General features: G+C 73.8%; 50 protein-coding genes and 1 tRNA gene (1 of these 51 running past the window's edge). 25 read left to right on the top strand and 26 right to left on the bottom strand.

Going from position 1 to position 55058, the window contains the following annotated elements; translation table 11 throughout:
• Both M1O15_RS02190 and M1O15_RS02185 read right to left on the bottom strand, forming a co-directional pair.
• Positions 1-209 carry the 5' end (the start) of an FHA domain-containing protein FhaB/FipA gene (locus tag M1O15_RS02190; protein ID WP_248631435.1) on the bottom strand. 316 nt of this gene lie to the left of the window's left edge, so the window shows 209 of its 525 coding nt (coding positions 1-209); its start codon is at positions 207-209; its stop codon lies beyond the left edge, outside the window.
• Positions 210-219: 10 nt separating this feature from the next.
• Entirely contained in the window at positions 220-1059 is an 840-nt protein-coding gene (locus M1O15_RS02185; protein ID WP_248631434.1) for an FHA domain-containing protein, read from the bottom strand.
• A 570-nt stretch (positions 1060-1629) separates the two neighbouring features.
• Here M1O15_RS02185 and M1O15_RS02180 point away from each other — a divergent pair.
• The 4 genes from M1O15_RS02180 to M1O15_RS02165 all read left to right on the top strand — a co-directional run bounded on the left by M1O15_RS02180 (position 1630) and on the right by M1O15_RS02165 (position 5030).
• Positions 1630-1713: transfer RNA gene (locus tag M1O15_RS02180), tRNA-Leu, on the top strand.
• A gap of 231 nt (positions 1714-1944) precedes the next feature.
• The gene (locus M1O15_RS02175) at positions 1945-3501 is read left to right on the top strand and encodes a DUF2252 domain-containing protein (RefSeq protein WP_248631433.1); all 1557 of its coding nucleotides are present in this window, start codon (positions 1945-1947) and stop codon (positions 3499-3501) included.
• A 275-nt stretch (positions 3502-3776) separates the two neighbouring features.
• Positions 3777-4595, top strand: a complete 819-nt coding sequence (locus M1O15_RS02170) for a hypothetical protein (protein WP_248631688.1) — start codon at positions 3777-3779, stop codon at positions 4593-4595.
• Positions 4596-4685: 90 nt separating this feature from the next.
• Positions 4686-5030: a rhodanese-like domain-containing protein gene (locus M1O15_RS02165; RefSeq protein ID WP_248631432.1), complete on the top strand. Its 345-nt coding sequence runs from the start codon at positions 4686-4688 to the stop codon at positions 5028-5030.
• A gap of 350 nt (positions 5031-5380) precedes the next feature.
• Here M1O15_RS02165 and M1O15_RS02160 read toward each other — a convergent pair whose 3' ends face one another.
• The 5 genes from M1O15_RS02160 to paaA are packed head-to-tail and all read right to left on the bottom strand — an operon-like array spanning position 5381 to position 8962.
• A complete protein-coding gene (locus tag M1O15_RS02160; protein ID WP_248631431.1) occupies positions 5381-6448 on the bottom strand; it encodes a 2Fe-2S iron-sulfur cluster-binding protein in 1068 nt (355 codons plus the stop codon).
• Positions 6449-6952: a 1,2-phenylacetyl-CoA epoxidase subunit PaaD gene (gene paaD, locus M1O15_RS02155; RefSeq protein WP_248631430.1), complete on the bottom strand. Its 504-nt coding sequence runs from the start codon at positions 6950-6952 to the stop codon at positions 6449-6451. It lies immediately after the preceding gene.
• Positions 6946-7719 (bottom strand): 1,2-phenylacetyl-CoA epoxidase subunit PaaC, encoded by a 774-nt coding sequence (gene paaC, locus M1O15_RS02150; RefSeq protein WP_248631429.1) that lies wholly within the window; start codon positions 7717-7719, stop codon positions 6946-6948. Before paaC ends, paaD begins: the two co-directional genes overlap by 7 nt.
• Positions 7716-8003: a 1,2-phenylacetyl-CoA epoxidase subunit PaaB gene (gene paaB / locus M1O15_RS02145; RefSeq protein ID WP_248631428.1), complete on the bottom strand. Its 288-nt coding sequence runs from the start codon at positions 8001-8003 to the stop codon at positions 7716-7718. The genes paaC and paaB overlap by 4 nt, the downstream gene beginning before the upstream one ends.
• Positions 8000-8962 carry a 1,2-phenylacetyl-CoA epoxidase subunit PaaA gene (gene paaA / locus M1O15_RS02140; RefSeq protein ID WP_248631427.1) on the bottom strand — a complete coding sequence of 321 codons (963 nt, stop codon included), beginning with the start codon at positions 8960-8962 and terminating at the stop codon, positions 8000-8002. The genes paaB and paaA overlap by 4 nt, the downstream gene beginning before the upstream one ends.
• 125 nt (positions 8963-9087) lie before the next feature.
• Here paaA and M1O15_RS02135 point away from each other — a divergent pair, with 125 nt between their 5' ends.
• The 3 genes from M1O15_RS02135 to M1O15_RS02125 are packed head-to-tail and all read left to right on the top strand — an operon-like array spanning position 9088 to position 11818.
• On the top strand, positions 9088-9849 hold the full coding sequence (locus tag M1O15_RS02135; RefSeq protein WP_248631426.1) for a DUF5819 family protein: 762 nt from the start codon (positions 9088-9090) through the stop codon (positions 9847-9849).
• Entirely contained in the window at positions 9846-11120 is a 1275-nt protein-coding gene (locus M1O15_RS02130) for an HTTM domain-containing protein (protein WP_248631425.1), read from the top strand. The genes M1O15_RS02135 and M1O15_RS02130 overlap by 4 nt, the downstream gene beginning before the upstream one ends.
• A gap of 11 nt (positions 11121-11131) precedes the next feature.
• Positions 11132-11818 carry a TrmH family RNA methyltransferase gene (locus M1O15_RS02125; protein WP_248631687.1) on the top strand — a complete coding sequence of 229 codons (687 nt, stop codon included), beginning with the start codon at positions 11132-11134 and terminating at the stop codon, positions 11816-11818.
• Positions 11819-12049: 231 nt separating this feature from the next.
• On the opposite strand, the gene paaN is transcribed toward M1O15_RS02125, so the two are convergent.
• A complete protein-coding gene (gene paaN, locus M1O15_RS02120) occupies positions 12050-13744 on the bottom strand; it encodes a phenylacetic acid degradation protein PaaN (protein ID WP_248631424.1) in 1695 nt (564 codons plus the stop codon).
• A gap of 123 nt (positions 13745-13867) precedes the next feature.
• On the opposite strand from paaN, the gene M1O15_RS02115 reads away from it, so the two are divergent.
• Together M1O15_RS02115 and M1O15_RS02110 are read left to right on the top strand one after the other, a co-directional pair.
• Positions 13868-15550 (top strand): 3-hydroxyacyl-CoA dehydrogenase, encoded by a 1683-nt coding sequence (locus tag M1O15_RS02115; protein WP_282576163.1) that lies wholly within the window; start codon positions 13868-13870, stop codon positions 15548-15550.
• Positions 15547-16140 (top strand): TetR/AcrR family transcriptional regulator, encoded by a 594-nt coding sequence (locus M1O15_RS02110; RefSeq protein WP_248631423.1) that lies wholly within the window; start codon positions 15547-15549, stop codon positions 16138-16140. The genes M1O15_RS02115 and M1O15_RS02110 overlap by 4 nt, the downstream gene beginning before the upstream one ends.
• Positions 16141-16207: 67 nt before the next feature.
• Here M1O15_RS02110 and M1O15_RS02105 read toward each other — a convergent pair whose 3' ends face one another.
• Positions 16208-17029 (bottom strand): hypothetical protein, encoded by an 822-nt coding sequence (locus tag M1O15_RS02105; protein ID WP_248631422.1) that lies wholly within the window; start codon positions 17027-17029, stop codon positions 16208-16210.
• A 65-nt stretch (positions 17030-17094) separates the two neighbouring features.
• Positions 17095-17736: an Lrp/AsnC family transcriptional regulator gene (locus M1O15_RS02100; protein WP_372499340.1), complete on the bottom strand. Its 642-nt coding sequence runs from the start codon at positions 17734-17736 to the stop codon at positions 17095-17097.
• A gap of 214 nt (positions 17737-17950) precedes the next feature.
• Here M1O15_RS02100 and pdhA (M1O15_RS02095) point away from each other — a divergent pair, with 214 nt between their 5' ends.
• The 3 genes from pdhA (M1O15_RS02095) to M1O15_RS02085 are packed head-to-tail and all read left to right on the top strand — an operon-like array spanning position 17951 to position 21608.
• Positions 17951-19087 (top strand): pyruvate dehydrogenase (acetyl-transferring) E1 component subunit alpha, encoded by a 1137-nt coding sequence (gene pdhA, locus M1O15_RS02095; protein ID WP_248631420.1) that lies wholly within the window; start codon positions 17951-17953, stop codon positions 19085-19087.
• Positions 19084-20139, top strand: a complete 1056-nt coding sequence (locus tag M1O15_RS02090; protein ID WP_372499335.1) for an alpha-ketoacid dehydrogenase subunit beta — start codon at positions 19084-19086, stop codon at positions 20137-20139. Before pdhA (M1O15_RS02095) ends, M1O15_RS02090 begins: the two co-directional genes overlap by 4 nt.
• Positions 20139-21608: a dihydrolipoamide acetyltransferase family protein gene (locus tag M1O15_RS02085; protein ID WP_248631419.1), complete on the top strand. Its 1470-nt coding sequence runs from the start codon at positions 20139-20141 to the stop codon at positions 21606-21608. Before M1O15_RS02090 ends, M1O15_RS02085 begins: the two co-directional genes overlap by 1 nt.
• A 360-nt stretch (positions 21609-21968) precedes the next feature.
• On the opposite strand, the gene M1O15_RS02080 is transcribed toward M1O15_RS02085, so the two are convergent.
• Together M1O15_RS02080 and M1O15_RS31565 are read right to left on the bottom strand one after the other, a co-directional pair.
• On the bottom strand, positions 21969-22295 hold the full coding sequence (locus M1O15_RS02080; protein ID WP_248631418.1) for a DMT family transporter: 327 nt from the start codon (positions 22293-22295) through the stop codon (positions 21969-21971).
• Positions 22292-22855 carry a DMT family transporter gene (locus M1O15_RS31565; protein ID WP_248631417.1) on the bottom strand — a complete coding sequence of 188 codons (564 nt, stop codon included), beginning with the start codon at positions 22853-22855 and terminating at the stop codon, positions 22292-22294. The genes M1O15_RS02080 and M1O15_RS31565 overlap by 4 nt, the downstream gene beginning before the upstream one ends.
• A gap of 242 nt (positions 22856-23097) precedes the next feature.
• Between M1O15_RS31565 and M1O15_RS02070 the strand changes: the two genes are divergently transcribed.
• The 4 genes from M1O15_RS02070 to M1O15_RS02055 all read left to right on the top strand — a co-directional run bounded on the left by M1O15_RS02070 (position 23098) and on the right by M1O15_RS02055 (position 27681).
• Positions 23098-24138, top strand: a complete 1041-nt coding sequence (locus M1O15_RS02070; protein WP_248631416.1) for an NTP transferase domain-containing protein — start codon at positions 23098-23100, stop codon at positions 24136-24138.
• The gene (locus tag M1O15_RS02065; RefSeq protein ID WP_248631415.1) at positions 24135-25478 is read left to right on the top strand and encodes a molybdopterin molybdotransferase MoeA; all 1344 of its coding nucleotides are present in this window, start codon (positions 24135-24137) and stop codon (positions 25476-25478) included. Before M1O15_RS02070 ends, M1O15_RS02065 begins: the two co-directional genes overlap by 4 nt.
• The gene (locus M1O15_RS02060) at positions 25466-26560 is read left to right on the top strand and encodes a potassium channel family protein (RefSeq protein WP_248631414.1); all 1095 of its coding nucleotides are present in this window, start codon (positions 25466-25468) and stop codon (positions 26558-26560) included. The genes M1O15_RS02065 and M1O15_RS02060 overlap by 13 nt, the downstream gene beginning before the upstream one ends.
• A gap of 125 nt (positions 26561-26685) precedes the next feature.
• The gene (locus tag M1O15_RS02055) at positions 26686-27681 is read left to right on the top strand and encodes an NAD(P)H-quinone oxidoreductase (RefSeq protein WP_248631413.1); all 996 of its coding nucleotides are present in this window, start codon (positions 26686-26688) and stop codon (positions 27679-27681) included.
• 125 nt (positions 27682-27806) lie between these two features.
• Here the strand turns inward: M1O15_RS02055 and M1O15_RS02050 are convergent, their stop codons facing one another.
• The 6 genes from M1O15_RS02050 to M1O15_RS02025 all read right to left on the bottom strand — a co-directional run bounded on the left by M1O15_RS02050 (position 27807) and on the right by M1O15_RS02025 (position 35955).
• Complete coding sequence (locus M1O15_RS02050; protein WP_282576162.1) at positions 27807-28355, bottom strand: bacterial proteasome activator family protein; 549 nt, start codon at positions 28353-28355, stop codon at positions 27807-27809.
• 137 nt (positions 28356-28492) lie between these two features.
• A complete protein-coding gene (locus M1O15_RS02045) occupies positions 28493-31348 on the bottom strand; it encodes an FtsX-like permease family protein (RefSeq protein WP_248631412.1) in 2856 nt (951 codons plus the stop codon).
• A complete protein-coding gene (locus M1O15_RS02040; protein ID WP_248631411.1) occupies positions 31345-32106 on the bottom strand; it encodes an ABC transporter ATP-binding protein in 762 nt (253 codons plus the stop codon). The genes M1O15_RS02045 and M1O15_RS02040 overlap by 4 nt, the downstream gene beginning before the upstream one ends.
• A 172-nt stretch (positions 32107-32278) precedes the next feature.
• Entirely contained in the window at positions 32279-32923 is a 645-nt protein-coding gene (locus M1O15_RS02035; protein ID WP_248631410.1) for a PadR family transcriptional regulator, read from the bottom strand.
• Between the two features lie 108 nt (positions 32924-33031).
• Entirely contained in the window at positions 33032-33970 is a 939-nt protein-coding gene (locus tag M1O15_RS02030; RefSeq protein ID WP_248631709.1) for a hypothetical protein, read from the bottom strand.
• A gap of 320 nt (positions 33971-34290) precedes the next feature.
• The gene (locus M1O15_RS02025) at positions 34291-35955 is read right to left on the bottom strand and encodes a protein kinase domain-containing protein (protein WP_248631409.1); all 1665 of its coding nucleotides are present in this window, start codon (positions 35953-35955) and stop codon (positions 34291-34293) included.
• A 491-nt stretch (positions 35956-36446) separates the two neighbouring features.
• On the opposite strand from M1O15_RS02025, the gene M1O15_RS02020 reads away from it, so the two are divergent.
• The gene (locus M1O15_RS02020) at positions 36447-38144 is read left to right on the top strand and encodes a protein kinase domain-containing protein (RefSeq protein WP_248631408.1); all 1698 of its coding nucleotides are present in this window, start codon (positions 36447-36449) and stop codon (positions 38142-38144) included.
• A gap of 27 nt (positions 38145-38171) precedes the next feature.
• Here M1O15_RS02020 and M1O15_RS02015 read toward each other — a convergent pair whose 3' ends face one another.
• From M1O15_RS02015 to M1O15_RS02005, 3 genes are all read right to left on the bottom strand, one after another.
• Entirely contained in the window at positions 38172-39374 is a 1203-nt protein-coding gene (locus M1O15_RS02015) for a phosphotransferase (RefSeq protein ID WP_248631407.1), read from the bottom strand.
• A gap of 117 nt (positions 39375-39491) precedes the next feature.
• Complete coding sequence (locus M1O15_RS02010; RefSeq protein WP_248631406.1) at positions 39492-39935, bottom strand: pyridoxamine 5'-phosphate oxidase family protein; 444 nt, start codon at positions 39933-39935, stop codon at positions 39492-39494.
• A 63-nt stretch (positions 39936-39998) separates the two neighbouring features.
• Entirely contained in the window at positions 39999-40676 is a 678-nt protein-coding gene (locus M1O15_RS02005) for a response regulator (protein WP_248631405.1), read from the bottom strand.
• A gap of 340 nt (positions 40677-41016) precedes the next feature.
• Here M1O15_RS02005 and pdhA (M1O15_RS02000) point away from each other — a divergent pair, with 340 nt between their 5' ends.
• From pdhA (M1O15_RS02000) to M1O15_RS01990, 3 genes are read left to right on the top strand one after another with little or no spacing between them, the layout of a single operon-like run.
• A complete protein-coding gene (pdhA, locus tag M1O15_RS02000) occupies positions 41017-42189 on the top strand; it encodes a pyruvate dehydrogenase (acetyl-transferring) E1 component subunit alpha (protein ID WP_248631404.1) in 1173 nt (390 codons plus the stop codon).
• A 1-nt stretch (position 42190) separates the two neighbouring features.
• Complete coding sequence (locus tag M1O15_RS01995; RefSeq protein WP_248631403.1) at positions 42191-43171, top strand: alpha-ketoacid dehydrogenase subunit beta; 981 nt, start codon at positions 42191-42193, stop codon at positions 43169-43171.
• A gap of 14 nt (positions 43172-43185) precedes the next feature.
• Positions 43186-44646: a dihydrolipoamide acetyltransferase family protein gene (locus M1O15_RS01990; RefSeq protein WP_248631402.1), complete on the top strand. Its 1461-nt coding sequence runs from the start codon at positions 43186-43188 to the stop codon at positions 44644-44646.
• Between the two features lie 79 nt (positions 44647-44725).
• Here M1O15_RS01990 and M1O15_RS01985 read toward each other — a convergent pair whose 3' ends face one another.
• Both M1O15_RS01985 and M1O15_RS01980 read right to left on the bottom strand, forming a co-directional pair.
• Positions 44726-45658 carry a D-alanyl-D-alanine carboxypeptidase family protein gene (locus M1O15_RS01985; protein ID WP_248631683.1) on the bottom strand — a complete coding sequence of 311 codons (933 nt, stop codon included), beginning with the start codon at positions 45656-45658 and terminating at the stop codon, positions 44726-44728.
• Positions 45659-45958: 300 nt separating this feature from the next.
• On the bottom strand, positions 45959-46906 hold the full coding sequence (locus tag M1O15_RS01980) for a D-alanyl-D-alanine carboxypeptidase family protein (RefSeq protein ID WP_282576161.1): 948 nt from the start codon (positions 46904-46906) through the stop codon (positions 45959-45961).
• Between the two features lie 345 nt (positions 46907-47251).
• Here M1O15_RS01980 and M1O15_RS01975 point away from each other — a divergent pair, with 345 nt between their 5' ends.
• Together M1O15_RS01975 and M1O15_RS01970 are read left to right on the top strand one after the other, a co-directional pair.
• Positions 47252-47920 carry a GntR family transcriptional regulator gene (locus tag M1O15_RS01975; RefSeq protein WP_248631401.1) on the top strand — a complete coding sequence of 223 codons (669 nt, stop codon included), beginning with the start codon at positions 47252-47254 and terminating at the stop codon, positions 47918-47920.
• Entirely contained in the window at positions 47917-49218 is a 1302-nt protein-coding gene (locus tag M1O15_RS01970; protein WP_248631400.1) for an MFS transporter, read from the top strand. Before M1O15_RS01975 ends, M1O15_RS01970 begins: the two co-directional genes overlap by 4 nt.
• An 11-nt stretch (positions 49219-49229) precedes the next feature.
• Here M1O15_RS01970 and M1O15_RS01965 read toward each other — a convergent pair whose 3' ends face one another.
• On the bottom strand, positions 49230-50054 hold the full coding sequence (locus M1O15_RS01965) for a maleylpyruvate isomerase family mycothiol-dependent enzyme (RefSeq protein WP_248631399.1): 825 nt from the start codon (positions 50052-50054) through the stop codon (positions 49230-49232).
• 227 nt (positions 50055-50281) lie between these two features.
• Between M1O15_RS01965 and M1O15_RS01960 the strand changes: the two genes are divergently transcribed.
• Together M1O15_RS01960 and M1O15_RS01955 are read left to right on the top strand one after the other, a co-directional pair.
• Complete coding sequence (locus M1O15_RS01960) at positions 50282-51088, top strand: nitrilase-related carbon-nitrogen hydrolase (RefSeq protein WP_248631398.1); 807 nt, start codon at positions 50282-50284, stop codon at positions 51086-51088.
• A 56-nt stretch (positions 51089-51144) separates the two neighbouring features.
• Positions 51145-51372, top strand: coding sequence for a hypothetical protein (locus tag M1O15_RS01955; RefSeq protein WP_248631397.1), 228 nt, complete (start codon positions 51145-51147; stop codon positions 51370-51372).
• A gap of 6 nt (positions 51373-51378) precedes the next feature.
• Here the strand turns inward: M1O15_RS01955 and M1O15_RS01950 are convergent, their stop codons facing one another.
• Together M1O15_RS01950 and M1O15_RS01945 are read right to left on the bottom strand one after the other, a co-directional pair.
• Positions 51379-52350: a hypothetical protein gene (locus tag M1O15_RS01950; protein ID WP_248631396.1), complete on the bottom strand. Its 972-nt coding sequence runs from the start codon at positions 52348-52350 to the stop codon at positions 51379-51381.
• A gap of 47 nt (positions 52351-52397) precedes the next feature.
• The gene (locus M1O15_RS01945; protein ID WP_282576160.1) at positions 52398-53963 is read right to left on the bottom strand and encodes an APC family permease; all 1566 of its coding nucleotides are present in this window, start codon (positions 53961-53963) and stop codon (positions 52398-52400) included.
• A gap of 496 nt (positions 53964-54459) precedes the next feature.
• On the opposite strand from M1O15_RS01945, the gene M1O15_RS01940 reads away from it, so the two are divergent.
• Positions 54460-54957 carry a hypothetical protein gene (locus tag M1O15_RS01940; RefSeq protein ID WP_248631395.1) on the top strand — a complete coding sequence of 166 codons (498 nt, stop codon included), beginning with the start codon at positions 54460-54462 and terminating at the stop codon, positions 54955-54957.
• Positions 54958-55058 lie beyond the last annotated feature (101 nt).

Here is a 55058-nt window from a genome sequence, read left to right as displayed (position 1 = left end):
TGCTGCTGGCGCTGCGGCGGCGGCGCGGCGGCCTGCCGTCCCGCGCCGGACTGCTGTTGCGGCCGGGTCGCGGTGTCCCGGCGCGAACCGCGCTGGGTCACCCGCGTCCCGAACAGGTCGCTGCGGATGACCTGGACGGCCACGATGACGAACAGCCACAGTACGGCGAGGAAACCCAACCGCATGACCGTGAGGGTCAGCTCTGACATTGCCCCCGCTTCACCCTTCGGCTTGCCGGTAAACGATGGTGGTGCTGCCCACGACGATCCGCGAGCCGTCGCGGAGCGTAGCGCGGGTGGTGTGCTGCCCGTCCACCACGATGCCGTTGGTGGACCCGAGATCCGCGATCGTCGAGGGCGTTCCGGTCCGGATCTCGCAGTGTCGGCGGGAGACGCCGGGGTCGTCGATCCGCACATCGGCGTCGGTGCTGCGGCCCAGCACCAGCGTCGGGCGGGAGATCTGGTGGCGGGTGCCGTTGATCTCGATCCAGCGGCGCGTCTGGGCGCCGGGTGCCGCGGCCGGCGGGCGGCCGGCGGCTCCGGGGCGGCCCGCCCCGGGAGGTGCGGACGGCATGGGCGGAGGAGCCCCGCCGGGGCCGCCCGAGGGCGGGGACGCCGGCGGATGGCCGTACCCGGCGCGGGCCTGGCCGCCACCGGCGGCCGGGGAATCGGCGGACTGTGACGTACTCGACGCCAGGGTGCGGCTGCGCACCCGGTACAGCCCGGTGTCCAGGTCCTCGGCCTTCTCCAGGTGGACCTTGATCGGCCCCATGAAGGTGTACCGCTGCTGCTTGGCGTAGTCCCGGACCAGGCCGGCCAACTCGTCGCCGAGCTGGCCGGAGTAGGGGCTCAGCCGCTCGTAGTCGGGGGTGCTGAGCTCCACGATGAAGTCGTTGGGCACCACCGTGCGGTCGCGGTTCCAGATCGAGGCGTTGTTGTCGCACTCGCGCTGGAGGGCTCCCGCGATCTCGACGGGCTGGACCTCGGACTTGAACACCTTGGCGAAGGTGCCGTTGACCAGACCTTCGAGACGCTGCTCGAAACGCTTCAGGACTCCCATGGGGCACCTCCTCCGTCGTTGCCGCACCTGTACTGCTTACTGATCGTATCCACGCGTCGGGAAATCGGCTGGTTCCCCTTCTCTGGCCTGTGGATAAGTGTCACCTCTCACAGGGATCGTAGAGGTGCCCTCCTGACAGTGTCCCGCACCGCGGAAGGGCCCGGGGGGACGGTACCGGCGACGGATCCCGCCCGCAGCCCACCTCCTCCGGGACCCGCCCGGTACGAGCCGGAACCGCGTCCGCTCCCGTCCCGGCGGGGGCCCGCACCGGCCGTGCTCCGCGCGACAGTGCTCCCCGGCGCTGAACGGTGTCGATCGGTGTCGATCGGCGTGCTCGGTGCTCCATGTCTCCCTGTCCCCTCCTCTCCCGAGGAGGAGGTACGAGCGCGGATGGGGCGCGGTGCGCCGGTGTGGCCGCCCGACCCTCCCCCGTCCCCCCTTCTCCCTGTTCCGGCGGGGAGTGGCCGAAACAAACGGATGTGAACCCACCCTCCGGGCCGTGCTAATGTTCAGGTGTCGCCAGGGGACGCCGCCGGAAACGGCGGAGAAACCAAGCAAGCAACACCCAATGCGCGGGTGGCGGAATAGGCAGACGCGCTGGATTCAGGTTCCAGTGCCCGAAAGGGCGTGGGGGTTCAACTCCCCCCTCGCGCACAGCAAGGCTACGGCCGGCATCGTCAACACGGTGTCGGCCGTAGCTGTTTGTGCGTCCGGGTGGCCATGTGGTCATGAGGCTGTGAGGTGGGCCTCAGAGGCTCGGTGTCTCGGCTTCTCCAGGCAACGGTCGTCCACAGGTCTGGGACGGATCGCGCCCCGGCGGTACCTTCGGGGACGAACACCGGTACGGCGTGCGGCCGGGGCGGCGGACGTGGAACGGGGGACCCCATGGGGCTTGACGGCGAGCACGGCGGCGAGGAGCGCGCCGGGCGCGAGGGCGTCACGGACGGTAGCGGCGGCGGTGTCGACGGTGGCGGTCCCGGCGGCGGCAGGGCCGATGGCGGTGGCAGCGGCCGGATCCCCACCGTGCCCGGCTTCGCCACGGCCAAGCTCCGCCCCTACGGACCGGTGGGCGCCCCGGCGCACCCTTCCCCCTCCTCCTCCCCCTCCCCGAAGAAGCGCGGCAAGGCGCTGCGGGAGCGGGTGCCGCGGTCCGCGCACGGGACGTTGCCCGAAGCGGGCACGGGGCGGCCGGACGCGGTGCGGGCGGTGGAGGAGTCCAACCGGGGCCGCGTGCCCGAGCTGGCGCCGATACGGGTGGGCCGGATGACCGCCAGCCCGTTCGCCTTCCTGCGGGGGGCGGCCGGGCTGATGGGGTACGACCTGGCGGCGACGCCGGTCACCGGGGTCGCCGCGCAGCTCTGCGGCGACGCCCATGCGGCCAACTTCGGGCTGTACGGCGACGCCCGCGGCCGGCTGGTCGTCGACCTGAACGACTTCGACGAGACGGTGGCCGGGCCCTGGGAGTGGGACCTCAAGCGGCTGACCACCTCACTGGTGCTGGCCGGGCGGGCCGGCGGGGTGGACGAGGACGTGTGCCGGTCCGCCGCCTTCGACGCGGCCGGGGCCTACCGGCGCACCATGCGGCTGCTGGCCAGGCTGCCGGTGCTGGACGCGTGGAACGCCATCGCCGACGAGGAGTTGGTGTCTCACACCGACGCGCGGGATCTGCTGGGCACCCTGGAGCGGGTCTCCGAGAAGGCCCGCAACAACACCAGCGCCCGGTTCGCCGCCAAGTCGACGGAGGAGTGCGAGGACGGGGGCCGCCGCTTCACCGAGGCCCCTCCGGTGCTGCGCCGGGTGCCGGACGCCGAGGCCGCCGCGGTCGCCGCCGCGCTGGGCGAGTACCGGACCACGCTGCCCGAGGACCGGCTGCCGCTGCTCGCCCGGTACGCGATCCACGATGTCGCCTTCCGGGTGGTGGGCACCGGCAGCGTCGGCACCCGGTCGTATGTGGTGCTGCTGCTGGACCACCGCGGCGAGCCGCTGGTGCTCCAGGTGAAGGAGGCGCGGCCGTCGGCCCTGCTGCCCTATCTGCCCGGTGCCGGGTTCAAGGTGGCGGACGTGGCGCACGAGGGGCAGCGGGTGGTGCTGGGGCAGAAGCGGATGCAGGTGGTCAGCGACAACCTGCTGGGCTGGACGACGGTCGAGGGCCGTCCGTACCAGGTGCGGCAGTTCCGCAACCGCAAGGGGAGCGTGGACCCGGCGGCGCTGTCGGCGGAGGAGCTGGACGACTACGGGCGGATGACCGGGGCGCTGCTGGCCCGGGCGCACGCCCACAGCGCCGACCCCCGGCTGCTGGCCGGGTACTGCGGGAAGAACGAGGAGCTGGACGAGGCGATGGCGGACTTCGCCGTGGCCTACGCGGACCGGACCGAGGCGGACCACGCCGACCTGGTGGCCGCGGTCAGGGACGGCCGGGTCGCCGCCGAGGCGGGGGTGTGAGGCGTCGGCTTCCGGGTGGGGTTCGAGGCGGGGGCGTCGGGGCCGGTGGGTGAGGCGGGCCCTGGGTGGGGCGGGCGGCGGCGGTGCGGGTCGGTGGTCCACGCGGCGGCGGTACGGGCCGTGCTGAGGTACGGGGCACCGGGGCAGGCCGGTGGCCCGGCGGGTCCGGCGGTCCGGGGCGGGTGCGGCCCGGGTGGGCGGGTGGCGGACGGTGACGGGTGAGGCGGGATCGCCCGTACGCTGGTCGGGTGACGACCTCGAACGACGACGCCACCGTGCCCACCGACCACCACCGTGCCGACGGTGGCCCCGAGCAGTCGGGGCGGCCCGAGGAGCGCCTGGAACGGGCGGTGCGGGCGGCCGAGCAGGCGCTGATCGAGTTCGAGATCGCGGTGGAGACCTTCCGGGTCGAGGTGGAGAACTTCTCCCGGCTGCACCACCAGAAGCTCGGCCCGATGTACTCGCGGCTGGACGAGCTGGACGCGCTGATCGCGGAGGCCCGGGCGGCCCGCAGCGGTGACCCCGAGGACCTGCGCCAGGCCAGGGAGGCCCGGGAACGGGTGATGCCGATGCCCGGGGTGGACGAGCTGTTCCACGGCTGGATGGACTCCGACGGGCTCTCGGCCGAGGCGGACGCGATGCTCACCGGCCGGCCGGTGCAGCCGCCCAAACGGGTCCGCCCGAGCGAGGAGGTCCGCAAGCTCTACCGGGAGCTGGCGCGTGCCGCCCACCCCGACCTGGCGCGGGAGGAGGCCGAGCGGCAGCGGCGCGAGGAGTTCATCACCCGGGTCAACGCGGCCTACGCGCGCGGTGACGAGGGCCTGCTGCGGGAGCTGGCCGCCGAGTGGGCGGCCGGCCCGGCCCCGGCGGCCCCGGAGCTGACCGCCGCGGAGGAGCTCTACGCCCGGCTGGAGTGGCTGGCCCGGCGCAAGGAGATGCTCACCGGGGCGGCCCGCGAGCTGGAGGAGAGCGCCATCGGAGCGATGCTGCGGATGGCCCCGGACGACCCGGACCGGCTGCTGGAGGAGATCGCCGAGCAGCTGCTCGCCCAGGTCGCCGAGCGCGAGGCGGAGCTGGCGGGACTGGCGGACTAGCCGGTGTCGGCTACGTTCTCCCTGTGACCCGGCGGGGCCGTGCGCGGACCGGCGGGCGGGCCGACCGGTGGACGAGAGAGGTATCCGCAGATGAGTTTTCCGACCCTGCCCACGGTGGACGCGGTCTCCGTGCCGGCCGACGGGCTGGTCCTGGACGTCCGGGAGTCCGACGAGTGGGCGGCCGGCCATGTCGAGGGCGCGCTGCATGTGCCGATGAGCGACTTCGTGGCCCGCTTCGGTGAGGTGACCGAGGCCGTCGCGGACGGGCGCCGGGCCTATGTGATGTGCCGGGTGGGCGGCCGGTCGGCCCAGGTGACCCAGTACCTGGTGCAGCAGGGCATCGACGCGGTGAACGTCGACGGCGGCATGCTCGCCTGGGACGGCGCCGGCCGCCCCATGGTCACCGACAATGGCAGCCAGGCCTTCGTCCTCTGAGGACACCCGGGACGAGGCCCTGATGTCGGGCTGACGCAGCCCCGCGCCCAGGGCGACGGCCGGGCCGGTGCGGTCGCGTCCGAGGGGTCGCCGGGGCGGCTGAGTGGTCGCGTCTGAGGCGTCCGGGAACCTGTCGGCCAGGTGGTGCCGTGAGCGTCTGGGTGCCGCTTGGCGCGGGCAGTCCGGGCCCCGGCCTGTGCCGGCGGGTGCCGCCGGCGAGTGCCGCCCGGGGGCGGAGGCCGTTCGGCGTGCGCGATCCGGGGCCCGGCCCCTTGGGCCCGGCCCGTTGGGCGGGGCCGCCGAACGGCTGGGTGGCGCCTCGGCCGGTGCGGCCCCGCGCGAGCGGAGTCTCAGCGGTCGAAGTCCAGCTCGACCTCCGGGGTGGTGGCGTGCGACTGGCAGGCCAGGACGTATCCCGCGTCGGTCTCCTCGGGCTCCAGCGCGTAGTTGCGCTCCATGCGGACCTCGCCGGCGACCAAGAAGGCCCGGCAGGTGCCGCAGACGCCGCCCTTGCAGGCGTACGGGGCGTCCGAGCGGGCGCGCAGCACCGTCTCCAGCAGGGACTCGCCCTCCTGGACCGGCCAGCTGCCCGAGCGGCCGTCGAGGGTGGCGGTCAGCTTCGCGGGGGCGGTCAGCGCGGCGGCGGACGCGGCAGGGGCGGCGGTCTGGCCGTCGTCCACGTGGAAGATCTCCTGGTGGATCCTGGCCCGGTCCACCCCGAGGCCGCGCAGGGCCTGTTCGGCGCCCTGGACCAGTCCGAACGGCCCGCACAGATACCAGCCGTCCACCTCGCCCAGCGGCAGCAGCGCGGGCAGCAGCCCGGTCAGCCGCTCCTCATCGAGCCGGCCCGAGGGCAGCCCGGACTGCTGCTCCTCCCGGGAGAGCACGGTGACCAGCTGGAAGCGGCCGGGGAAGCGGTCCTTCAGGTCGGCGACCTCGTCCAGGAACATGGTCGAGGCGGCCGTGCGGTCGCTGCGGACCAGATGGAAGCGGGCCTCCGGCTCCCGGGCCAGCAGGGTGGCGGCGATGGAGAGCACCGGGGTGATCCCGCTGCCGCCGACGATCGCGGCGAACCGGCCGGGGCGGGGCGCCAGGGTGAAGCGGCCCATCGGCTCCATCACCTCGACGGTGTCCCCGGCGATCAGCTCCTTGATCGCGTAGGTCGAGAAGGCCCCGCCGTCCACCAGCCGGATGCCCACCCGCAGCACCGGGGCCTCGCCCTCGGCGGCCGCCGGGGAGCAGATCGAGTAGGTCCGGCGCGCCTCCGCCTCGCCGCCGCCCGACGGCCGCCGCAGGGTGATGTGCTGGCCGGGGGTGTGGCGGAACGCGGTGTGCAGCGCGGGCGGCAGGGCGAAGGTCACCGCGACCGCGTCGTCGGTGAGCCGCTCGACCTCGCTGACCCGGAGCGCATGGAACATCTACAACTCCTTGAAGTGGTCGAACGGTTCACGGCAGTCGGTGCAGCGGCGCAGCGCCTTGCAGGCGGTGGAGGAGAACCGGCTCAGCAACTCGGTCCGCGCGGAGCCGCAGTTGGGGCAGCGGATGCCCAGGGAGAGCGGCACCGGCCCGGCCGGGCCCTGCGGCCGGGGCGGGGCTATGCCGTGCTCGGCGAGCTTGCGCCGGCCTTCGGCGGTGATGTCGTCGGTGGACCAGGCCGGGCTGAGCACGGTGACCACCGAGACCTCGGGCACGCCGTGCCGGTGGAGCACCTGCTCGATGTCGGCGGACATGGCCTCGATGGCCGGGCAGCCGGTGTAGGTGGGGGTGAGCTCCACCCGGACCTCGCCGGGGGCGAGCACCCGTACCGAGCGGACCACACCGAGGTCGTGCAGGCTGAGCACCGGCAGCTCGGGGTCGGGGACGGACCCGGCCAGCCGGGTCAGCTCCTCCTCCAGCGGGGTCGGCGCGGTGCCGGTCACCATGTCGCACCCGGGTGGCTGCGGTGCAGGTGCTGCATCTCGGCGAGCATCCGGCCGAAGGACTCGGTGTGCAAGCCCTGGCGGCCCGCCCCGGCCCGCCAGGCGCCGGTGCGCGGGCCGTCCGGGACGGTGAGGGTGGCCCGGTCGAGCACCGCCGTCACCGAGGACAGCCAGTCGGCCTCCAGCTCGGCCCAGTCGACGCCGTCGAGACCGGGCAGCGGCTGGAACAGCTCGCCGGTGAAGCGCCACAGCGCGTCCACCGCCGCCTGCGTCCGGCGGTGGCTCTCCTCCGTCCCGTCGCCGAGCCGCAGCGTCCACTGCTCGGCGTGGTCCTGGTGGTAGGCGACCTCCTTGACGGCCTTGGCCGCCAGCCCGCCCAGACCGCCGTCGCCGGTGCCCTCGCCGGCGGCCGCCGCGATCCTGCCGTACAGCAGCCGCTGGTAGGTGGAGAAGTACAGCTGGCGGACGATGGTGGCGGCGAAGTCGCCGCCTGGCTGCTCGGTCAACTGGGCGTTGCGGAAGGCGCGCTCCTCGCGGAGGTAGGCGAGCTCGTCCTCGTCCCCGACCAGGGAGAGCAGCACCCGGGCCTGGCCGAGGAGGTCCAGCGCGATGTTGGCGAGGGCCACCTCCTCCTCCAGCTCCGGGGCGTGCCCGGCCCACTCGGCCAGCCGGTGGGAGAGCACCAGGGCGTCGTCCCCGAGGGCCAGTGCCGCCGCGGTGGCCAGCCCTTCCGGGGAGGTGGTGGAGGCGGTCGCCGGGTCGGTCGTCACAGGTGCTGCACCCCCTCGGGGATCTCGTAGAACGTCGGGTGCCGGTAGGGCTTGTCGGCGGCCGGCTCGAAGAAGGGGTCCTTCTCGTCCGGGGAGGAGGCGGTGATCGCCGTGGAGGGCACCACCCAGAGCGAGACGCCCTCGCTGCGCCGGGTGTAGAGGTCGCGGGCGTTGCGCAGGGCCATCGCGGCGTCCGGGGCGTGCAGGCTGCCGGCGTGGGTGTGGGACAGTCCGCGGCGCGAGCGCACGAACACCTCCCACAGCGGCCAGTCGCTGGTGGTCATCCCGTCGCCTCCCGGTGCTTGGCCGCGTACGCCGCCGCTGCCTGCCTGACCCAGGCGCCGTCCTCGTGGGCGCGGCGGCGCTGGGTGATCCGCTGTTCGTTGCACGGGCCGTTGCCCTTGAGGACCTCGCGGAACTCGCTCCAGTCGATGGCGCCGAAGTCGTGCTGGCCGCGCTCCTCGTTCCACTTCAGGTCCGGGTCGGGCAGGGTCAGGCCGAGGGCCTTCGCCTGCGGCACGCAGATGTCGACGAAGCGCTGGCGCAGCTCGTCGTTGGAGTGCCGCTTGATCTTCCAGGCCATCGACTGCGCCGAGTGCGCGGACTCGTCGTCCGGCGGGCCGAACATCATCAGCGAGGGCCACCACCAGCGGTCCACCGCGTCCTGGGCCATTGCGTGCTGCTCGGGGGTGCCGCGGGAGAGAGCGAGCAGCGACTCGTACCCCTGGCGCTGGTGGAAGGACTCCTCCTTGCAGACCCGGATCATCGCCCGGGCGTAGGGCCCGTAGGAGCAGCGGCACAGCGGCACCTGGTTGGTGATCGCGGCACCGTCCACCAGCCAGCCGATCGCGCCGACGTCGGCCCAGGTCAGGGTGGGGTAGTTGAAGATCGAGGAGTATTTCTGGCGGCCGCTGTGCAGCTTGTCCAGCAGCTCGTCGCGGCTGGCGCCGAGGGTCTCGGCGGCGCTGTAGAGGTAGAGCCCGTGGCCGGCCTCGTCCTGCACCTTCGCCATCAGGATGGCCTTGCGGCGCAGTGAGGGGGCCCGGGTGATCCAGTTCGCCTCGGGCTGCATGCCGATGATCTCGCTGTGCGCGTGCTGGGCGATCTGCCGGACGAGCGTCGCCCGGTAGGCCTCGGGCATCCAGTCGCGCGGCTCGATCCGCTCGTCCGCTGCCACGGCGGCATCGAACACCGCCTCGTACGCCTGAGGCGCCTTGTGCGCATCCGCTGTCACTGCCGTCATCGGACCCCCTGCCGACCGATCGTTCGGTTGAATGACTTCAATGGTCGGTCGGCGGCCCGTAAGGTGTCAACCCTGTGGATAACTCCGATGGGCCATTGGCGTGGCGACGGAACGGGGCGGGCGGGATGGACGCGAGGGACGGGGAGGCCGGGGAACCGGCCGCGACGGCGGACCGGCCCGCGGAACCGGAGCCGGCGGAGTCCGGGAGCCCGGGTGGCGGGGCCGGGGCCGGGATCAAGGGGCTGACCCTGCCGTACCAGGTCGCCGCGGCCGTCGCGCTCGCCGTCGTGGTGGTCGTCGGAGGGCTGCATGTGGGGATGGTGTTCCTGCATGTGGCGCCCTCGAACACGCTGAGCAAGCAGCACGGCCGGGCGATGGACGACTGGGTGCTCCCCGAGTTCGAGCAGAACTGGAAGCTCTTCGCCCCCAACCCGCTCCAGCAGAACATCGCCGTCCACGCCCGCGCCGAGATCACCGACGCCGACGGCGGGCGCCGTACCACGGGCTGGGTCAGCCTCACCGCCGAGGACGGCGCGGCGATCCGCGGCAACCCGCTGCCCAGCCACACCAACCAGAACGAGCTCCGCCGCGCCTGGGACTTCTACGTGAACTCGCACACCGAGGACAACCGCGCGAACGGGCTGCGCGGACGGCTCTCCGAGCGCTACGTCCGGCGCATCGCCCTGCTGAAGCTGGAGGACCAGCCCCTCGGCGGCCGGATCGAGCGCATCCAGCTGCGCTCCGCCACCCAGGGCGTGGGGGCCCCGGTCTGGAGCAAGGAGCGGCACGACACCCGTACGTACTACCGGGTGCTGCCCTGGTGGACGGTCACCGCCGCCGACCTGCCCGGCGGTGCCACCGGAGGCCGGACGGAGGCCCGTCGATGAGCGACCGCACCACCGCCGCCGCCGGCCGGGAGCCGTTCGACCGCCGGCTCGCCCGGGCCGTCCAGCGGGTGACCGCCACCGCGCTGGGCCCGTACCAGAGCGCCGTGGTGCGCATCGGGTTCGCCGCGGCCTGGCTGTTCTTCCTGCTGCGCGAGATCCCGCACCGGCACGAGCTGTACGGGCCGGACGGCCCCTGGGCCTGGGACATGGCCCAGGAGCTGGTCGCCGCCAACCGCGCCTTCACCGTCCTGATGTGGTCCGACTCGGGCCTGTGGTTCGAGATCGTCTACGCCCTGGCCGTGCTGTCCGCCGCCGCGCTGCTCGTCGGCTGGCGCACCCGGGCCGCCTCCGCGCTGTTCCTGGTGGGCGTGCTGTCCCTGCAGAACCGCTCCGTCTTCATGGGCGACGGCGGTGACAACGTCATCCATCTGATGGCGCTCTACCTGGTCTTCACCCGGTGCGCCCGGGTCTGGTCGCTGGACGCCCGGCGGGCCGCCCGCGCGGCCGAGGCGCGGGCCGCCGGCGAACGGCCGCGCGACCTGGTCGGACCACTGCTGTGGGGGCTGGCGGTGCCCGGGCTCGTCGCCGCCACGCTGCTGCGCGACCGCAGCGGGGAGCCGTGGCTGCTGGTGCTGCTGTGGCTGCTGTGGGCCGCCCAGGGTGCCTGGTGGCTGGTCGGACGCCGCGCGCCCGGCCAGCCGCTGGCCCTGCTCGACGTCCTCGCCAACCTGCTGCACAACGCCGTACTGGTGGTGATCATGGCGGAGGTCTGTCTGATCTACGCCACGGCCGGCTGGTACAAGGTGCAGGGCTCCCGCTGGCAGGACGGCACCGCCCTGTACTACCCGCTGAAGCTGGACTACTTCACGCCCTGGCCGTTCCTCTCCGATGTGCTGGCCGCCAGCGGGATCATGGTCATGGTGGTGACCTACGGCACCGTGATCGTCCAGGTCGCCTTCCCCTTCACGCTCTTCAACCGCAAGGTCAAGAACGTGCTGCTGGCCGTGATGATGGTGGAGCACGCGGGCATCGCGGTCCTGCTCGGGCTGCCGTTCTTCTCGCTGGCGATGATCGCCGCCGACGCGGTGTTCCTGCCGACGGTGTTCCTGGTGTGGGCCGGCGCCCGGGTGGCGCGGGGCCGCGACCGCCTGCTGCGGCGCACTCGCCCGGACGGCCCCGGCGGCGCGGGCCGCTCGGACGGTTCGGCCCCGCCGCCCGGCGAGGAGGACGGAACCGCCGGGGACGCGGCCCCCCGTACCCTCGTGGGGTGAGCAGCGAGACCCTGCCGGACGGCACCCTTGCGGACGCCGGCCCGCACCAGCACGACGACGCCGAGCCGGCGCAGTACGACGAGGGCTTCGCCCCCGAGGTGGGCGTCGGGCCGCACCCCCTGCCCTGGCCCCGCGGCGAGCGGTACGACCCCGAGCTGCTCGCCGCCGGCGACCGGCGCAACGTGGTGGACCGCTACCGGTACTGGACGCGGGAGGCGATCGTCGCCGACCTGGACACCCGGCGGCACGACTTCCATGTGGCCGTGGAGAACTGGGGCCATGACTTCAACATCGGCTCGGTGGTGCGCACCGCCAACGCCTTCCTGGCCCGGCAGGTGCACATCGTGGGCCGGCGGCGCTGGAACCGGCGCGGCGCCATGGTCACCGACCGCTACCAGCATCTGCGCCACCACCCGGACACCGCCTCGCTGACCTCCTGGGCGGCCGCGGAGGGGCTGGCCGTGATCGGTATCGACAACCTCCCGGGCGCCGTCCCGCTGGAGCGCACCGAACTGCCGCGCCGCTGTGTGCTGCTGTTCGGGCAGGAGGGCCCGGGGCTCACCGAGGAGGCCCGCGAGCACGCCGCCATGGTCTGCTCGATCGCCCAGTTCGGCTCCACCCGCTCCCTCAACGCGGGCGCCGCCGCCGCGATCGCCATGCACGCCTGGGTGCAGCGGTACGCGGAGATCACCCGGTAGTGCGCCCGCTGCCCCGCGCGGGGCGCGGGGCGAGGGCTGTCGCCTCCGCCGCTGACTCGGGCGGCCCGCCTCTGCCGGCCGGCCGCCGGGCCTGGGGGTGTGGTGGCCCGGCGGCCGGGTCTACGGGGCACCGCCAGCCCGCGGAACGGGCCCGGTGTCGGGAGGGCGCCCGGCTCCCGCATCGCCGCCGGGCCGGTGTGGTGGCCGGTTCCTGGGCGGCGGGTTTGCGGGTCAGGCGGGGCGGCGGACTTCCACCACGCGGAAGCGGTTGGCGACGAAGGCCGCGTCGCACAGGGCCGCGTTGGCCGCCGGGTTGCCCCCGGAGCCGTGGAAGTCGGAGAAGGCCGAGGTCTGGTTCACGTAGACCCCGCCGGTGAGGTTCAGCGAGAGCTGCGCCGACTCCTCCAGGCAGACCTCCTCCACCGCGCGCTCCACGTCCGGCGAGGTGGTGTAGGCGCCGACGGTCATGGCGCCCTTCTCGCGGATCGTGCGGCGCAGCAGCTCCAGCCCCTCGTCGGTGGAACCGACCCGGACGGCGAAGGCCACCGGCCCGAAGCACTCCGACATGTACGCCGCCTCGGCGTCGGGCTTGGTGCCGTCCAGCGAGACGATCACCGGGGTGCGGACCACCGCGTCCGGGAAGTCCGGGTGGGCGACCTCGCGGGAGGGCAGCGCCACCTCGCCCAGCTCGGGCGCGGCCTCCAGCCGGGCCCGTACGTCCGGGTTCACCAGGGCACCCAGCAGGGCGTTGGCCCGGGCGTCGTCGCCGAGCAGCCCGCCGACCGCTCCGGCCAGGTCGGCCACCACCTCGTCGTGGGACTTGGGGCCCGCGTCGGTGGTGATGCCGCCCTGGGGGATCAGCACGTTCTGCGGGGTGGTGCACATCTGGCCGCTGTAGAGGGAGAGCGAGAAGGCCAGGTTGGCGAGCATGCCGCGGTAGTCGTCGGTGGAGTCCACCACCACCGTGTTGACCCCGGCCTTCTCCGTGTAGACCTGCGCTTGGCGGGCGTTGGCCTCCAGCCAGTCGCCGAACGAGGTGGAGCCGGTGTAGTCGATGATCCGCACCTCGGGGCGGAGCGCCAGCTCCTTGGCGATGCCCTCGCCCGGCCGCTCCACGGCGAGGGCGACCAGGTTCGGGTCGAAGCCGGCCTCGGCCAGCACCTCCCGGGCCGCCTTGACGGTCAGCGCCAGCGGCAGCACCGCGCGCGGGTGCGGCTTGACCAGGACCGCGTTCCCCGTGGCGAGGGAGGCGAAGAGGCCCGGATAGCCGTTCCACGTGGGGAAGGTGTTGCAGCCGATCATCAGGGCGATGCCGCGGCCTACCGGGGTGAAGGACTTGCGCAGCTCCAGCGGGTCCTTCCTGCCCTGGGGCTTGGACCAGTCCGCCACCAGCGGGACGCGGACCTGCTCCGCGTACGCGTAGGCCACCGCCTCCAGACCGCGGTCCTGGGCGTGCGGCCCGCCCGCCTGGAACGCCATCATGAACGCCTGGCCGCTGGTGTGCATCACCGCATGCGCGAACTCGTGGGTGCGGGCGCTGATCCGGGCCAGGATCTCCAGGCAGACCAGGGCGCGCACCTCCGGGCCCGCGTCCCGCCAGCCGCCCATCGCCGCGCGCATCGCGGGCAGCAGCACCTCCACGTCCGCGTGCGGGTACTCCACGCCCAGCTCCGGGCCGTACGGCGAGACCTCGCCGCCGGTCCAGTCGTCCGTCCCCGGCTGGTCCAGCTCGAAGCGGCGGCCCAGCACCGCCTGGTGCGCGGCCAGACCGTCGGCGGCGCTCAGCGAGCCGTCCTCCCCGTACGCCTTGGGGTGCTCCGGGTGCGGCGACCAGTAGGCGCGGGTGCGGATGGCTTCGAGGGCCTGGTCCAGGGTGGGCCGGTGCTTCTCGGTCAGGTGGTCGGTGGTCAGCTGAGCGGCGGCCATGGCGGACCAACTCCTCGTCGAGCTGGGCAGGGACGGGCGGACACGGCTAGAGTAACCGAACGATCGGTCGGGACAAGGGGGTCTCCCGAGCCTGTGGACAACCCATCGGGGAGGATCACTGCCATGACCGACACCGAGACCACGGCCGAGGCCGCCGCCACCGGGGCCGGCGGCCAGTCCCGGAGTGCTGCGGGGGCCGGCGGCAGCGCCGTCCACACCCCGAACGAGCGAACCGCGGCGGCGGACAGCGCACCGCACGGCCCGGTGGAACGCGAGCGGACCGTCGCCGTGATCGGCACCGGCACCATGGGCCAGGGCATCGCCCAGGTCGCCCTGCTCGCCGGTCACCCGGTGCGGCTGTACGACGCCGCCCCCGGCATGGCCCGGGAGGCCGCCAGGACCATCGGCGGGCGGCTGGACCGGCTGGTCGCCAAGGGCCGGCTGGCCGAGGACGAGCGGGACGCCGCGCTCGGGCGGCTGCACGAGGCCGCCGACCTCGCCGACCTGGCCGACGCCGCACTCGTCGTGGAGGCGATCGCCGAGCGGCTGGACATCAAGCGGGAGCTGTTCGCCGGGCTGGAGAAGACCGTCGCCGACGACTGCCTGCTCGCCACCAACACCTCCTCGCTCTCCGTCACCGCCATCGCCGGGGCGCTGCGGCTGCCCGGCCGGTTCGTGGGGCTGCACTTCTTCAACCCGGCCCCGCTGCTGCCGCTGGTGGAGGTGGTCAGCGGCTTCGCCACCGACGAGGCGGCCGCGGACCGCGCGTACGCCACCGCCGCCGCCTGGGGCAAGACGCCGGTGCGCTGCGCCGACACCCCCGGCTTCATCGTCAACCGCCTCGCCCGCCCCTTCTACGCCGAGGCGCTGCGGCTGTACGAGGAGCGGGCCGCCGACCCGGCCACCATCGACGCGGTGCTGCGCGAGAGCGGCGGCTTCGCGATGGGCCCCTTCGAGCTCACCGACCTCATCGGCCAGGACGTCAACGAGGCCGTCACCCGCTCGGTCTGGGAGGCCTTCTTCCAGGACCCCAGGTTCACGCCCTCGCTGGCCCAGCGCCGGCTGGTGGAGTCCGGGCGGCTCGGCCGCAAGAGCGGGCAGGGCTGGTATCCGTACGGGGAAGGGGAGACCCGTCCCGCCCCGCACACCGCCGCCCCGGCCCCCGCGCCCGAGGCCGTCACCGTGCACGGCGACCTGGGGCCGGCCGCCGTACTGCCGGAGCTGATGGAGACGGCCGGGATCACGGTCCACCGGGGTGAGGACGCCGACCGCGGCCGTCCGGGCTGGATCGAACTGCCCAGCGGCACCCGGATCCTCCTCGCCGACGGCGGACCGGCCGACCTCGCCACGACGCCGGAGATCCACCTGGACCTGGCCCTGGACTACCGCACCGCCACCCGGGTCGCCCTGGGACCGGCCGCCGGCGTCCCCGCGGCCTGTCTGGAAGCCGCCATCGGGCTGTTCCAGGCGCTCGGCAAACAGGTCAGTGTGATCGCCGACGTGCCCGGACTGATCGTGACCCGGACCGTGGCCATGCTGGTCGACCTCGCCCTGGACGCGGTACGCCGCGGGGTGGCGAGCGCCGAGGACGTCGACACCGCGATGCGGCTGGGCGTCAACTACCCGCGCGGACCGCTCGCCTGGGGCGGGGAACTGGGGCTCGACCGGGTGCTGGAGACCCTGTTCCTGCTGCACGACGAGTACCCCGGCGGCCGCTACGCCCCCTCGCAGGAGCTGCGCCGCCGGGTCGCCGGCCTCCGGATCGCCGAACTCCGGGCCGCCGCCGGGAAGGACGGGCGCTCATGACCACCGCGAGGCGGGACACGTACACCCCCGAGACGCTGCTGTCGGTCGCGGTGGGGGTGTTCAACGAGCGCGGCTACGACGGCACCTCGATGGAGCACCTCTCCAAGGCCGCCGGTATCTCCAAGTCGTCCATCTACCACCATGTGGCGGGCAAGGAGGAACTGCTGCGGCGGGCCGTCAGCCGGGCGCTGGACGGGCTGTTCGCCGTCCTCGACGAGCCCGGCGCGGTGCGGGGCCGGGCGGTCGAGCGGGTGGAGTACGTGACCCGCCGCACCGTCGAGGTGCTGATGGACGAGCTGCCGTACGTCACCCTGCTGCTGCGGGTGCGCGGAAACACCCGTACCGAGCGGTGGGCGCTGGAGCGGCGGCGCGAGTTCGACCACCGGGTGGCGGACCTGATGAAGGCCGCCGCCGCCGAGGGCGACCTCCGCCGTGACGTGGACATACGGCTGGCCACCCGGCTGCTGTTCGGGATGGTCAACTCGCTGGTCGAGTGGTACCGCCCGCACCCCGGCGCCGACGGCGAGCGGGAGCAGGTGGTGGACACCGTGGTGCACCTCGCCTTCGACGGGCTGCGCGAGAGGGGCTGACCCCGAACGTGACAGCCGGGGTGTGTTTCACGTGAAACACACCCGGGCCGAAGCCGACGGCGTGCCTCTAGACAGCCACGGCGGGTTCGCGGCCCAGCGCGCCGCGCAGGGTGCGTCCGTGGTGCACCCGCAGCCGGCGCAGCTCCCAGGCGGCCAGCGCGGTCACCGACAGCGGCGGACCGAACAGGAAGGTGATCCGCACCCACAGCGGCGCGGTGACCGGCGGGTTGTCCAGGAGCTGCACGACGAACATCGCCCACACCAGTACGGGTGAGAGCAGGGGCGGCAGCACCTCGTGCACCTCGGCCGTGCGGAAGGCGTGGTGCACCGCGAGGATCGCGGAGGCGAGGCTGAACAACCCGCCGGACAGGAACAGCACGGAGGCCGCGAGGCCGAGCAGGAGACCGCCACCACCGTTCTGGTCCTGTTCCATCAGGATGGGTCCCAGGCCGTACAGCAGCGCCCCGGCGAAGAGTGCGCCCAGCGAGGTCAGCGGGCCGCCCAGCCGCCGCCGGTAGACGGGGCGCAGAGGGGGCCGGGCCGCCAGCACGAACGCGGTGAGCGCGAGCGGGGTGACCCCCACCAGGATCAGGGCGCTGACCAGGGCCTCGACGAGTCGGTCCTCCAGCACGTCACCGGCGCCCTCGCGCAGTGGATACGTGTACAGCAGCCAACCGGTGGCGGCGAGGCCGAGCACGGTCCTGGCCACCTGCATCCAGGTGATCACCGGGTCGGTGGCGGCGTCGGGGCGTTCGTGGTGGCGGGACGCGTGGATGGCGACGGCGAGGCCCACGAGGAAGGCAGGCGGCATGATCAGCAGACCCAGGCAGCCGACGCGGTCCCGGTCGTCCCCGCGGCGGTCTCGCCGTCGTCGGGCATTGCGGTGCACTGGCTGCTCCCCCTGGCAGTCATGATGATGATCATCGGATCATAGAGGGATGTGGCGGGGGCGGTTCACGCTTCGTCGGGGGAGATCCGGCGGCTGAGGTCGGTCTCCTCGAAGACCAGCAGGGTCCGGGTGGAGAGCACCTCCGGGATGGCCTGGAGCCGGGTGAGCACCAGCTCGCGCAGGGTGCGGTTGTCCGGGGTGTGCACCAGCAGCAGTACGTCGAAATCGCCGCTGACCAGCGCGATGTGCGCGGCACCCGGCAGTGCGCGGAGCTGCTCGCGGACCGTGCGCCAGGAGTTCTGCACGATCTTCAGGGTGATGTAGGCGGAGGCGCCCTGCCCGGCGCGCTCATGGTTGACCCGGGCGCTGAAGCCGCGGATCACCCCGTCGTCGATGAGCCGGTTGATCCGGGCGTAGGCGTTGGCGCGGGAGACATGGACGCGGTCGGCCACCGAGCGGATCGAGGCGCGGCCGTCCGTCTGGAGTATGCGGAGGATGTCGCGGTCGATCGAGTCCAGTGGGCGCGCGGCCGGCTGCTGCGGCTCACCACCGTTCGCGCTCGTGCCGCCGTTCGCGCTCGTGCCGCCGGCCGTGTTCGGGCTTCCGGTCGGGTGCGGGCTTCCGGTCGTGTTCGGCCCGCCTGTCGCGTTCGCGCCACCGGCCGTGTTCACGGCGCCTGTCGCGTTCGTTTCGCGGCCGTCGGCCATTTGTTCAGCTCCCATGCGCCCCCGCCTCTCCGTTGTGGACGACCTGGCCCCATCCCAGGCTGTGGAGAACCGTTTGTCCACAGGGTGGCGGTGCCTGTAGCCAAAATGCCGCCACGACCGAACAATCGGTAGGTGAGGCACGTCACAGCCGTGCCCCCCTTCGGGTCTTGTGCCCGCGGGGTCCTTTGCCCGCTCCCACGAGGAGGTCGCAGTCATGACGGTCCAGGAGCTTCCCGGTGCCGCCGCGTACCGGCCCGCCCCGCCGCCGGAGTGGAAGCCGCGCACCGACCCCGCACCGCTGCTCCCGGACGCCGAGCCGTACCGGGTGCTCGGCACGGACACGGCCGACGGCTTCGCCCCCGAGCTGCTGCGCAGGCTCTACGCCGAGCTGGTCCGCGGCCGCCGGTACAACGCGCAGGCCACCGCCCTGACCAAGCAGGGCCGGCTGGCGGTCTACCCCTCCAGCACCGGCCAGGAGGCCTGCGAGGTCGCCGCCGCCCTGGTCCTCGAAGAGCGTGACTGGCTCTTCCCCTCGTACCGCGACACCCTCGCCTGCGTGGCCCGCGGTCTCGACCCGGCCGAGGCGCTGACCCTGCTGCGCGGCGACTGGCACACCGGCTACGACCCGCGGGAACGCCGTATCGCACCGCTGTCCACCCCGCTCGCCACCCAGCTGCCGCACGCGGTCGGCCTCGCCCACGCCGCCCGGCTCAAGGGCGACGACGTGGTGGCGCTCGCCATGGTCGGCGACGGCGGCACCAGCGAGGGCGACTTCCACGAGGCGCTGAACTTCGCCGCCGTCTGGCAGGCCCCGGTCGTCTTCCTCGTACAGAACAACGGCTTCGCCATCTCCGTACCGCTCGCCAAGCAGACCGCCGCGCCCTCGCTGGCGCACAAGGCCGTCGGCTACGGCATACCGGGCCGGCTGGTCGACGGCAACGACGCGCCCGCCGTGCACCAGGTGCTCTCCGAGGCGGTGGCCCGCGCCCGGCGCGGCGGCGGCCCCACGCTGGTGGAGGCCGTGACCTACCGCATCGAGGCCCACACCAACGCCGACGACGCCACCCGCTACCGGGGCGACGGCGAGGTCGCGGCCTGGCGCGAGCACGACCCGGTGCAGCTGCTGGAGCGTGAGCTGACCGGCCGCGGACTGCTGGACGAGGAGGGGGTCCGCGAGACCGCCGAGCAGGCCGAGACGATGGCGGCCCGGCTGCGCGACCGGATGAACGCCGACCCGGAGCTGGATCCGATGGAGCTGTTCCGGCACGTCTACACCGAGCCCACCCCCCAGCTGCTGGAGCAGGCCGCACAGCTGCGCGCCGAGCTGGACGCCGAGGAGGACCCCCGATGAGCCCCGCGTCCACCGCGCCGACCGCCTCCACCGAGGCGGCCACGGCCGCGCCGCGGCGTCCCGCGAAGCCCGCCACCATGGCGCAGGCGCTCCAGCGGGCGATGCGCGACGCGATGGCCGAGGACCCGGCGGTCCATGTGCTCGGCGAGGACGTCGGCACCCTCGGCGGAGTGTTCCGGGTGACCGACGGGCTGGCCAAGGAGTTCGGCGAGGACCGCTGCACGGACACCCCGCTCGCCGAGGCCGGCATCCTCGGCACCGCCGTCGGCATGGCGATGTACGGGCTGCGCCCGGTGGTCGAGATGCAGTTCGACGCCTTCGCCTACCCGGCCTTCGAGCAACTGCTCAGCCATGTCGCCAAGATGCGCAACCGCACCCGCGGCACCATGCCGCTGCCCCTCGTGGTGCGGGTGCCCTACGGCGGCGGGATCGGCGGCGTCGAGCACCACAGCGACTCCTCCGAGGCGTACTACATGGCGACTCCGGGGCTCCAGGTGGTCACGCCCGCGACGGTCGAGGACGCCTACGGGCTGCTGCGCGCCGCCATCGCCTCCGACGACCCGGTGGTCTTCCTGGAGCCCAAGCGGCTCTACTGGTCCAAGGCCGACTGGTCGCCCGAGGCCCCGGCCGCCGTGGCGCCGATCGGCCGCGCGGTGGTCCGGCGCACCGGCCGCAGCGCCACCCTGATCACCTACGGGCCGTCCCTGCCGGTCTGCCTGGAGGCCGCGGAGGCCGCCGAGGCGGAGGGCTGGGACCTGGAGGTGGTGGACCTGCGCTCGCTGGTGCCCTTCGACGACGAGACGGTCTGCGCCTCGGTACGGCGCACCGGGCGCGCGGTCGTGGTCCACGAGTCGTCCGGCTTCGGCGGGCCCGGCGGGGAGATCGCCGCCCGGGTCACCGAGCGCTGCTTCCACCATCTGGAGGCCCCGGTGCTGCGGGTCGCGGGCTTCGACATCCCCTACCCGCCGCCGATGCTGGAACGGCACCATCTGCCCGGCGTGGACCGGGTGCTGGACGCGGTCGCCCGACTGCAGTGGGAGGCGGGAAGCTGATGGCCCGGGTGCTGGAGTTCAAGCTGCCGGACCTCGGTGAGGGGCTGACCGAGGCGGAGATCGTCCGCTGGCTGGTGGAGGTCGGCGACGTGGTCGCCATCGACCAGCCCGTGGTGGAGGTCGAGACGGCCAAGGCGATGGTGGAGGTGCCCTGCCCGTACGGGGGTGTGGTCACCGCGCGGTACGGGGCCGAGGGCGAGGAGCTGCCGGTCGGCGCCCCGCTGATCACGGTCGCCGTCGGCGCGACGGAGCCCGGTGCGGCCCCGGAGGCCCCCGCGCCCGCCCCTGAGAGCGGCGAGGCCGAGGGCTCGGGCAACGTCCTGGTCGGCTACGGCACCACCGCCCCCGCCGCCCGTCGCCGCCGGATACGCCGCGATGACCCCGCACTCCCGGCCCCCGCCACCGTCAACGGCAGCGCCACCACCCCGACCCCGTCGACCCCCTCGGCCCCCTTGACCCCGTCGGCCTCTCCGGCTTTCTCGGCCCCGTCGGCCACCCAGACCCTGCGTCCGGCTGCGGAGGCCCCCGCTCCGGCACCGTCCGTCCCGGTCCCCGACGGCCCGGTCGCGGTGATCTCCCCGCTGGTGCGGAAGCTGGCCCGGGACAAGGGCGTCGACCTGCGCCGGGTGGCCGGCTCGGGGCGGGACGGGCTGATCCTCCGCGCCGACGTGGAGCGTGCGATCACGGCCGAGGCGACACCGACCGCCGAACCGTCCTTCACCGAACCGTCCCCTGCCCAACCCTCCCCCGCCCCCGCCCTGGTGGTCGCGCCCTCCCCCGCCGGCGAACGCGTCCCCCTGCGTGGCGTGCGCGGCGCGGTGGCGGCCAAGCTGTCCCGCAGCCGCCAGGAGATCCCCGACGCCACCTGCTGGGTGGACGCCGACGCGACCGAGCTGATGGCCGCGCGGACCGCGATGAATGCGGCGGGCGGACCGAAGGTGTCGCTGCTGGCCCTGCTCGCCCGGATCTGCACCGCCGCGCTGGCCCGCTTCCCCGAGCTGAACTCCACCGTGGACACCGCCGCCCGGGAGATCGTCCGGCTCCCCGGGGTGCACCTCGGCTTCGCCGCCCAGACCGATCGGGGACTGGTCGTACCGGTCGTCCGCGACGCGCACGGGCGCACCGCGGAGTCCCTGACCGCCGAGTTCGCCCGGCTCACCGAGGTGGCCCGGAAGGGGGCGCTGACCCCGGCGGACCTGACCGGTGGCACCTTCACCCTCAACAACTACGGCGTCTTCGGCGTGGACGGCTCCACCCCGATCATCAACCACCCCGAGGCCGCCATGCTGGGCGTGGGACGGATCATCCCCAAGCCCTGGGTGCACCAGGGCGAGCTGGCGGTCCGCCAGGTCGTGCAGCTGTCGCTGACCTTCGACCACCGGGTGTGCGACGGCGGTACGGCGGGCGGCTTCCTGCGCTACGTGGCCGACTGCGTCGAGCAGCCGGCGGTGCTCCTCCGCACCCTGTGACCGTGCCCCTGGAGCGGCAGTCGGCCGGCGGCCCCACGGGGCGGTGGACGGCCGACGCCTCTCCCGCCTTCGCTCCTGCCCCCGTCGCCGCTCCCGCCTTCCCGCCTGCCCCGTTTGCCGCTCCCGCCCGGCCCTGGCCCCGGCGACGGGCGTGGCGAACTCTCGCCATCACGGCACGATCGCGCTCCGTTCTTCGTTGCCCAAAAGGGAAGGGGGCGCAGGGGGCGGGAGCACGGCAGGCAGGACCGCACGGCGGGAGCACGGAAGCCCCCACTGGTCGATCGCGGTGGTCGGCGGCGTCGTCTGGTCAGGTGGTCGAGGCGGGTGTCGGTGGTCAAGTGGTCAAGGCGGATGTCGGCCTCAGTGCGCGGCGCCGAGTTCGATGAACAGGACGCCCGCGACGATCAGCACCATGCCGAGGCCCATCACCTTGGTCAGGGGTTCGCGGAACAGCAGCCGTGAGGCCAGCGCGGTGAGCGCCACCCCGACGGCGGCCCAGATCCCGTAGGCCACCCCGATGGCGAGCCCCTCGGCCAGGGCCAGGGTGAGCAGGGCGAAGGCGAACAGATAGCCGGTGCCGACGGCGAGGAACCACGTCCGCGCGCCGCCCGGCTGGGAGGCCATCCGCAGCGACAGGGTGGCGCCCACCTCGCTGAGGATGGCGCCCACGAGAAAGACCCAGGTCATGCGGCACCTCCTCGCCCGGCACTGCCGCGTCGGCCCCCGCCCTGCCCGGTGCCGCTCCGTCGGCCGGCGCTGCCCTGTCGGCCGCCGCCTCGCCCGGTGCTGCCCTGTCGGTCCCCGCCCTGTCCGGTGTTGCCCTGTCGGCCCCCGCGTCGGCCGCCGTCTCGCCGGGCGTCGCCTCGCTGGGCGTCGTCTCGCTGGGCGTCGTCTCGCTGGGCGTGGGGTGTGTCCGGGCGGTGTTGGGCGGCCTGGGAGCCGAGCTCCACGCAGAGCACGCCGCCGATGACCAGGACGATGCCCACGCCCATGGTGCCGGTCAGCGGGTCGCCGTAGAGGGCGGTCGCCAGCAGCGCGGTGAGGGCGACCCCGGAGGCGCCCCAGATGCCGTAGGCGACACCGAGGCCCAGCCCGGCCCGCAGCACCATGCCGAGCATGACAAAGGCGCCGACATAGCCGGCCGCGACCAGGGCGTACCAGGCGGGCTGGTCGAGGGCCGCGCGCAGGGAGAGCGTGGCGGTCACCTCCAGGCCGATCGCCGCGGCCAGCAGCAGCCACTTCCGCATGGCGGGCACCTCCTCGTAGTGTCGGTCGGGCTTGTGGTGTCGGGTGGGCTCGCGGTGTCGAGCGGGGCGATATCCGGGGACAGCGGTGCGGGGTCTTGCCTACCCCCTTTGGCAGGGCACATTGCCCACCCCTACTTGGCGGGGCACCTTGCCTGCCGCCTTCGGCGGGGCAATCGCCTGCCACCCTGGGTGGGGCCGGACCCGGGGTTCGGGGGTGGGGGACCGCTCGGGATACTGGGTGGGTGAGCCGATTTGATGCGGTGGTGCTCGCCGGGGGCGCGGCCAGGCGACTGGGGGGCGTGGACAAGCCCGCCGTGACCGTGGGGGGCCGCCCGTTGCTGGACCGGGTGCTCGACGCCTGCCGGGGGGCGGGGCGGACCGTGGTCGTGGGAGGGCGCCGGCCCACCGTACGGCCGGTCCGGTGGGTGCGGGAGGAGCCGCCCGGCGGTGGACCGCTGGCGGCGCTGTCGGCAGGGCTCCGGTTGGTCGAGGCCGAGACGGTGGTGGTGCTCGGTGGTGATCTGCCCTTCCTCGGGGAAGCGGCCGTGGAGGTTCTGGTGGGTGCGCTGGGGGCGGACGAGGGTGTGGAGGGTGTGCTGGCGGTGGACGCGGGTGGGCGGGACCAGCCGCTGACCGCCGCGTACCGGACGGAGCCGTTGCGGCGGGAGATCGCGTTGCTGGCCGCCGAGCACGGCACCCTGCCGGGGTTGCCGCTGCGGCTGCTGATGGACGAGCTGGTGCTGCGCCGGATCGGGAGCGGGCCGGGAACGTCGTTGGAGGGTGCTTCGTTCGACTGCGACACCTGGGAGGACATCGCGGCCGCCCGCTCGCGGATCAGGGAGCATGGGCACGTGTTGGATGAATGGATCGCCGCGGTCAAGGCCGAGCTCGGTGTCGAACTGGACGTGGATACCAACGTGCTGCTGGATTTGGCACGGGACGCCGCGCATGGGGTCGCCCGCCCGGCCGCGCCGCTGACCACCTTTCTGGTCGGGTACGCGGCCGCCCAGGCCGCCGGGAGCGGTGGTTCGGTGGAGGGGGCGCGGGCGGTGGCCGAGGCGGCGCGGAAGGCGGCGGCCCTCGCGGCGCGCTGGGCGGACGAGGGGGCAGGGCCCACCGGTTCGGCCGGTCCCACGGGTCCGGCCGGTCCCACCGATCCCACTGGCCCCACCGGGCCCACGGGTCCCACCGGGCCCACGGGTCCCACCGGGCCCACGGGTCCCACCGGGCCCACGGGTCCCACCGGGCCCACGGGTCCCGCCGCGGGGGCCGGGTCGTCGTGACCGGGTCGGAGGTGGAGGGGGTCGAGGAGGCGCTGGCGCTGCTTGTTCCGTTGCCGGGGGCGGTCGGTGGCCGGAGGACGGCCAGGGCCAGGGGTGGCGAGGGGGCCGGGGCGGAGCGGCATCGGGCTACGGTCTGGGGGGAGGCCCGGGCGCTGGCGGGGCGGTTGGGGGCGGGCCGGCCGGTGGGCTTCGGGCACACCGGTCTGGGCCAGGCGCTGGGCCGGGTGCTCGCCGATCCGTTGACCGCTCTGACCGATCTGCCGTCCTTTGACACCTCGGCCATGGATGGGTGGGCCGTCGCCGGGCCGGGGCCTTGGGCCGCCAGTGATGGCGGTGCCGTACTGGCCGGTCGGGCGTCCGCCGAGCCGTTGCAGGACGGGGCGGCGGTGCGGATCGCCACCGGGGCGCGGCTGCCGTCGGGGGCGACCGCGGTGATCCGCGCCGAGCATGCGCGGATGGACGGGGCGGGGCAGTTGCACGCGCTGCGGGCGGTGGGCCATGGCCAGGACATCCGGCCGCGCGGGCAGGAGTGCCGTTCCGGCGACCAGTTGCTGCCCGCCGGGACCGTGGTCACCCCGGTGGTGCTGGGGCTCGCGGCGGCGGCCGGGTATGACCGGCTGGTGACGGTGGAGCGCCCGGGCGTGGAGGTCCTGGTGCTGGGTGATGAGTTGTTGGGCGCTGGACTTCCGCGGGATGGGCTGATCCGGGATGCTCTCGGGCCGATGCTGACCCCCTGGCTGGAGTCGCTGGGGGCCGAGGTGGTCGCGGTACGGCGGCTCGGGGATGATCCCGAGGCGCTGGCCGATGCGGTACGGGGTTCGAGTGCCGATCTGGTCCTCACCACCGGGGGCACCGCCGCGGGCCCGGTGGACCATCTGCACCGGGTGCTCGCCGAGGCCGGGGCGGAGCTGCTGGTGGACGGGGTCAAGGTGCGCCCGGGGCATCCGATGCTGCTCGCCCGGCTGGCCCCGGATCGCCATCTGGTCGGGCTGCCGGGCAACCCGCTAGCCGCGGTGGCCGCCCTGCTCACCCTCGCCGCGCCGCTGCTGCGCGGGCTGGCCGGCCGTACCGCCGCCGCCTCGCGAACGGCCGCGGTAGGGGAGTCGGTGGCCGGGCATCCGTACGACACCCGGCTGGTGCCGGTGGTGCGCCGGGGTGCCGAAGGGCAGGCCGGTGACGGGGTGGCCGTGCCGGTGCGGTTCCATGGGCCCGCGATGCTGCGCGGGGTCGCGGTGGCGGACGGGCTCGCGGTCGTCCCGCCCACCGGGGCCCGCGCGGGCGACACTCTGGAAATTCTGACGCTGCCCTGGGCGCCGACCACCGAAGGATGTTTCACGTGAAACTTCCCGGCCATGACGCGATGGCCCGCCGTGCCGACGAGCACCTGGTCGGCGGCCAGATCAAGCTGCCCACGGAGGTGGTCACCCGGCCCCTGCTCCAGGTCGCCCGCCGGTTGCTGATGGCCCTGGCCGTGCTGGTGCTGACGATCCTGATCGTCTACGTGGACCGGGACGGGTACTTCGACAACGCCGACGAGCAGGTCGATCTGCTCGACGCCTCGTACTACGCGACCGTCACCCTGTCCACCACCGGCTACGGCGACATCGTCCCGCGCAGCGACAGCGCCCGACTCGTCAACATCCTGCTGGTCACGCCGCTGCGCGTGCTCTTCCTCATCATCCTGGTCGGCACCACTCTCGAAGTCCTCACCCAGCGGACCCGGGAGGAGTGGCGGCTGAACCGCTGGAGGTCCACCTTGCGCGACCACACCGTCGTCGTCGGATTCGGTACGAAGGGCAGGTCGGCCATCCAGACGCTGTGCGCCACCGGCCTGAAGAAGGAGCAGATCGTCATCGTCGACCCCAGCAGCAAGGTGATCGAGGCGGCGAACGCGGACGGTTTCACCGGGGTGATCGGCGACGCGACCCGCAGCGATGTGCTGCTGCGCGCCGAACTCCAGCGCGCCCGGCAGGTCGTGATCGCCACTCAGCGGGACGACACGGCGGTTCTGGTGACCCTGACGGCCCGGCAGCTCAACCGGGGGGCGAAGATCGTCGCCGCGGTGCGGGAGGAGGAGAACGCGCCGTTGCTGCGCCAGTCCGGCGCCGATGCCGTGATCACCAGTGCCAGCGCCGCGGGCCGGCTGCTCGGGATGTCCGTGCTCAGCCCGAGCGCGGGCACCGTGATGGAGGACCTGATCCAGCAGGGCAGCGGTCTCGACCTGGTCGAACGGCCGGTCATAAAGGCCGAGGTCGGCAAGAACGTCCGGGAGACCGACGACCTGGTCATCAGCGTGCTGCGGGGCCATCGGCTGCTCAGTTACGACGATCCGGCGGCCAGCCCGCTCCAGCTCACCGACCGGGTGATCACCATCGTGCGCGCGACGAGCGTGCCGCCGACGCTGACCACTCCGCCGGAGTAGCCGCACGGCCGGACGGCCGCCCCCGCCGGAGCGGTCGGCCGGAGCAGCCTCGCGGTCGGTCACCGCCATGGCCGCGGGGGCGCGCTGGCCGCCGGGGCCGGGGCGGCCGGAGTAGCCTCGCGGCCATGTATGCGATCACGATTCCGGAGCCCGGTGGTCCTGACGCGCTGGTCTGGGCCGAGGTGCCCGATCCCGTGCCCGGCGAGGGCGAGGTGCTGGTCGAGGTGGCGGCCGGGGCCGTCAACCGGGCCGACGTCCTCCAGCGCCAGGGCTTCTACGACCCGCCGCCCGGCTCCTCCCCGTACCCCGGCCTGGAGTGCTCCGGCCGGATCGCCGCGCTGGGCCCCGGGGTGACCGGCTGGTCCGTCGGCGACCGGGTGTGCGCGCTGCTCGCGGGCGGCGGCTACGCGCAGAAGGTGGCCGTCCCGGCCGGGCAGCTGCTGCCGGTGCCGGACGGCGTGGACCTGGTCACCGCGGCGACGCTGCCCGAGGTGGCCGCGACGGTCTGGTCCAACGTCTTCATGGTGGCCGGGCTCCGTCCCGGCGAGACGCTGCTGGTGCACGGCGGCGGCAGCGGGATCGGCACCATGGCCATCCAGCTGGCCAAGGCGGTCGGCGCGCGGGTCGCGGTGACCGCGGGCGGCCCGGAGAAGCTGGCCCGCTGTGCGGAGCTGGGCGCGGACGTGCTGATCGACTACCGCGAGCAGGACTTCGTGGAGGAGGTCCGCAAGGCGACGGACGGGGCGGGTGCGGACGTCATCCTGGACATCATCGGCGCCAAGTACCTGGAGCGGAACGTCAAGGCCCTCGCGGTGAACGGGCGGCTGGCGGTGATCGGGCTCCAGGGCGGCAACAAGGGGGAGCTGAACCTCGGGGCGCTGCTGGCCAAGCGGGCCGCGATCACCGCGACCTCGCTGCGGGCCCGTCCTCCGGCGGAGAAGGCGGCGATCATCGCCGCGGTCGCCGAGCATGTGTGGCCGCTGATCGCGGACGGCACGGTCCGCCCGGTGGTCGATCGCGCCTTCCCGATGCCGGAGGCGCCCGAGGCGCACCGGACCATGGAGGCCAGTTCGCACATCGGCAAGATCGCGCTGGTGAACCCGGACGCGGCGGGGGTCTGAGACCGCTCCCGAAGACGTGCCGAGGCCCGGCACCCCTGGTGCGTACGGTACGCACGCGGGGTGCCCGGCCTCGGTGATGCCGGACGGCGGGCGGCCCGAAGCCGCCCACGGATACCCGGAGGCGTCTACAGATAGGGGCCCGAGCGGACCGCGCCGGGGCGGTGGTCCTCGTCATCCTCGTCGTGCGGGGCGCCCGGCGGGAGGGCCCGGCGCATCTGCTCCAACTGGGCGCGGGCCGCCATCTGCTGGGCGAACAGCGCGGTCTGGATACCGTGGAACAGCCCCTCCAGCCAGCCCACCAGCTGGGCCTGCGCGATGCGCAGTTCGGCCTCGGAGGGGATCGCCTCGTCCGTGAACGGCAGGGAGAGGCGCTCCAGCTCCTCCACCAGCTCCGGCGCGAGGCCGTCTTCCAGCTCCTTCACCGAGCTGGCGTGGATGTCCTTGAGCCGGACCCTGCTGGCCTCGTCCAGGGGCGCGGCGCGTACCTCTTCCAGAAGCTGCTTGATCATGCTGCCGATACGCATGACCTTGGCAGGCTGTTCGACCATCTCCGTCACCGGGACCTCGCGCGACTCGTCGCCACCGTCGCCGCCGCCGAGCGACATCAGGTCCTGTCCCACGACGAGGACCTGGGGGTTGCTCTCCTGCGGCCGTTCATTCCTCGGCATCTCCATGCCGCCATTCTCTCGCACAGGTGCGTCATCACTGGGTGTGCCCCCGTACAAGGGTGATCCACCCTCGTACGGGGGCACCCGCCCCTGCCGCGGCCTGCCCGAAGGGCCCGGAGGCCGCAGGCCGGTGGCCGGGCCGGTCAGCCGGCCTCGCGGCGGGCGAGGGCCCCCCGGGAGCGGGTGACCACGGCGGCCAGCAGCGCGGCGCCCAGCGGGACGAGCACCAGCAGCGCGGCGAGCGTCTGCCAGGGGATGACGACCGGAGTGTACGGGGCGTCCGCCATACCGCCCTGGTCCAGCATCTCGCTGTACCACTTCTCCGACTGGCGCCGTTCGGTGAGCCGGAGGCCGATGCCCGGCAGCAGCCCGGCCAGTGATCCGAGCACCACGCCCATCAGGGCGACCACCCCGCACTGGAAGCCGCTGAGGCTGCGGCGCACCCGCGGCGGGGCGCCGACGGCGGCCAGCGTCTTGAGGTCGGCCTCGGCGTCGGCCTGGGCCAGTCCGGTGGCGATCCCGGCCGCGCCGATGGTGATCAGCCCGGCGAAGACGGTCAGCGCCAGCAGCACGATGCTCTTCTCGCCGGTGAAGCCCTCCTCGACGTAGAGGTCCACATCGGCCCCGAGCCGGTCGAGGTCCTGGTCGAGCTTCTGCCGCTGCCGGCTGCTGGGCAGGGCGTCGGTGGAGTGGTACGCGCCGAGCGGGGCCATGGTCATCCCGGCCTGCCTGACCGCGGCGGCGGGCACGATGCCGCCCACGTCGTAGGACTCGACGCTGTCGGGGGCCTGGTAGGCGGGCAGGGCGACGACCTTGCCCGGAGGCTCCTTCTCGGCGGCGGCGGCCTCGTTGGCCTCCCCGCGGTCGGGGACCAGCCGCACCGAGAGCTTCCCGGTCTTCTGGTCCACCATGGGCCGGTGGAAGGAGACGACCTTGCCCTCCTTGAGCGCCTGCTCGGCCTTGGGGTCGTCGATCCTCAGCACCTTCAGCAGCGAGGCGTCGCCGACCACCAGCCCGCTTTCGCCGATGCTTCCGGCCTGGGCGGTGCAGCGCCAGTCCTTGCCCAGCTTGCGCCGTTCGGCCGGGGTCATGTGGTCGGAGGCCGAGTTGCCGTCGGCGTCGGTCACCCACAGCGGGCACTCGTTGACCTTGGGGGTGACCACCTCGACATAGCCGCAGCCCTTGGCCTCCGAGTACATCTCGCAGCCCGCCCGGCCGACGGTGAGCCGGCCGAGGTCCGCGGTGAGGTCGACGGGCAGGTCCCGGCGTACGGCGTCGCGCAGCGCGGACGCGTCCCGTCCGTCGCCCTGGGTGAGCAGGGCGGAGACGGCTCCGCTCGGCATCCGGGCCTCGTAGCCGGCCCGGTGCTCGGCCTCGCTGCTGACCTGGTACGTGGCGACGGCGACCGTGCCGGCGACGGCGGCGAGCACCGCGGCCACCGCCGGTGCCGTGCGGCCCCGGTTGCGTACCGCGTCGCGCAGCGCGAGCCGCGGCGAGAGCGGCAGCCAGCGGCTGACCCGGCCGAACAGCCCGACCAGCGCGGGAGTGAGGGCGACCACGCCCAGTTCGGCCAGCGCGCTGCCGCCGGCGACCAGGATGAACTGGTCGGTGACCACCGAGCCGTACAGCGCGATGGCGGCGCCGAGCAGCACGGCGACCAGGCCGACGACCGGCAGGATCCGGTTGCTGCGGCGCACCCCCCGGCGGCCGGTGAGCGAGGCCAGCACGGTCTGGCGGGAGGCGGTGACCGCGGGCACGATCGCCGCGAGTAGCCCGGTGAGGACCGCGAGCAGCGCGATGCCGGCCAGTTCCAGCGGGCGCAGGTCGATGCCGCCGAAGCGCTTGCCGAGCCAGTCCTCCAGCAGCGGGCGCAGCGCCACGGTGAGGGCGACGCCGAGCACCGTGCCGACCACGGCCGCGGCGGCGCCGATCACCAGGCCGCCGGCCAGCACGATGGAGCGGATGTGGCGGCGGTCGCCGCCGTTGGCGCCGACCAGGCCGAGCTGGCGCCGGGAGCGGCGGGCGCCGACGGCGAAGGCGGGGCCGGCCAGCAGGCAGATCTCCAGCATCGCCAGGCCCACGATGGTGGCCAGGGAGGCGAGCATGGCGGTGTTGGCCTCGCCGCTGCTGTCGTAGTCGACCCAGTCGGGGTGCTGGTACAGCTTCACCTCGGAGCGCGGCGGCGGGTTCAGCAGGGCCGCCCGGGACTCGACCTTCACGCCCTTGGTGTTGGCCTGCTCGACCATGTTCCACGTGAAACCACCGGGACCGGGAACGTCGACCAGATAGGTGGTGTTCTGGCCGGTGCCGGACATGCCCTGGGCCTCCAGCGCCTGGTCCAGCGGCGTCAGCAGCGCCCCCGGGAGGGCGTTGACCTCGTTGGCGGCCAGGTCGCCCGGCAGCTCGTAGGCGCCGGTGATCAGATAGGTCCGGTCCATGTTGCGCACGGTGAGCCGGGAGCCGGCGGACAGTCCGCTCTCCTTGAGGAACTGCCCGGTGACGGCGACCTCGTCGTCCTTCTGCGGGAAGCGGCCGTCGAGCAGCGTCACCATGCCGTGGGCCATCGGGTCGGTGGCCTTCAGCTCGCGGACGTTCACATGGAGCGAGCCGTGCTCGGTGCGGACCTTGGCGGTGCCGCTGGTGTCCTTCAGGACCCGGGCCCCGGCCGGGACGGCCTTGGCCGTGTCGGCGTCCCCGTCGGGGTACGGCTGGTCCTCGTAGGACTTGACGGGCATGGTGTCCTGCCCGTTCGGCGCCTGGTAGATCGGCACCCCGCCGTAGCCGGCGTCGGAGAGCCGGGCGTCGGCGGCGCCCATCGTGCGGTCCGCCTTCTCGGCGACGGACAGCTCCGAGGTCCGCAGGGTCACATTGGCGGCGCTGACGCCGATGATCGGCAGCGCGATCATGGCGAGGACGAGGAAGGAGCGCCCCTTGGAGCGCCAGGCGTCGCGGCGGGCTATCCGCACCGCCGCACGCCAGCCGTGGAACCAGCCGTTCACCGCTCGACCGCCTGACCGCGACCGCCCCGGCCGGAGCCCTGGCCGGCCAGCAGCGAGTCGGCGCCGGAGCGGACGGTCTGGTCGACCACCGCGCCGTCCCGGAGGAAGACCACCCGGTCCGCCCAGGCGGCGAACCGGGGCTCATGGGTCACCAGCACCCCGGCGGCGCCGGCGTCGCAGCGGGTGCGCAGCAGTCCGAGCACGGACTCGCCGGTCTCGGAGTCCAGGGCGCCGGTCGGCTCGTCGGCGAGCACCAGCCGGCGGTCGCCGACCAGGGCGCGGGCGATGGCCACCCGCTGCTGCTGGCCGCCGGACATCTCGTCGGGGAAGCGGTCGGCGAGGTGGCCGAGCCCCATCTCCTCCAGCGCCGCCAGGGCCTCGGTGCGTCCCTTGCGGGCGGAGACACCGTCCAGCTCGCGGGGGAGGGCGACGTTCTCGGCGGCGGTCAGCGCCGGGATGAGGTTGTAGTCCTGGAAGACGTAGCCGATGCTGCGGCGGCGCAGCGCGGCCAGCGCCTTGCGGCCGGCGGTGGTGATGTCGGTGCCCTCCACCAGCACCCGCCCGGAGGTGGGGGTGTCCAGTCCCCCGGCGATGGTGAGCAGGGTGGACTTGCCGGAGCCGGAGGGGCCCATCACGGCGACCAGTTCGCCGGGGTGGACGTCGAGGTCGATGCCGCGCAGGGCGTGCACCTCGGTGGCGCCGGTGCCGTGGACACGGGCGAGCTGCTGAAGTTGCAGCACGGGCTGCGGTGAAGGCATGGGAATCGGTCCCCCTCGGGGGTACGGCCGCCGCCGGGTGTGGGCCGGGGCGTGCGCGTACGTACGGATGGATGTGCGGATGGAGGTGTGCGGTGCCGCGCCGGTACGGGCGGCGGTGCCGTGGGGTGGGCCCGGGTCGCCGGTGCGGCGGAGGTACGGGTGGTGGTGCCGGTCAGGTGCGGCGGCGGCCTGCGCGGGGGCGGGCCGTCTCGGCGACCGGGCCCGGCGGCGGTGCGGGGTCCCCGGTGCGGGGCGGCGGGGCGGCGGCCGAGGCGGCGGCGATCCGGATGAGCCGGGCCTCGCAGTGGTCCAGCCAGCGGGCCTCCGCCTCGGTCTGGAAGATCAGCTGCTCCAGGACCAGCAGCCAGGCCACGTCGTCCCGCTCCTGCGACCGGCCGCTCTCCAGGGCGTCGAGGGCGCGGGCCTTCAGCCGGGTGTAGTCCTGCATCGCCTGCACGGTGTGGCGGCGCTGGGACTGGATCACCTCCCGGATGTCCACGCCCGGCGCGCCGACCGCCATGGCCAGCTTGATCGCCAGTTCGTCCCGGGCCGGGCTGGTGCGGTCCACCGGCTGGGCGTACCAGCTGCGCAGCTCGTCGCGGCCGGTGTCGGTGATGGCGTAGAGGGCGTGGCCGGCGTCGTCCTCGCCGCCCTGCGCGACCAGTCCGTCGCGCTCCAGCCGGCTGAGGGTCGTATAGACCTGGCCGACGTTGAGCGGCCAGGTGGCACCGGTGCGGGACTCGAACTCCGAGCGGAGCTGAGAGCCGTACCGGGGCCCGAGTTCGAGCAGGGCCAGCAGCCCGTGGCGGATCGACATACTCAGTATGTATACCGGGTATGCCGGAGCCGACAAGCGACCTCAGAGGGATCCCGGGCGTCCGTCCTGAGGGGGACCCGGGCGGTACGGGAGGCCGGGGCGGCCGGGTCAGCGGCGCCGGATGCGCAGCCCCAGGAAGCCCAGTCCGAGCCCCATCATGGCGAGCCCGACCCCCAGCGTCAGTACGGGAATCTGCCGGTCAGGGGTGGTTCCGGCGGCCCGGGTCGAGGTCTCGTAGGCGGCGGCCGGCGGGGTGCGGCGCGGCTCGGACACGGCGGCGGACTCCGTCTCCGGTACCGCTTCCCCGTGCGTCCGGTGGCGCCGGAGGGGCTCGGGCTCTGTCTCCGATTCGGCACGGACGGACTCCTCGCGGCCCTCCTCCTCCCGCGGCGGGTCGGGGCGCCCGGGCCGGGGCCGCCCCTCGCCGGCGTGCCGCCCGGCCAGTGACGGGCTGGGGCGCGCGGCTCCGCCCCCGCCCCGGCCGGCGGCGGAGGGGGAGGTGGAGGCGGACGGCGAGCCGGTGACGGGTGCGGGGGCCGCCGGGGGGCGGCGTCCGGGGGCGGCCGAGGGGCCGGGGGTGTCGTCGGCGGGGGCGGGGCGGTCGGCACCGGGGCCGCCGGTCGGCCGCCTGCCGTGGCCGGCGGCCGGGCCCCAGCCGCGCCACGGTTCGGCGCCACCGGCCCAGGGGGCGCCGTCCTCCGGGTCCCAGCGCCGCCAGGGGGCCGTGCCGTCGCCCGTGCCGCCGTGCTGGGCCGAGTCGGCGTCGGAGCCGGAGGTACGGTGCGGGCCGGAGCCGGAGGTACGGTCGGGGCCGCCGTCGTCCGCGTCGCCGCCGGGTCCGTCCCCGGGCCGTATGCCCTCCGCGGCGGTCCTCGGTCCGGCCCCCGCCCGTCCGGCGGCCGGACCGGTCGCGGGTCCCGAGGCCCGGGCGGCCGGGGGACCGGCGGACTCGCGTGCCTGGGCGGGCCGCTCGGTGCCCGCGCCGCAGGTGGTCAGCGCCAGGGCCGCGATGACCACCGCGCACCGTGAGCCGCGTCTTGGAGCCACCGGGTGACCCCCTCCCGTGCCGGGCTGCCGAGGAGCCGTACGACGGACTGAGAACGGACTCAGCGTCACACGCCCCCCGCCGCACGGCATCCCGAAGACGCCGTACGCCCCCCAGCGGGGGGAACGGGACGGAGGGGCGCTGCCCTCAGGCACACCGGCGCCCAGGGAAACCGGTCGACCCCCGGTAAGCCCCGGGCACCATGAACCCGACCGGAGGCCGGTCAGCCGCAGGCACCCCGAACCCGACCAGAGACCGTCCTCGGCAGAGGACGGCGGCCGGGGACAGCGGCCAGGGGCCGGGGGCCGGGGGCCCGGGCCTGTTACTCCGGGTCGTCGCCTGTCGCGATGGTGATCTGGAAGGTCTGGTCGCTGGGGTCGACGGCGGTGCCGGGGAGGGGGAACTGGGAGATGACCTGGTCCTCCGCGTAGCGGGGGTCGTCGGTCTCCTTCTCGTCGATCTTCCAGCCGGCGGCCTGGAGGCAGGCCTTCACGGACAGGACGTCCTTGTAGCGGAAGTCGGGGGCCTGGACCTTCTCCGGGTCGTCGTAGTCCTCGGTGGCGTCGGAGCAGACGGTGGTCTTCATGGTGCGGTGGCGCTCGGGGGGCCGGTGTTCGGCGGACTTGGAGGGAGTCCCCGCGGAGGGGGTGGTGCCGCCGGCTCCGGTGGTGCCCGGGTCGTCGTTCCCCCGCATGCTCAGCGCCGCCACCGTGCCGATCACCGCGATCAGGACCACCGCGGCCGCACCGATGAGGAGGGGGGTGTTCCGCCTCTTGGGGGGAGTGGGGAGGGGAGTGGGCTGGGGGGCGAGGTGGTAGGGGGCGGGGGCCGGGCCGGGGGTGTGGTAGGCCGGGGGCTGCTGCTGCGGGTAGCCGTAGGAGGGCGCGGGGGTGGGGACGCCGTAGCTGTGCGGGGCGGGGCCCGGCTGGTAGGGCGTCTGGACGCTGTGCGGGGCGGGCGCCGGGGTGCCCTGGTCCACCGGCGGGAAGACCGCCGAGCCGACGCCGGAGCCGCTGGCGGCCTGCGGGGCGTTCGGCACGATGGAGGGCGCCGCGGTGTGCCCGGCCGACAGCGCGGACAGCAGCCGCAGGCACTCGTCGCGCATGGCGGCGGCGTTGGGGAAGCGCTCGTTCGGGTTCTTCTTCAGCGCCCGGGCGACCAGCGCGTCCACCGCCGGGGTGACCGCGCGGTTGATGGAGGACGGCGCGGCCGGCTCCTCCTGGACGTGGGCGTAGGCGATGGCCAGCGGCGAGTCCGCCTCGAACGGCAGCCGCCCGGTCAGCAGCTGGAAGAGCATGATGCCGACCGAGTACAGGTCGGAGCGGGCGTCCACGCCCCGGCCGAGCGCCTGCTCGGGGGAGAGGTACTGCGGGGTGCCGACCACCATGCCGGTCTGGGTCATCGAGGTGACCCCGGACTGCATGGCGCGGGCGATGCCGAAGTCCATCACCTTGATGACGCCGCGCCTGGTCATCATCACGTTGCCCGGCTTGATGTCCCGGTGGACCAGGCCCATCTCGTGGCTGGTCTCCAGCGCGGCCAGCACGTCCGCGGTGACCTTCAGCGCCTTGTCGGCGGGCATCGCCCCGTACTGCCGGACGTCCTCGGCGAGCACCGAGCCGAGCGGCCGCCCCTCCACGTACTCCATGACGATGTACGGCATGACGGAGCCGTCGGGGGTGGAGCCGCCGAAGCGGACGGTGTCCTCGCCGGTGTCGAAGACCGAGACGATGTTGGTGTGCTGGAGCTTGGCGACTGCCTGCGCCTCCCGGCGGAAGCGCTCGCGGAAGGAGGCCTCCCGGCCCAGCTCGGTGTGGAGGGTCTTGATCGCGACCTGGCGGTCCAGCGCGGTGTCGTAGGCCAGGTAGACGGAGGCCATGCCGCCCTCGCCCAGCAGGTCCCGCAGCTGGTAGCGGCCGCCGGCCACCGAGCCGCCCGCGTACCGCCCCTGTGCGCCGTCGCGGCCGTGTGCGCCGTCCTGGCTCATCTCTTCGTGACTCCCCCGTCGCGCGGGCCTGGCCGCGGCGCGTTGCCCGGTGACGTCGGTTACTCCGGTGATCCCGGTGACGCCGATGTCCGTGGTGCTCCGGTGCCTTCTCTTACGGGGGTCAGTCTGCCCCAGGGCGCGGGCACGTCAAGCGGCGGTGCCCGTTCCGTGACCGTACGCGCCAGGAGCGTCGCGGAACGGTTACCGGACCCGGACCGCACCGCCATGGAAGCGGCGGACAATTTGCACAGGCGCACGCGGAAGCGGTTGGATGGCCGGTCAATCCCGGACCGGCGTGGCACGCGGAGGCTGTAGCGTGGCGTGTCGGAGAACCGCGGCGCTCCACCCGGTACGCGCCGCACCAGGACGGCATACCCGGTAAGCGCACCCGCACCGCGCCGGCCACTCCGTGAAGACCCGCACCACCCATTGAAGACACGGCGGCACCCCGCACGCGCGAAGCAAGCGGACAGAAACGACGGCGAGGACTGATGGCATCCGATTCCGAGGCACGTGGCGGCGGGATGTCGGACTCTTCGGACTGGGGCGTCGGCGGACTCGTCGGGGACGGCCGCTACCGGCTGACGCACCGGCTGGGTCGCGGCGGCATGGCGGAGGTCTTCGCCGCGGAGGACGTACGGCTCGGCCGCACCGTGGCCGTGAAGCTGCTCCGCGCGGACCTCGCCGAGGACCCGGTGTCCAAGGCGCGCTTCACCCGGGAGGCGCAGTCCGTCGCCGGGCTCAACCACCACGCCATCGTCGCGGTCTACGACTCCGGCGAGGACGTGGTCGGCGGCCAGTCCGTGCCGTACATCGTGATGGAGCTGGTCGAGGGCCGCACCATCCGCGACCTGCTGATCGACGCGGAGGCCCCGCCGCCGGAGCAGGCGCTGATCATCGTCTCCGGTGTGCTGGAGGCGCTCGCCTACTCCCACCAGCACGGCATCGTGCACCGTGACATCAAGCCGGCGAATGTGATCATCACGCACGGCGGCGCGGTCAAGGTGATGGACTTCGGCATCGCCCGCGCGCTGCACGGGGCGCAGTCCACGATGACCCAGACCGGCATGGTCATGGGCACCCCGCAGTACCTCTCGCCCGAGCAGGCGCTCGGCAAGGCCGTGGACCACCGCTCCGACCTGTACGCCACCGGCTGCCTGCTGTACGAGCTGCTGGCGCTGCGGCCGCCGTTCACCGGGGAGACCCCGCTGTCGGTGGTCTACCAGCACGTCCAGGACACCCCGGTGCCGCCGTCGGAGGTATCCGACGTGGCGCCGCCGGAGCTGGACGGGCTGTCGATGCGCGCCCTGGCGAAGGACCCGGACGACCGGTTCCAGAGCGCCGAGGAGATGCGCGGGCTGGTCCAGTACGGGCTGTCGATGCTCCAGCAGCAGGGCAGCCACACCGGCACCTGGAACACCGGCGCGGTCACCCTGCACGAGGGCGACCGCACCCGGGTCATCGGCGGCGCGGACATCTACCCGGCCCATGAGGGCACCGCCCAGCAGCAGGTCCTGCCGCCGCGTAACCCGGACGACGGCGGATACGGCTACGACCGCCGGCCGGCCAAGCGGGGCGGCGGCCGCGGCAAGGTGCTGCTCTTCCTGGCGCTGGCGCTGGTGGCGATCGTCGCTGGCGTGGCGTACGCGCTCAGCCCCAAGGACAAGCCGGACACCCCCAAGGAGAACAAGCCCTCCACGGTCACCGAGGCGCCGAAGCCGAGCGACAAGAAGACGCCCTCTCCGTCGCCGGACAAGTCCGAGAAGTCCGAGGACCCGCAGACCGGCACCACCGGCGGCGGCACCGGTGACGGCAGCGGCAGCGGCGGCTGGAACAACAACGGCAACACCAACTGGGGCCGCCCCTCCAACCCGGGCACCCAGGACCCGGAGCCGTCCGGCGGCACCCCGTCCGACCCGGGGACGACGACCGACGGCGGCACGGACCAGGGCCAGACCACGGACGGCGGCACCGATCAGGGTCAGACCACGGACGGCCAGACCGACCAGGGCCAGACCACGGACGGCCAGACCGACCAGGGCCAGACCACGGACGGGAGCACCGACCAGGGCCAGACCTCCGACGGCGGCACCGACCAGGGCCAGACCACGGACGGGACGGCCAACCAGGGCGCCACGGTGGACGGCACCGCCAACCAGGGTGCCGCCACGGAGGGGACCACCCCCTGACGGCCCCGCTGTGGGGCGTCAGAGGTCTCAGGACGTGAAGGCGTCGCGCACCGCTTCGTACTCGCCCGTCCACCACACCGCCAGGGCCGACGCCGCGGGGAACTGCGGGTCGGCCCTGGCGTCGTCCCGCTGGTAGTGCCAGCGCAGTATCCAGAAGTCGTTCAGCCGCTCCCACCAGACGCGGTGCACCGCGGCGGCCAGCTCGGCCGGCTCGGCGCCCGCCGAGCGCCGGTAGGCCCGGGCGTAGGCCCGTACCTTCGGCAGGTCCAGGGTGCCCCCGGGCCGTACGAAGAAGATGGCGGCCGCCCGGACCGCCTCCTCCGCGCGGGGCTGCACGCCCAGGCGGTCCCAGTCGATGATCGCGGCCGGCTCGGCGCCCCGGTAGAGCAGGTTCAGCGGATGGAAGTCGCCGTGCACCCAGCCCCCGGCGCAGGCGGGCGGCGGGCGCCGGTGGGCGTGCTCGGCGAGCAGCCGCCGCCGCTCCAGCAGCCGGTACTCGGCCAGCTCGTCGAAGGCGTCCCGGCGCCGCCGGCCACGGGCCAGGGCGAGCAGTTCGTCGATCAGGCGGAGGCTCTGCTCCGGGTCCGCGGCGTCCCGGCTCGCGGCTTCCCGGTGCGCTGCCGTCCGGTCGGCATCCGCCCGGTCGGCGTCCGTGCGGTCCATGGCCGGTCGGTCCGCTGCCTCCCGGTCGGCGTCCGTGCAGCCCGTAACCGTCCGGCCCGCGGACTCCCCGCCCGCGGCCTCCCCGCCCGTGGTCGGCCGCTCGCCGTCGCCGGGGGCGTCCGCCGGCCCCTCGGTGGCCGCCATGACCTGCTCCAGGGCGGTGTGGACCAGTCCGAGGAGTGCGCCGAGGCGGCGGGAGCCGGTCGCGGTGAGCTGGGCGCCGCCCCGGTGGCTGCCCTCCACCCAGGGGTGCAGCGCGTAGCAGTGGCCGTCGACCATGGCGACCGTACGGCCCTCGCTGTCCGGCAGCGGCGGGGCGACAGGGACGCCGAGGGCACCCAGCCGTTCGGTGGCCCGGTGCTGGCGGACGATGGTGGCGCGGTCGGCTGTACGGGCGTCCAGATGCTGCTTGAGGAAGTAGGAGCCCCGGCTGGTGGCCAGCCGGTAGCCCCGGTTGAGCAGGCCCTGGGCGACCGGCACGCAGGAGAGCGGTTCACCGGCGTCGGCGTAGCGGCGCAGCAGCGCGTTCACCGGGGGAGCGAGGGGGGCGACAGATGAGCGCGGCACTTGCCATATGTTAGGTGACACTGTGTGGTGGATTGGTCGCTGTCCGCATGCAGGGCGAATTCGCCAGGGGTGGCGTGTGGTGGCGCGCCGGGGTCGGAAGCGATATCCGGTGCGCGGTCAGCCGTCGAGGGTGTGTACGGTGCCGAACTGGGGGTCGATCCGCAGGTACACCGGTTCGTACGGCATCCCGTCCGCCCGTCGCGGCGGCGGCCCGAACGGGGCGCCCTCGGCCGCTGCCGGCTCGACCAGCCGCGCGGTCCCGGTGATCTGGGCCGACCAGAGCGCCCGGGCCCCGGAGCCGCGGTCGCCGGAGCCGAGGTTGTCGGCGCCGTAGGCGACCACCCCGCCGTCGTAGGCGCCCGGCCGCCCGAGTGCGCGGTGCAGCCGCAGCAGTACGGCTCCGTCAGCGGTGACCAGATGGCCGGCGGGAGCCATGAAGGGCATCGCCTGCCGGGTCATCGCCAGCCGCCCCCAGCTCACCCGGCGCAGCAGCGCGAGCGCCTCGGCCAGCCCGTCCGGCATCGTCGGTGGTCCCTCGGGGTGCGGGGCGGCGGAGTGCATGGTTCCACTGTCGGCACGCGGGGTCGGGCGGCACAGGGGTACCCCGACCTCCGCGACCGGGACTTAGGTCCCGTGGGTGCCGGAGGCGCGCTCGACCTGGCGGCGGGCGACGAAGGCGGCGGCCTGGCTGCGGCGCTCCATGCCGAGCTTGGCCAGCAGGCTGGAGACGTAGTTCTTGATGGTCTTCTCGGCCAGGTGCAGCCGCTCGCCGATGGCCCGGTTGGTCAGCCCCTCGCCGATCAGCTCCAGGATGCGCCGCTCCTGCTCGGTGAGGGCGTCCAGCCGGTCGTCGCCGCGGGGGCGGCCGCCGTCCCGCAGCCGCTCCAGCACCCGGGCGGTGGCCACCGGGTCCAGCAGCGACTTGCCGGCCGCCACCTCCCGTACCGCGGCGAGCAGTTCATGGCCGCGGATCGCCTTCAGGACATAACCGGATGCACCCGCCATGATCGCGTCGAACAGGGCCTCGTCGTCCGCGAAGGAGGTGAGCATCAGGCACTTGACGGAGTCGTCCCGGGATCGGATCTCGCGGCAGACCTCCACCCCGCTGCCGTCCGGCAGCCGGACGTCCAGCACCGCCACGTCCGGACGAGTAGCCGGGATCCTGACCAGCGCGTCCGCCGCCGTGCCGGCCTCGCCGACCACCTCGACACCGGGCTCGACGGTGAGCATTTCGTGGACGCCGCGCCGGACGACCTCATGGTCGTCAAGGAGGAAAACCCTGATATTTCCGTCTTCGCGCACGGAATCAGTCTCACACACTCACTCTTCCCATGCCCGGGGTGCGCGGGCTACCGTGCCCGTGTTCCGGCTGCCCGCAAGGCCCTGACCAGTCGTTTGTCCCCCCAGCTCGTCCCACTTGCTCGTTTTACTTGGAAATCCAAGCAAAATTGCAGGTCAAAGGGGGTTTCGCAGGAATGCGCCGTACTGGGTAAGTTGCCTGTGACAGGACTCGCCGGGGCACCTGTCACGCCTGCTTCCCGTCTCCGAGGCCACCCACCCCGTGTGCCACGGACGGAAGCGGGCGAGCCGCACTGGCCTTCCCGGCGGACCCCGGGGGCCGGACCGACGGAGGAGCACGCACGTGACCGTGGAAGGCACTGCCGCGCGCAAGCCGCGACGCAGCGTCAAGCGCACCAGCGCGAGCGCGACGAAAGGCCGCGCGGGCGCCCAGGCGCCGGCGACCGAGCCCCAGCTCGTACAGCTGCTGACGCCTGAGGGTGAGCGGGTGACGCACCCCGAGTACGCCATCGACCTCGGGCCCGAGGAGCTGCGCGGGCTGTACCGGGACATGGTGCTGACCCGCCGCTTCGACGCCGAGGCCACCGCCCTGCAGCGCCAGGGCGAGCTGGGCCTGTGGGCCTCGCTGCTCGGCCAGGAGGCCGCCCAGATCGGCTCCGGCCGGGCGCTGCGCGACGACGACTACGTCTTCCCGACCTACCGCGAGCACGGTGTGGCCTGGTGCCGCGGGGTCGACCCGGCCAATCTGCTCGGGATGTTCCGTGGCGTGAACCACGGCGGCTGGGACCCCAACAGCAACAATTTCCACCTGTACACGATCGTCATCGGCTCGCAGACGCTGCACGCCACCGGCTACGCGATGGGCGTGGCCAAGGACGGCGCGGACTCGGCCGTGATCGCCTACTTCGGCGACGGTGCCTCCAGCCAGGGCGACGTGGCCGAGGCCTTCACCTTCTCCGCGGTCTACAACGCCCCGGTGGTCTTCTTCTGCCAGAACAACCAGTGGGCGATCTCCGAGCCGACCGAGCGCCAGACCCGGGTGCCGCTCTACCAGCGCGCCCAGGGCTACGGCTTCCCCGGCGTGCGGGTCGACGGCAACGACGTGCTGGCCTGCCTGGCCGTCACCCGCTGGGCGCTGGAGCGCGCCCGGCGCGGCGAGGGCCCCACCCTGGTCGAGGCGTTCACCTACCGGATGGGCGCCCACACCACCTCCGACGACCCGACCCGCTACCGGCTGGACGACGAGCGGGCCGCCTGGGAGGCCAAGGACCCGATCCTGCGGCTGCGCGCCCTGCTGGAGAAGGAGGGCCACGCGGACGCGGCCTTCTTCGAGGAGCTGGAGGCCGAGTCGGAGACGCTGGGCAAGCGGGTGCGCGAGGCGGTGCGCACCATGCCCGACCCGGACGACATGGCGATGTTCGACCACACGTACGCGGACGGGCACGCGCTCGTCGACGAGGAGCGCGCGCAGTTCGCCGCGTACCAGGCGTCCTTCGCCGACTCCGAGGGGAACTGACATGGCCGTGACGAAAATGCCGCTCGCCAAGGCGCTCAACGAGTCGCTGCGCACCGCCCTGGAGACCGACCCCAAGGTCCTGATCATGGGCGAGGACGTCGGCAAGCTCGGCGGTGTCTTCCGGATCACCGACGGGCTGCAGAAGGACTTCGGCGAGGACCGGGTGATCGACACCCCGCTCGCCGAGTCCGGGATCGTCGGCACCGCGATCGGGCTGGCCCTGCGCGGCTACCGCCCGGTGGTGGAGATCCAGTTCGACGGCTTCGTCTTCCCGGCGTACGACCAGATCGTCACCCAGCTGGCCAAGATGCACGCCCGGGCGCTCGGCACCGTGAAGATGCCGGTCGTCGTCCGCATCCCCTACGGCGGCGGCATCGGCGCGGTGGAGCACCACTCGGAGTCCCCGGAGTCGCTGTTCGCGCACGTCGCCGGTCTGAAGGTGGTCTCCCCGTCGAACTCCTCGGACGGCTACTGGATGCTCCAGCAGGCCATCCAGTCCGACGACCCGGTGATCTTCTTCGAGCCCAAGCGGCGCTACTGGGACAAGGGCGAGGTGGACACCGAGGCCATCCCCGGGGAGCTGCACAAGGCCCGGGTGGCCCGCGGCGGCACCGATCTCACCCTGGCCGCCTACGGCCCGATGGTGAAGGTCTGCCTGGAGGCGGCGGCCGCGGCCGAGGAGGAGGGCCGCTCGATCGAGGTGGTGGACCTGCGCTCGGTCTCCCCGATCGACTTCGACACCCTCCAGGCCTCGGTGGAGCGGACCCGGCGGCTGGTCGTGGTGCACGAGGCCCCGGTGTTCTTCGGCTCCGGCGCGGAGATCGCCGCCCGGATCACCGAGCGGTGCTTCTACCACCTGGAGGCCCCGGTGCTGAGGGTCGGCGGCTACCACGCCCCCTATCCGCCGGCGCGGCTGGAGGAGGAGTACCTGCCGGGGCTGGACCGGGTGCTCGACGCCGTCGACCGCGCGCTCGCGTACTGAGAGGGTTTGCCGACATGACCGACCCGACCCGCTACCGCGAGTTCAAGATGCCCGACGTGGGCGAGGGGCTCACCGAGGCCGAGATCCTCAGCTGGCACGTCAAGCCCGGTGACACCGTCACCGACGGCCAGACCGTCTGCGAGGTGGAGACCGCCAAGGCCGCGGTCGAACTGCCCATCCCCTACGACGGGGTGGTGCACGAGCTGCGCTTCGCCGAGGGCACCACGGTGGACGTCGGCCAGGTGATCATCACCGTGGACGTCGCCCCCGGCACCGCCGAGGAGCAGCCGCAGACCGCCCAGCCGGCCGCCGCGGAGCCCTCCGCGCCGGTCGAGGAGGAGGCCGCGCCCAAGGGCCGCCAGCCCGTGCTGGTCGGCTACGGCGTCGCCGAGTCCTCCACCAGGCGGCGCCCCCGCAAGGCCCCGGCCGGTTCCGCCGCCGGTTCCGGTGGTGGATCGCCCGCCGCGGCCGCCGTGCAGCGCGAACTGAACGGCCACGGGGGCGCGGTGGCCGCCCCGGCCCCGGCGACCGCGGCCCCGGCTCCGGCGATCGGCTCCCGGCCGCTGGCCAAGCCGCCGGTGCGCAAGCTCGCCAAGGACCTGGGCATCGACCTGGCCACCGTGGTCCCGACCGGGCCCGACGGCATCGTCACCCGCGAGGACGTGCACGCCGCGGCGGCACCGACGGCCGCTCCCGAGCCCGTCGCCGTACCGTCCGCCGTACCGGCCCCGGTGTCCGCACCGACCCCGGTGGCCGCCCCGGTCGCGGCCGGGGCCCGGGAGACCCGGGTGCCGATCAAGGGCGTACGGAAGGCCACCGCCGCCGCCATGGTCGGCTCGGCCTTCACCGCCCCGCATGTCACCGAGTTCGTCACGGTGGACGTCACCCGCACCATGCGGCTGGTGGAGGAGCTCAAGGGCGACAAGGCGATGGCCGGGCTGCGGGTCAACCCGCTGCTGCTCATCGCCAAGGCGCTGCTGGTCGCGATCCGCCGCAACCCGGAGGTCAACGCCTCCTGGGACGAGGCCGCGCAGGAGATCGTGGTCAAGCACTACGTGAACCTGGGCATCGCCGCCGCCACCCCGCGCGGGCTGATCGTGCCGAACATCAAGGACGCGCACGCCCAGACGCTGCCGGAGCTGGCGGGTTCGCTGGCCGAGCTGGTCGCCACCGCCCGGGAGGGCAAGACCACCCCGGCGGCGATGCAGGGCGGCACGGTGACCATCACCAACGTCGGCGTCTTCGGCGTGGACACCGGTACGCCGATCCTCAACCCGGGCGAGTCCGCGATCCTCGCGGTCGGCGCGATCAAGCTCCAGCCCTGGGTGCACAAGGGCAAGGTGAAGCCCCGTCAGGTCACCACCCTGGCGCTCTCCTTCGACCACCGGCTGGTCGACGGCGAGCTGGGCTCCAAGGTGCTGGCCGACACCGCGGCCGTGCTGGAGCAGCCCAAGCGGCTGTTCACCTGGTCGTAGGACCTGCTGCTGAGACGGCCGAGGGCCCGGACACCTGCTGGTGTCCGGGCCCTCGGCGTACTACCGCCTCACGGGTGGATCAGTCGCGCTGGGCGCCGGCCGGCAGCGGGCGCAGCTTGATCTTCTTGGCGGTGGGCTTGGCCCCGAAGCCGTAGTCGAGCAGCTTGGCCGCGTCGTTGTAGCGGTCGGTGCCGTTGAGCACCACGCCGATGTACGTCTTGGAGCCGCGGGTGGCGGCGAACACCAGGCACGGCCCGGCGGCGGTGCCGGTGCCGGTCTTCATGCCGACGGCGCCCGAGTAGGAGCCGAGCAGCTTGTTGGTGTTGTACCAGGTGTAGGTGCGGGTCTTGCCCGTGGAGGCGGTCGCCGCGGCCTTGTACGAGGTGGCCTTCACGACGTCGCGGAAGGTCTTGTTGTCGAAGGAGTGCCGGGCCAGCTTCGCCAGGTCCTCGGGGGTGGTGACGTTGTTGCCGCCACCGGAGATGCCGTCGAAGGAGTCGAACTTCGTCTTCGCCATCTTCAGCGACTTGGCCTTGGCGTTCATCTGGCCGATGAACTGCTTGGTGCGCTCGGCGGGGGTCTTGCCCTTGCCGAAGGTGTCGGCCAGCGCGTACGCGGCGTCGCAACCGGAGGGCAGCATCAGCCCGGAGAGCAGCTGGCGGACCGTCAGCTTGTCGCCGGTGCGCAGGTCCGCGGTGCTGGCACCCTCGCGGGTGACGTAGTCGCGGTACGCCTGCTTGACGGTCACCTTGCGGTTGAGGTCGACCTTGGGGGTGGTGAGGACCGTGATGGCGGTGGCGATCTTGGTGGTGCTCGCCATCTGCCGCGGGGTCGTCGCGGCCTTGCCGTAGACCGACGTGCCGGTGGCGTAGTCGATCAGGAAGCCGCCCTTGCCGGAGATGGCCGGAGCGGGCTTCGGCGCGGCCTTGGGGGCGGCCGTCGCGGGTGCGGCCAACGGCGAGGCGGTCAGCAGCAGTCCGCCGGCGAGCGCCACGGTGGCCGCGCGGCGCACGGCCTTCGTGGTCACTATCGTCGTGGTCTTCGAGGTCCTTGATGTCACGGGTGGTGCTCCGAGGAGTGGGGGTGATCCGTGGTCAGTCACGGGATGCCATGGGAAGTAGACGCCCATGGGGCCCGAAGGGATGCGCGGGCCGACATCGTTCGCCCGGACGGGTGAACGGCCGCGGGAACGAACGCGCGGGATGCGGAGGCCCGGGAGCGGGCCGCCCCGGCGGGCCGACGGCGAGGAGGCCCGGACACCTGACGTGGTGTCCGGGCCGCCGTGTGCTCCGTACGGGGACGGCCGGCGCCGTCAGTCGCGCTGGGCGCCCTTGGGCAGGGAGCGCAGCTTCATGGTCTTCGCGGTGCTGGAGCCGAAGCCGAAGTCGAGCAGCTTGGCGGCGTCGTTGTAGCGGTCGGTGCCGTTGAGCACGACGCCGGTGTAGGTCTTGCCGCCGCGGGTGGCCGCGAACACCAGGCAGGGTCCGGCGGCGGTGCCGGTGCCGGTCTTGATGCCGACGGCGCCCTGGTAGGAGCCGAGCAGCTTGTTGGTGTTGTACCAGGTGTAGGTGCGGGTGCCGCCGGTGGAGGTGGTCGCGGGGGTCTTGTACGTGGTGGCGCCGACCACCTCGCGCAGGACCGGGCTGCTGAACGCGTGCCGGGCCAGCTTGGCCAGGTCCTGCGGGGTGGTGAAGTTGTTCCCGGCCGCCGAGATGCCGTCGAAGGAGTCGAAGCTGGAGTTCACCATGGACAGCTGCTTGGCCTTGGCGTTCATCTTCCCGATGAACGAGGCGGTGCGGGCGGCGCTGGTGCTGCCGGTGCCGAAGGTGTCGGCGAGCGCGTAGGCCGCGTCGCAGCCGGAGGGCAGCATCAGGGCGGACAGAAGCTGGCGGACGGTCAGGACGTCCCCGGTGCGCAGGTCCGCGGTGCTGGCACCCTCGCGTACCACGTAGTCGCGGTACTCCTGCTTGATCGTCACCTTGCGGTTCAGGTCGACGCCGGGAGTGGTGAGGACGGTGATGGCGGTGGCCACCTTGGTGGTGCTGGCCATCTGGCGCCGGGTGGTGTTGGCCTTGCCGTACACCGCGGCGCCGGTGGCCTGGTCGACGAGGAAGCCGCCCTTGGCGGATATCGACGGTATGGGCTGGGCGGCGGCCTGGGCGGGTGCGGCGAGCGGGGAGACGGTCAGCAGCAGCCCACCGGTGAGAGCGACGGCCGCGGTGCGGCGCACGGACTTCTTGGTGACTGTCGTCGTGGTCAAGGAGATTCTCCGTGTAGTCGTGGGGCCCGTGGGTCGTTCACGGGTGTCTTGAGGAAGACACCCGGGAGGCGCGAATGGATGCACGGGACACCAGATGATCGCAGTCGCCTCGACGAGCCCCCCGGCCCCATCCCCACCCCCGGCCCCTTCTTCCCCCACCTCGCCCCGGCACCCCTTCCCGCCCCGGCACCCCTTCCCGCCCCGGCACTCCTTCCCGCCCCGGCACTCCTTCCCGCCCCGGCACCTCCGGGCAGCCCCCGGGCCCCGCCCGGCCTCCCTGTGGCGCCCGTCCTGCATCGTGGACGGAAGAAGCGGATGCACGGTACTTGTATCTAAGCTGTGTGCATGCCCGCCGCGCCCCCCACCTCCCCCGTGCCCCCGGCTCCCCCCGCCGCCGCCCGTGTCTACTCGCACGTCAAACAGGCCGTGCTGGACCGTCGCTACCAGGGCGGCACCCTGCTCACCGAGGGCGAGCTCGCCGAGGCGGTCGGGGTGTCCCGTACGCCGGTGCGCGAGGCGCTGCTGAAGCTGGAGATGGAAGGGCTGCTGAAGCTCTATCCGAAGAAGGGCGCCCTGGTGCTGGCGGTCTCCGCGCAGGAGATCGCCGATGTGGTGGAGACCCGGCTGCTGGTCGAGGAGTTCGCCGTGCGCAAGGCCGTCCCCGCGCCGGCCCGGCTGCTGGAGCGGCTGGAGGGGCTGCTGGCCGAGCAGCGCCGGGAGGCCGAGGGCGGCGACCTGGCGGCGGTGGCGGTCGCCGACCGGGCGTTCCACGCCGAGATCGTGCGGCACGCCGGGAACGAGATCCTTTCCCGGCTCTACGACCAGCTGCGCGACCGCCAACTGCGGATGGGCGTGGCCGTGATGGAGGCCCATCCGGACCGGGTCGCCAAGAACATCGCCGAGCACGCCGAGATCCTGGCCGCCCTGCGCGGCGGGGACGCCGACGGCGCGGCGCGCTCGGTGAACCGCCATGTCAGCCGGGTGCGGGTGCTGGTGCGGGGGGAGGACCGATGAGCGCGCCCTCCGGGACGGTGGCCGGCGACCCGCCCGGCGGCCGGCGCGCCGCCCTGGTCTGGGGCGTCGGGGTGGCCGTCTACTTCGTGGCGGTGATCTTCCGCACCTCGCTCGGGGTGGCCGGGCTGGACGCGGCCGAGCGCTTCGACGTGGGCGCCTCGGCGCTGTCCGCCTTCTCCATCCTCCAACTGCTGGTCTACGCGGGGATGCAGATACCCGTCGGCCTGATGGTGGACCGGCTCGGCACCAAGCGGGTGCTCACCTACGGGGTGGTGCTGTTCACCGTCGGCCAGCTGGGCTTCGCGCTCTCCCCCTCGTACGGGACGGCGCTGGCCGCGCGGGCGCTGCTCGGCTGCGGGGACGCGATGACCTTCATCTCGCTGCTGCGGCTGGGCACCCGTTGGTTCCCGGCCCGGCGGGGGCCGCTGATAGCGCAGATCGCCGCGCTGTTCGGGATGGCGGGCAACCTGGTCTCCACCATCGTGCTGTCCCGGCTGCTGGACGGGGTGGGCTGGACGAACGCGTTCGCCGGGAGCGCGCTGGCGGGCGTGCTGGTCCTCGTCCTCCTGCTGGTGTTCCTCAAGGACCATCCCGAGGGCTTCGAGCCCCCGCCGCCCTCCGGCGCCGGAGGGCGGTTCGTACGGCGGCAGATCAGCGCCTCCTGGGCCGAGCCCGGCACCCGGCTGGGGATGTGGGTGCACTTCACCACCCAGTTCCCCGCGATGGTGTTCCTGCTCCTGTGGGGGATGCCGTTCCTGGTGGAGGCGCAGGGGCTGGAGCGGGGCGCGGCCGGCGGGCTGCTGACCCTGGTGGTGGTCTCCAACATGGCGGTGGGCCTGGCGTACGGGCAGATCATCGCCCGCCACCACACGGCGCGGGCGCCCCTGGCGCTGGGCACGGTCGCGGCGACGGCGGCGCTGTGGGCGGCGGTGCTGCTCTGGCCGGGCGACCACGCGCCGATGGGGCTGCTGGTGGCGCTCTGCCTGGTGCTGGGCGCCTGCGGCCCGGCGTCCATGATCGGCTTCGACTTCGCCCGCCCGGCCAACCCCCAGGAGCGGCAGGGCACCGCCTCCGGGATCGTCAACATGGGCGGTTTCACGGCCTCGATGACCACCCTGCTGGCGGTCGGCGTGCTGCTGGACGCCACCGGTGACGACTACCGGATCGCGTTCGCCTCGGTCTTCGTGCTCCAGGCGCTCGGCGTCGCCCAGATCCTGCGGCTGCGGGCCCGCACGGTGCGGCGCGAGCGCGAGCGGCTGGTGGCCAGCCGGGTGGAGGCCGTCCACGTCCCCGCCTGAGGCCTGACGGCCTACGGGGTGACGGCGAAGTTCGCGAGGATGGCGTCGGCGAGCACGGGGTCGCCCTCCGCCTTCACCCGGTCGGCGACCGCCGCCGGACGCACCCGCCCGCAGGCCAGCCGCACATAGGTCTCCCAGTCCAGCGAGAGCGCCACCGCCGGGCCCAGCGAGGGGGCGCCGTCCACACTGCCGCGCCCGTCGGCGTCCACCCGTACCGTCCGCAGGAACTCCACCGGGCCGTGCACATCGATCACCACCGCGCTGTTCGGCGGGGCCCCGGCGTCCTTGGCGACCGTCTTGGGCAGCACCTCCAGGAAGATGTCCCGCGCCACCAGTGCCCCGGGGGAATCCAGGTTGCCCGGCACGCCCAGCGCGGCGCGCAGGTCCTGCTCATGCACCCAGAGGTCGAACGCCCGCATCCGGTACGCCACTTCCAGGGACTGCTCGGCGCCCAGCGGGGCCCGTACCCGGGTGTCGGGGGCGCGGGTCTCGTTCCGTATCTGGCGGGCCCGGCGGATCAGGGTGTACTCCAGCTCGGCGGTCATCTCCGGGCCGGTGTGGTGGCGCCGTACGTCGACCTGCACCTCCATGTAGCGCGCGAACTCGCTGCGGACGTGGAACAGGTCGCGGGGGAGGGTGTGGATGGGGCGCGGGTTGCCCAGCATCTCGTCCTCCATCCCGATGACGTGGGAGACGATGTCCCGCACCGACCAGCCGGGGCACGGGGTGGCGCGGTTCCACTCCCCTTCCACGAGCGGCTTCACCAGCTCGGATATCGCCTCGGTGGAGTGCGTCCAGGCGTCGGCGTAGGGCTGGAGAGTGGGATGGACGGTCACGTGACCCCTCGGGCGGTCGGTGCGCGGGCTGGGCTGGACTGCGGGCTGGGCTGGGCTGCGGGCGGTGCTGGGCCGGGCGGCTCTCCTGGGCTCCCGTCCGTTTAAGTTACGCTGCGGACAGGTACCCCGGCAGTGCTTTCGTCCGACGTTCCTGACGTCCGACGATCCTGACGCCTGATGATCGTAGGCCGAAGTCAGCGGCCCCAGTTGACCAGGACGGTGGTAATGTGCGCGCCTCGCTGATCCAGATCCGGGTGGACGACGCCGAGCCGGTGGCCGAGCGCCGCGCCCGCGCCGCCGAACTGATCGCCGAAGAGCGCGGTTCGGACCTGGTGGTGCTGCCCGAGCTGTGGCCGGTCGGCGCGTTCGCCTTCGACTCCTTCGCGTCCGCGGCCGAGGAGCTGGACGGCCCGACCCGCCAGGCGATGTCCGCGGCCGCCGCCGAGGCGGGGGTCTGGCTGCACGCCGGCAGCATCGTGGAGCGCGCCGCCGAGGGCCTGTTCAACACCTCCCTCGTCTTCGCCCCCTCCGGCGAGCTGGCCGCCGTCTACCGCAAGATCCACCGCTTCGGCTTCGACAAGGGCGAGGCGGTGCTGATGGCCGCCGGCGAGGAGCTGGTCACCGCCCCGGTCCCGGAGCTCCCGCTCGGCCTCGCCACCTGCTACGACCTGCGCTTCCCCGAGCTGTTCCGCGGCCTGGTGGACGCCGGCGCCCTCGCCTTCGCCATCCCGGCCGGCTGGCCCGAGGCCCGCCATGAGCACTGGACGGTGCTGGCCCGCGCCCGCGCCGTGGAGAACCAGGCCTACGTCCTGGCCTGCGGCACCGCCGGCACCCACGCCCGCACCCCCCAGGCCGGCCGCAGCCTGATCGTCGCCCCCTCCGGCGAACTCCTCGCCGAAGCCGCCGGCGCCGACGAACTCGTCCTCCGCGCCGAGCTGGACCCCAAGGAGGCCACCACCCTCCGCGACCGCTTCCCGGCCCTGAAGGACCGCCGACTGGGGGTGGCGGTGCCGGAGCCCGGCGCCATCGGCTGAGGCCCGGATCACGGCGTACGCCCGTTTCGTCCCATCGAGGCGGGTACCCGAGGGGTATGGACACGCAGGATGGTGGACGACGCGATGACCGTACGGGGCCGGAGGCCGGTCCCGTCGCCGATTCTCCTGACACAGCCGTGCTCGACCGGCCGGTGGCGGTGTGCCGGGAGGTCGAGGGGCGGGTGCGGTGGTGCCGGCCGGCGGTGGTGGACGGGGGAGTGGACCGGGGTGGCGGCGAGGCGACCGGGCAGCACCGGGTCGTCATCGTGCGGGGTGAGGACTGACCGCCCTCACGGCAGGAGCAGGTGGCGCCAGCGGGTGAACTGCTCGGCGGGTTCGCCGGTGTAGGACCAGGGGACATAGGCGGCGCGCGGGCCGAGCAGGGCGAACAGAGCGCGGGCGCGGTCCGTCAGACCGGCGTGGCAGGTGGCGTGGGCCAGGTAGTTGAGGGGCTCGACCTCCTCGGGGCGTACCGGGCCCGAGGGGCGGGCGTCCAGCCAGCGCGTGCAAGTGCGCAGCGCCTCCGTGGCGGCCAGTTCGTGTTTCCAGTGCTGGTCGAAGCCGCGTACCGGGGCCCGGCCGCGGGAGGCGTCGGCCACATGGCGGTACTCCTCCACCCGGGCGATCTGCACCAGCACCGGCAGCGGTGAGCCGGGCGGCGCCGCCCCGGCCGCGTCCCGGGCGAAGTCGTACATCGCGCCATGGGTGCCGTGCCAGCGCGCCGAGCGGTAGCGCAGCACCTGGACGTGCCCCTCCAGGTTGTCCGGGTCCCGCCGCCGCAACTCGTCCCACCAGGCGCGCAGTTCCGCCCGCCCCACCCCGCCCTGGTACAGCCGGGCCACCGTCAGCAGCGACACCCAGGGCATCGGGTCCGCGGGCCGGGCGTCGGCGGCGACCAGGCAGGTCATCACCGTGGTGTCCAGCCGCCCCCGGTCCACCACGGCCCCGCGCCCGGCGGCTATCGCCGCGTCGAAGACCCGCACCACCTCGGTGGCCGCGCGCAGCACCGCCGCGTCCGGGTCGTCCGGCTCGGCCGCCCACCAGGCCTCCACCGCGCCGCTGGCGGCCGCGGCGTGCGCCAGCAGCCGGAGCCGCTGGGTCCTGGCCGGCCAGGCGGGGCCGGTGGCGCGCAGCAGGTCGCGCACGCCCTGCCAGCGGCCGATGACGATGTCGTGGCGGGCCTCGGTGAGCGCCCGGTCGCCGAAGTCCCGGTCGAACTCGGGTGTGAAGCGCGCGGCGCGGCGGCTGCGGCGTACGGCCATGCGGCCACCCCCCTCCCAGTTGTCGGTTGCCGGTTGCCGAACGGCCGTCAGAAGTCGGTGGCCAGGGTCTCCGGGGAGCCGTCCGCGCCGCCGCGGCCGTCCTGGCGCGGTACGCCGTAGGGCGCCGCGGCGGCCAGCGCGCGGGCCGCGTCGAGCGGGGCCGGGCGGTAGTAGGGGCTGCCCCGGCGCCAGTACCAGGCCATCGGGACGAGCCCGGCGAGCAGCCCGCCGAGGCCGATGGCGACCGCGATGGTGGGGAGCGCGCCCAGCGACTCGAAGAAGACCCAGAGCATGAACGCCGCGCCCAGCAGCGGCCACACCCCGCCGAGCAGCAGTTCGCGCGGGGAGGTCAGCAGGGTGCGGCGGTAGGCGACCACGGCCGCGATGCCGGCCAGCCCGTAGTAGAAGGCGACCAGCAGGCCCATGGCCCGTACCGCCTCGGCAACGATGTCGGCGACCGAGCCGAGGGCGCTTGCGGCGGCGAACAGCACCAGCGCCACCGCCCCGACCGCCCCGATGGCGATGTGCGGGGTGTTCCAGCGGCGGTGCACCGCGCCCAGACCGGACGGCATGGTGCGGTCCCGGCCCATCGCGAAGAGCGAGCGGGTGACCTGGATGAGGGTGGTCTCCAGGGTGGCCACCGTGGACAGCATCACGGCCACCACCAGCAGTTTCCCGCCGATCCCGGGCCATACCGCGTCACCGAGCAGCACCAGGACGTCCGCCCCGCCGCTGGTCACCTTCCCCGAGGCCAGCACCACGTTGACCGCCACGGTGAACGCCTCGAAGATCAGGAAGACCACGGCGAGCCCGGTCAGCGCGGCCAGTCCGGCGGTGCGCCGGCTGTCGCGGGTCTCCTCGCTGAGGTTGCTGGTGACATCCCAGCCCCAGAAGTAGAACGCGGCCACCAGCGCGCCCGAGGCGAAGCCGCCCGCCCCGTCGAAGTGCCCGAAGCCGAACCAGGACCAGTCGAAGGCGGCGGCCGCGCCCCGGTGCAGCACCACCCCGCCGATGAACAGCAGCAGGATCGCCAGTTCCACGCCGGTCATGAGGAGTTGGGCCCGTACGGTGAGCCGGGCCCCGCCCAGCACCACCAGCAGCATCACCAGGAACCAGCCCGCGCCGACCATCGCGGCCAGCCCGGTGCGGGAGGCCAGTGCCGGGTCGAACAGGGCGAGGGTGAGCTGACCGGCCGGCAGCGATCCGGCCACCATGAACAGGGTCGCGGCCACCACCAGCGCCCAGCCGCACAGGAAGCCGAGCGAGGGGTGCAGGGTGCGGCCGACCCAGGAGTAGGCGGCGCCCGCGTTGATGTCGATGCGGCCGAGCCTGCTGTACGCCAGGACGATCCCCAGCATGGGTATCGCGCAGTAGAGCAGCGCGGCGGGCGCCGCGACCCCGACCGCGCCGACCAGCACCGCGGTGGTGGCGGCGAGCGAGTAGGCGGGCGCGCTGCCCGCCACGGCCATGACGACGGTGTCGAAGGTGCCGAGGGCGTTCGGCTGGAGCCCGCGGGCGGAGCGGGGCGCGGCCCGGCGGCCCCTGCGCGGCGCGGGGGCCGGGGTGCGGTGGTCGGAGGTCCGGCGGGACATCCTGCGGGAGGGAGCGCGCATCGCTGTTGTCCTCGGGTGGCACGGCGTACGGCGGTGGACGGCGGACCGCCCCGCGCGGGCACGGCGGCGGCGGTCACCACGGGCACGCGGGGTCGTGCGCATCGTAGTGGCCGTAGGGGGCGCGCGGGGGGTTCGCGCCATACCGCTACCCGGATCGTTGCCGAGCCCGGCCGCACAGGTGGCGAGCCTGGCCGCACAGGTGGAAACGGGCACGGAACGGCGGCGGTACGCGACGGAAGGGCCCGGGTCCGCTGCCCGTACCGGCGGCTCGGTGGATCCGGGTCCGCTGCCTGTACCGGCGGCCCGGTGGGTCCGGGTCCGCTTCCCCGTACGGGCGGTTCGGTGGATCCGGGTCCGCTTCCCGTACCGGCGGCTCGGTGGGTCCGGGTCCGCTTCCCGTACCGGCGGCTCGGGCGCCCGGTCGCCGCGCTGATCCACTTGCCGGGCGGCCGGGCCCGGTGTGCTCTGGAGGGACGGTGACGGAAGGAGTCCCGCCATGGCCACACACGCTTCGGTGCCCCAGCGGCTGGCACGGCACCGCCGGATCAAGGAGGAGCGGCGGCGGCGCCATCTGTGGGTGGTCCTGCCGATCTCGCTCGCCGTCTTCTACGGCTTCTACGCGCAGTTCATCGACCGCGGCGGCGAGGGCCCGGTCACCGGCGCCCAGGCCGTGCTGGGCGCGGTCAGCGGCATCGTCTTCGGTGCGCTGTGCCTGCTCCTCGGCGCCGTCCAGCACCGGCTGCCGCGTGAGCTGCGGGCCGCCGCGTACGGCGCGGTGACCGGCCTCGGCGTCGGCTGGCTGCACAGCCTGACCAGGGAGAGCGTGCTGACCTCGATCGTGATCGCGCTCCTGGTCGCGGCGGCGACCGCGGTGGCGGTGAACTACGCGTTCTACGTGCACGAGGCGCCGCCCAAGCCGTCCCCGGCCGAGCGCCGGGCGGCCGCCGAGGCCCCGCCGGTGATCGTGGAGTCCCGCCCGGTACGGCGGGTCTGATCCCGTACATCCGTACAGACATACGAACGTACGGATGTACGGGTAGCGGTGGGCGGGCGGCGGCCGGAGACTGGGAGCACCCACGCCCCCGCACGCCCGCC

The organism is Streptomyces lichenis, from assembly GCF_023218175.1.
Taxonomy (GTDB): domain Bacteria; phylum Actinomycetota; class Actinomycetes; order Streptomycetales; family Streptomycetaceae; genus Streptomyces; species Streptomyces lichenis.
Note: the sequence above shows the minus strand (reverse complement) of the source record. Positions and strands in the feature narration are given on the sequence as shown.

What these genes read in the sequence shown, in the direction of transcription:
- M1O15_RS02185 (WP_248631434.1), bottom strand. Translation starts at nt 1,059, where the DNA reads ATGGGAGTCCTGAAGCGTTTCGAGCAGCGTCTCGAAGGTCTGGTCAAC.
- M1O15_RS02175 (WP_248631433.1), top strand. Translation starts at nt 1,945, where the DNA reads ATGGGGCTTGACGGCGAGCACGGCGGCGAGGAGCGCGCCGGGCGCGAG.
- M1O15_RS02165 (WP_248631432.1), top strand. Translation starts at nt 4,686, where the DNA reads ATGAGTTTTCCGACCCTGCCCACGGTGGACGCGGTCTCCGTGCCGGCC.
- M1O15_RS02160 (WP_248631431.1), bottom strand. Translation starts at nt 6,448, where the DNA reads ATGTTCCATGCGCTCCGGGTCAGCGAGGTCGAGCGGCTCACCGACGAC.
- paaD (WP_248631430.1), bottom strand. Translation starts at nt 6,952, where the DNA reads ATGGTGACCGGCACCGCGCCGACCCCGCTGGAGGAGGAGCTGACCCGG.
- paaB (WP_248631428.1), bottom strand. Translation starts at nt 8,003, where the DNA reads ATGACCACCAGCGACTGGCCGCTGTGGGAGGTGTTCGTGCGCTCGCGC.
- paaA (WP_248631427.1), bottom strand. Translation starts at nt 8,962, where the DNA reads ATGACGGCAGTGACAGCGGATGCGCACAAGGCGCCTCAGGCGTACGAG.
- M1O15_RS02135 (WP_248631426.1), top strand. Translation starts at nt 9,088, where the DNA reads ATGGACGCGAGGGACGGGGAGGCCGGGGAACCGGCCGCGACGGCGGAC.
- M1O15_RS02130 (WP_248631425.1), top strand. Translation starts at nt 9,846, where the DNA reads ATGAGCGACCGCACCACCGCCGCCGCCGGCCGGGAGCCGTTCGACCGC.
- paaN (WP_248631424.1), bottom strand. Translation starts at nt 13,744, where the DNA reads ATGGCCGCCGCTCAGCTGACCACCGACCACCTGACCGAGAAGCACCGG.
- M1O15_RS02115 (WP_282576163.1), top strand. Translation starts at nt 13,868, where the DNA reads ATGACCGACACCGAGACCACGGCCGAGGCCGCCGCCACCGGGGCCGGC.
- M1O15_RS02110 (WP_248631423.1), top strand. Translation starts at nt 15,547, where the DNA reads ATGACCACCGCGAGGCGGGACACGTACACCCCCGAGACGCTGCTGTCG.
- M1O15_RS02100 (WP_372499340.1), bottom strand. Translation starts at nt 17,736, where the DNA reads ATGGCCGACGGCCGCGAAACGAACGCGACAGGCGCCGTGAACACGGCC.
- pdhA (WP_248631420.1), top strand. Translation starts at nt 17,951, where the DNA reads ATGACGGTCCAGGAGCTTCCCGGTGCCGCCGCGTACCGGCCCGCCCCG.
- M1O15_RS02090 (WP_372499335.1), top strand. Translation starts at nt 19,084, where the DNA reads ATGAGCCCCGCGTCCACCGCGCCGACCGCCTCCACCGAGGCGGCCACG.
- M1O15_RS02085 (WP_248631419.1), top strand. Translation starts at nt 20,139, where the DNA reads ATGGCCCGGGTGCTGGAGTTCAAGCTGCCGGACCTCGGTGAGGGGCTG.
- M1O15_RS02080 (WP_248631418.1), bottom strand. Translation starts at nt 22,295, where the DNA reads ATGACCTGGGTCTTTCTCGTGGGCGCCATCCTCAGCGAGGTGGGCGCC.
- M1O15_RS31565 (WP_248631417.1), bottom strand. Translation starts at nt 22,855, where the DNA reads ATGCGGAAGTGGCTGCTGCTGGCCGCGGCGATCGGCCTGGAGGTGACC.
- M1O15_RS02060 (WP_248631414.1), top strand. Translation starts at nt 25,466, where the DNA reads ATGTTTCACGTGAAACTTCCCGGCCATGACGCGATGGCCCGCCGTGCC.
- M1O15_RS02055 (WP_248631413.1), top strand. Translation starts at nt 26,686, where the DNA reads ATGTATGCGATCACGATTCCGGAGCCCGGTGGTCCTGACGCGCTGGTC.
- M1O15_RS02050 (WP_282576162.1), bottom strand. Translation starts at nt 28,355, where the DNA reads ATGGAGATGCCGAGGAATGAACGGCCGCAGGAGAGCAACCCCCAGGTC.
- M1O15_RS02040 (WP_248631411.1), bottom strand. Translation starts at nt 32,106, where the DNA reads ATGCCTTCACCGCAGCCCGTGCTGCAACTTCAGCAGCTCGCCCGTGTC.
- M1O15_RS02035 (WP_248631410.1), bottom strand. Translation starts at nt 32,923, where the DNA reads ATGTCGATCCGCCACGGGCTGCTGGCCCTGCTCGAACTCGGGCCCCGG.
- M1O15_RS02025 (WP_248631409.1), bottom strand. Translation starts at nt 35,955, where the DNA reads ATGAGCCAGGACGGCGCACACGGCCGCGACGGCGCACAGGGGCGGTAC.
- M1O15_RS02020 (WP_248631408.1), top strand. Translation starts at nt 36,447, where the DNA reads ATGGCATCCGATTCCGAGGCACGTGGCGGCGGGATGTCGGACTCTTCG.
- M1O15_RS02010 (WP_248631406.1), bottom strand. Translation starts at nt 39,935, where the DNA reads ATGCACTCCGCCGCCCCGCACCCCGAGGGACCACCGACGATGCCGGAC.
- M1O15_RS01995 (WP_248631403.1), top strand. Translation starts at nt 42,191, where the DNA reads ATGGCCGTGACGAAAATGCCGCTCGCCAAGGCGCTCAACGAGTCGCTG.
- M1O15_RS01990 (WP_248631402.1), top strand. Translation starts at nt 43,186, where the DNA reads ATGACCGACCCGACCCGCTACCGCGAGTTCAAGATGCCCGACGTGGGC.
- M1O15_RS01975 (WP_248631401.1), top strand. Translation starts at nt 47,252, where the DNA reads ATGCCCGCCGCGCCCCCCACCTCCCCCGTGCCCCCGGCTCCCCCCGCC.
- M1O15_RS01970 (WP_248631400.1), top strand. Translation starts at nt 47,917, where the DNA reads ATGAGCGCGCCCTCCGGGACGGTGGCCGGCGACCCGCCCGGCGGCCGG.
- M1O15_RS01955 (WP_248631397.1), top strand. Translation starts at nt 51,145, where the DNA reads ATGGACACGCAGGATGGTGGACGACGCGATGACCGTACGGGGCCGGAG.
- M1O15_RS01950 (WP_248631396.1), bottom strand. Translation starts at nt 52,350, where the DNA reads ATGGCCGTACGCCGCAGCCGCCGCGCCGCGCGCTTCACACCCGAGTTC.
- M1O15_RS01945 (WP_282576160.1), bottom strand. Translation starts at nt 53,963, where the DNA reads ATGCGCGCTCCCTCCCGCAGGATGTCCCGCCGGACCTCCGACCACCGC.
- M1O15_RS01940 (WP_248631395.1), top strand. Translation starts at nt 54,460, where the DNA reads ATGGCCACACACGCTTCGGTGCCCCAGCGGCTGGCACGGCACCGCCGG.